This window comes from Nocardia sp. NPDC047038, from assembly GCF_040644075.1.
GTDB lineage: Bacteria > Actinomycetota > Actinomycetes > Mycobacteriales > Mycobacteriaceae > Nocardia > Nocardia sichangensis.
Genome location: NZ_JBEYVQ010000006.1, coordinates 317,598 through 375,268, shown reverse-complemented (window position 1 = coordinate 375,268; position 57,671 = coordinate 317,598). Strand labels below are relative to the sequence as shown.

51 protein-coding genes and 1 riboswitch (1 of these 52 only partly in view) are annotated in these 57,671 nt (G+C 70.2%); of the genes, 23 read left to right on the top strand and 28 right to left on the bottom strand.

The genetic code is table 11. From position 1 onward, the window contains the following. Positions 1-408, top strand: partial view of a hypothetical protein gene (locus ABZ824_RS22950; RefSeq protein WP_356965211.1) — the 3' portion only. 258 nt of this gene lie to the left of the window's left edge; 408 of the gene's 666 nt are visible here — the last part of the coding sequence; its start codon lies beyond the left edge, outside the window; it ends in the stop codon at positions 406-408. 10 nt (positions 409-418) lie between these two features. On the opposite strand, the gene ABZ824_RS22945 is transcribed toward ABZ824_RS22950, so the two are convergent. Together ABZ824_RS22945 and ABZ824_RS22940 are read right to left on the bottom strand one after the other, a co-directional pair. After that, complete coding sequence (locus tag ABZ824_RS22945; protein WP_355079675.1) at positions 419-1,237, bottom strand: PhzF family phenazine biosynthesis protein; 819 nt, start codon at positions 1,235-1,237, stop codon at positions 419-421. Between the two features lie 81 nt (positions 1,238-1,318). After that, complete coding sequence (locus ABZ824_RS22940; protein WP_355079673.1) at positions 1,319-3,742, bottom strand: HAD-IC family P-type ATPase; 2,424 nt, start codon at positions 3,740-3,742, stop codon at positions 1,319-1,321. A 35-nt stretch (positions 3,743-3,777) separates the two neighbouring features. Between ABZ824_RS22940 and rarD the strand changes: the two genes are divergently transcribed. Further along, entirely contained in the window at positions 3,778-4,719 is a 942-nt protein-coding gene (rarD, locus tag ABZ824_RS22935) for an EamA family transporter RarD (RefSeq protein WP_356965209.1), read from the top strand. A 98-nt stretch (positions 4,720-4,817) separates the two neighbouring features. Beyond that, positions 4,818-5,324 (top strand): PaaI family thioesterase, encoded by a 507-nt coding sequence (locus ABZ824_RS22930; protein ID WP_356965207.1) that lies wholly within the window; start codon positions 4,818-4,820, stop codon positions 5,322-5,324. Between the two features lie 88 nt (positions 5,325-5,412). On the opposite strand, the gene ABZ824_RS22925 is transcribed toward ABZ824_RS22930, so the two are convergent. Beyond that, positions 5,413-5,913 (bottom strand): hypothetical protein, encoded by a 501-nt coding sequence (locus ABZ824_RS22925; RefSeq protein WP_355079667.1) that lies wholly within the window; start codon positions 5,911-5,913, stop codon positions 5,413-5,415. 194 nt (positions 5,914-6,107) lie between these two features. Next, positions 6,108-7,484 (bottom strand): DNA polymerase IV, encoded by a 1,377-nt coding sequence (locus tag ABZ824_RS22920; RefSeq protein WP_356965247.1) that lies wholly within the window; start codon positions 7,482-7,484, stop codon positions 6,108-6,110. A 352-nt stretch (positions 7,485-7,836) separates the two neighbouring features. Here ABZ824_RS22920 and ABZ824_RS22915 point away from each other — a divergent pair, with 352 nt between their 5' ends. Continuing rightward, positions 7,837-8,724 (top strand): UTP--glucose-1-phosphate uridylyltransferase, encoded by an 888-nt coding sequence (locus tag ABZ824_RS22915; protein WP_355079665.1) that lies wholly within the window; start codon positions 7,837-7,839, stop codon positions 8,722-8,724. A 227-nt stretch (positions 8,725-8,951) separates the two neighbouring features. Here the strand turns inward: ABZ824_RS22915 and ABZ824_RS22910 are convergent, their stop codons facing one another. The 23 genes from ABZ824_RS22910 to ABZ824_RS22800 all read right to left on the bottom strand — a co-directional run bounded on the left by ABZ824_RS22910 (position 8,952) and on the right by ABZ824_RS22800 (position 36,454). Continuing rightward, a complete protein-coding gene (locus tag ABZ824_RS22910) occupies positions 8,952-9,497 on the bottom strand; it encodes an NlpC/P60 family protein (protein ID WP_355079663.1) in 546 nt (181 codons plus the stop codon). A gap of 549 nt (positions 9,498-10,046) precedes the next feature. Continuing rightward, entirely contained in the window at positions 10,047-13,181 is a 3,135-nt protein-coding gene (gene ileS / locus ABZ824_RS22905; RefSeq protein ID WP_355079661.1) for an isoleucine--tRNA ligase, read from the bottom strand. A gap of 270 nt (positions 13,182-13,451) precedes the next feature. After that, positions 13,452-13,652: a hypothetical protein gene (locus ABZ824_RS22900; RefSeq protein WP_355079659.1), complete on the bottom strand. Its 201-nt coding sequence runs from the start codon at positions 13,650-13,652 to the stop codon at positions 13,452-13,454. 78 nt (positions 13,653-13,730) lie between these two features. Next, positions 13,731-14,588, bottom strand: coding sequence for a DivIVA domain-containing protein (locus ABZ824_RS22895; protein WP_356965204.1), 858 nt, complete (start codon positions 14,586-14,588; stop codon positions 13,731-13,733). 69 nt (positions 14,589-14,657) lie between these two features. Next, positions 14,658-14,960, bottom strand: a complete 303-nt coding sequence (locus ABZ824_RS22890; RefSeq protein WP_039797136.1) for a YggT family protein — start codon at positions 14,958-14,960, stop codon at positions 14,658-14,660. An 89-nt stretch (positions 14,961-15,049) separates the two neighbouring features. Beyond that, positions 15,050-15,832: a cell division protein SepF gene (locus ABZ824_RS22885; protein ID WP_356965202.1), complete on the bottom strand. Its 783-nt coding sequence runs from the start codon at positions 15,830-15,832 to the stop codon at positions 15,050-15,052. 105 nt (positions 15,833-15,937) lie between these two features. Next, complete coding sequence (locus ABZ824_RS22880) at positions 15,938-16,699, bottom strand: YggS family pyridoxal phosphate-dependent enzyme (RefSeq protein WP_356965201.1); 762 nt, start codon at positions 16,697-16,699, stop codon at positions 15,938-15,940. 52 nt (positions 16,700-16,751) lie between these two features. Then, the gene (gene pgeF, locus ABZ824_RS22875) at positions 16,752-17,480 is read right to left on the bottom strand and encodes a peptidoglycan editing factor PgeF (protein WP_356965199.1); all 729 of its coding nucleotides are present in this window, start codon (positions 17,478-17,480) and stop codon (positions 16,752-16,754) included. Positions 17,481-17,923: 443 nt separating this feature from the next. Beyond that, the gene (gene ftsZ, locus ABZ824_RS22870) at positions 17,924-19,168 is read right to left on the bottom strand and encodes a cell division protein FtsZ (protein ID WP_356965197.1); all 1,245 of its coding nucleotides are present in this window, start codon (positions 19,166-19,168) and stop codon (positions 17,924-17,926) included. Between the two features lie 353 nt (positions 19,169-19,521). After that, positions 19,522-20,163 (bottom strand): FtsQ-type POTRA domain-containing protein, encoded by a 642-nt coding sequence (locus tag ABZ824_RS22865; protein WP_356965245.1) that lies wholly within the window; start codon positions 20,161-20,163, stop codon positions 19,522-19,524. Between the two features lie 87 nt (positions 20,164-20,250). After that, on the bottom strand, positions 20,251-21,774 hold the full coding sequence (gene murC, locus ABZ824_RS22860) for a UDP-N-acetylmuramate--L-alanine ligase (RefSeq protein ID WP_356965195.1): 1,524 nt from the start codon (positions 21,772-21,774) through the stop codon (positions 20,251-20,253). Continuing rightward, a complete protein-coding gene (murG, locus tag ABZ824_RS22855; protein ID WP_356965194.1) occupies positions 21,771-22,874 on the bottom strand; it encodes an undecaprenyldiphospho-muramoylpentapeptide beta-N-acetylglucosaminyltransferase in 1,104 nt (367 codons plus the stop codon). The genes murC and murG overlap by 4 nt, the downstream gene beginning before the upstream one ends. Next, the gene (gene ftsW, locus ABZ824_RS22850; RefSeq protein WP_356965244.1) at positions 22,871-24,250 is read right to left on the bottom strand and encodes a putative lipid II flippase FtsW; all 1,380 of its coding nucleotides are present in this window, start codon (positions 24,248-24,250) and stop codon (positions 22,871-22,873) included. The genes murG and ftsW overlap by 4 nt, the downstream gene beginning before the upstream one ends. Positions 24,251-24,500: 250 nt before the next feature. After that, positions 24,501-25,958: a UDP-N-acetylmuramoyl-L-alanine--D-glutamate ligase gene (gene murD, locus ABZ824_RS22845; protein ID WP_355079697.1), complete on the bottom strand. Its 1,458-nt coding sequence runs from the start codon at positions 25,956-25,958 to the stop codon at positions 24,501-24,503. Positions 25,959-26,005: 47 nt separating this feature from the next. Continuing rightward, complete coding sequence (gene mraY / locus ABZ824_RS22840; RefSeq protein WP_039797126.1) at positions 26,006-27,082, bottom strand: phospho-N-acetylmuramoyl-pentapeptide-transferase; 1,077 nt, start codon at positions 27,080-27,082, stop codon at positions 26,006-26,008. Then, positions 27,079-28,617, bottom strand: coding sequence for a UDP-N-acetylmuramoyl-tripeptide--D-alanyl-D-alanine ligase (gene murF, locus ABZ824_RS22835; RefSeq protein ID WP_355079643.1), 1,539 nt, complete (start codon positions 28,615-28,617; stop codon positions 27,079-27,081). The genes mraY and murF overlap by 4 nt, the downstream gene beginning before the upstream one ends. Further along, entirely contained in the window at positions 28,614-30,134 is a 1,521-nt protein-coding gene (locus ABZ824_RS22830) for a UDP-N-acetylmuramoyl-L-alanyl-D-glutamate--2,6-diaminopimelate ligase (protein WP_356965243.1), read from the bottom strand. The genes murF and ABZ824_RS22830 overlap by 4 nt, the downstream gene beginning before the upstream one ends. Before the next feature lie 347 nt (positions 30,135-30,481). Continuing rightward, the gene (locus ABZ824_RS22825; protein ID WP_356965241.1) at positions 30,482-32,245 is read right to left on the bottom strand and encodes a penicillin-binding protein 2; all 1,764 of its coding nucleotides are present in this window, start codon (positions 32,243-32,245) and stop codon (positions 30,482-30,484) included. A gap of 128 nt (positions 32,246-32,373) precedes the next feature. Next, positions 32,374-33,162, bottom strand: a complete 789-nt coding sequence (locus tag ABZ824_RS22820; RefSeq protein WP_356965193.1) for a hypothetical protein — start codon at positions 33,160-33,162, stop codon at positions 32,374-32,376. 121 nt (positions 33,163-33,283) lie between these two features. After that, on the bottom strand, positions 33,284-34,258 hold the full coding sequence (gene rsmH / locus ABZ824_RS22815; RefSeq protein WP_356965190.1) for a 16S rRNA (cytosine(1402)-N(4))-methyltransferase RsmH: 975 nt from the start codon (positions 34,256-34,258) through the stop codon (positions 33,284-33,286). Between the two features lie 184 nt (positions 34,259-34,442). Continuing rightward, a complete protein-coding gene (gene mraZ, locus ABZ824_RS22810) occupies positions 34,443-34,874 on the bottom strand; it encodes a division/cell wall cluster transcriptional repressor MraZ (RefSeq protein ID WP_355079635.1) in 432 nt (143 codons plus the stop codon). Positions 34,875-35,277: 403 nt separating this feature from the next. Next, positions 35,278-35,685 (bottom strand): DUF3040 domain-containing protein, encoded by a 408-nt coding sequence (locus ABZ824_RS22805; RefSeq protein WP_039797093.1) that lies wholly within the window; start codon positions 35,683-35,685, stop codon positions 35,278-35,280. Positions 35,686-36,013: 328 nt separating this feature from the next. Further along, positions 36,014-36,454, bottom strand: coding sequence for an SAV_6107 family HEPN domain-containing protein (locus ABZ824_RS22800; protein WP_355079634.1), 441 nt, complete (start codon positions 36,452-36,454; stop codon positions 36,014-36,016). Positions 36,455-36,624: 170 nt separating this feature from the next. Between ABZ824_RS22800 and ABZ824_RS22795 the strand changes: the two genes are divergently transcribed. From ABZ824_RS22795 to ABZ824_RS22775, 5 genes are all read left to right on the top strand, one after another. After that, entirely contained in the window at positions 36,625-37,236 is a 612-nt protein-coding gene (locus tag ABZ824_RS22795) for an N-acetyltransferase (RefSeq protein ID WP_355079632.1), read from the top strand. Positions 37,237-37,243: 7 nt separating this feature from the next. Beyond that, a complete protein-coding gene (locus tag ABZ824_RS22790; protein WP_356965188.1) occupies positions 37,244-38,809 on the top strand; it encodes an NAD(P)/FAD-dependent oxidoreductase in 1,566 nt (521 codons plus the stop codon). Positions 38,810-38,871: 62 nt separating this feature from the next. Continuing rightward, positions 38,872-39,645 (top strand): carotenoid biosynthesis protein, encoded by a 774-nt coding sequence (locus ABZ824_RS22785; protein ID WP_356965239.1) that lies wholly within the window; start codon positions 38,872-38,874, stop codon positions 39,643-39,645. 194 nt (positions 39,646-39,839) lie between these two features. Beyond that, complete coding sequence (locus ABZ824_RS22780) at positions 39,840-40,508, top strand: DUF3153 domain-containing protein (RefSeq protein WP_355079693.1); 669 nt, start codon at positions 39,840-39,842, stop codon at positions 40,506-40,508. Positions 40,509-40,543: 35 nt separating this feature from the next. Continuing rightward, positions 40,544-41,710 carry a glycosyltransferase family 2 protein gene (locus ABZ824_RS22775; RefSeq protein ID WP_355079626.1) on the top strand — a complete coding sequence of 389 codons (1,167 nt, stop codon included), beginning with the start codon at positions 40,544-40,546 and terminating at the stop codon, positions 41,708-41,710. 26 nt (positions 41,711-41,736) lie between these two features. On the opposite strand, the gene ABZ824_RS22770 is transcribed toward ABZ824_RS22775, so the two are convergent. Beyond that, positions 41,737-42,444 carry a hypothetical protein gene (locus ABZ824_RS22770; protein WP_356965187.1) on the bottom strand — a complete coding sequence of 236 codons (708 nt, stop codon included), beginning with the start codon at positions 42,442-42,444 and terminating at the stop codon, positions 41,737-41,739. A 386-nt stretch (positions 42,445-42,830) separates the two neighbouring features. Beyond that, a riboswitch (SAM riboswitch) is annotated at positions 42,831-42,924 on the top strand. Positions 42,925-42,951: 27 nt separating this feature from the next. On the opposite strand from ABZ824_RS22770, the gene ABZ824_RS22765 reads away from it, so the two are divergent. From ABZ824_RS22765 to ABZ824_RS22700, 14 genes are all read left to right on the top strand, one after another. Further along, positions 42,952-43,959 carry an amino acid ABC transporter permease gene (locus ABZ824_RS22765; RefSeq protein WP_356965186.1) on the top strand — a complete coding sequence of 336 codons (1,008 nt, stop codon included), beginning with the start codon at positions 42,952-42,954 and terminating at the stop codon, positions 43,957-43,959. Continuing rightward, complete coding sequence (locus tag ABZ824_RS22760) at positions 43,956-44,723, top strand: amino acid ABC transporter ATP-binding protein (protein WP_355079621.1); 768 nt, start codon at positions 43,956-43,958, stop codon at positions 44,721-44,723. The genes ABZ824_RS22765 and ABZ824_RS22760 overlap by 4 nt, the downstream gene beginning before the upstream one ends. 14 nt (positions 44,724-44,737) lie before the next feature. Further along, on the top strand, positions 44,738-45,697 hold the full coding sequence (locus ABZ824_RS22755) for an ABC transporter substrate-binding protein (RefSeq protein WP_356965184.1): 960 nt from the start codon (positions 44,738-44,740) through the stop codon (positions 45,695-45,697). 4 nt (positions 45,698-45,701) lie between these two features. Beyond that, a complete protein-coding gene (locus ABZ824_RS22750) occupies positions 45,702-46,220 on the top strand; it encodes a GNAT family N-acetyltransferase (RefSeq protein WP_356965183.1) in 519 nt (172 codons plus the stop codon). After that, positions 46,217-47,329 carry an LLM class flavin-dependent oxidoreductase gene (locus tag ABZ824_RS22745; protein ID WP_355079615.1) on the top strand — a complete coding sequence of 371 codons (1,113 nt, stop codon included), beginning with the start codon at positions 46,217-46,219 and terminating at the stop codon, positions 47,327-47,329. Before ABZ824_RS22750 ends, ABZ824_RS22745 begins: the two co-directional genes overlap by 4 nt. Then, positions 47,326-48,945 carry an ABC transporter substrate-binding protein gene (locus tag ABZ824_RS22740; protein ID WP_356965182.1) on the top strand — a complete coding sequence of 540 codons (1,620 nt, stop codon included), beginning with the start codon at positions 47,326-47,328 and terminating at the stop codon, positions 48,943-48,945. Before ABZ824_RS22745 ends, ABZ824_RS22740 begins: the two co-directional genes overlap by 4 nt. 2 nt (positions 48,946-48,947) lie before the next feature. Beyond that, positions 48,948-49,952, top strand: a complete 1,005-nt coding sequence (locus tag ABZ824_RS22735; protein WP_356965181.1) for an ABC transporter permease — start codon at positions 48,948-48,950, stop codon at positions 49,950-49,952. 101 nt (positions 49,953-50,053) lie between these two features. Continuing rightward, positions 50,054-50,893, top strand: coding sequence for an ABC transporter permease (locus tag ABZ824_RS22730; RefSeq protein ID WP_356965237.1), 840 nt, complete (start codon positions 50,054-50,056; stop codon positions 50,891-50,893). After that, complete coding sequence (locus ABZ824_RS22725) at positions 50,890-52,512, top strand: ABC transporter ATP-binding protein (RefSeq protein ID WP_356965180.1); 1,623 nt, start codon at positions 50,890-50,892, stop codon at positions 52,510-52,512. Before ABZ824_RS22730 ends, ABZ824_RS22725 begins: the two co-directional genes overlap by 4 nt. 176 nt (positions 52,513-52,688) lie before the next feature. After that, entirely contained in the window at positions 52,689-53,021 is a 333-nt protein-coding gene (locus tag ABZ824_RS22720) for a hypothetical protein (protein ID WP_356965179.1), read from the top strand. Then, positions 53,021-54,154: an LLM class flavin-dependent oxidoreductase gene (locus ABZ824_RS22715; RefSeq protein WP_356965178.1), complete on the top strand. Its 1,134-nt coding sequence runs from the start codon at positions 53,021-53,023 to the stop codon at positions 54,152-54,154. The genes ABZ824_RS22720 and ABZ824_RS22715 overlap by 1 nt, the downstream gene beginning before the upstream one ends. Then, positions 54,151-55,521: an NtaA/DmoA family FMN-dependent monooxygenase gene (locus ABZ824_RS22710; RefSeq protein ID WP_355079603.1), complete on the top strand. Its 1,371-nt coding sequence runs from the start codon at positions 54,151-54,153 to the stop codon at positions 55,519-55,521. Before ABZ824_RS22715 ends, ABZ824_RS22710 begins: the two co-directional genes overlap by 4 nt. Then, positions 55,518-56,324 (top strand): DUF1684 domain-containing protein, encoded by an 807-nt coding sequence (locus tag ABZ824_RS22705; protein WP_356965177.1) that lies wholly within the window; start codon positions 55,518-55,520, stop codon positions 56,322-56,324. The genes ABZ824_RS22710 and ABZ824_RS22705 overlap by 4 nt, the downstream gene beginning before the upstream one ends. Next, positions 56,321-57,478 (top strand): LLM class flavin-dependent oxidoreductase, encoded by a 1,158-nt coding sequence (locus tag ABZ824_RS22700; RefSeq protein WP_356965176.1) that lies wholly within the window; start codon positions 56,321-56,323, stop codon positions 57,476-57,478. The genes ABZ824_RS22705 and ABZ824_RS22700 overlap by 4 nt, the downstream gene beginning before the upstream one ends. Positions 57,479-57,671 lie beyond the last annotated feature (193 nt).

Here is a 57,671-nt window from a genome sequence, read left to right as displayed (position 1 = left end):
CCGCAGCACAGCGGCGGATTGCGGATCGCGCAGGTGCTCTACCGGGTGCCCGCGCCCGGCGTGCAGACGCCGCTGGTGGCCGTGCCGGTACCGGAAGGCGTTCAGGCGGCGGCGGATTCGGCGTCGTACGCGGCCTGGCTGCTTCCCCGCCCCGTCGATGACCGCTCCGCCCGCGTGGTCGCGTTCTCGGCCGCACGACTGCGGAGCGGCTGCGGCTGTGTCGTCGGGCTCGTCGTGCGTGGCACCCCGGCGCGACTGCGAAACCTGTCCGGGCACAACGATGTCCGCGCGGTTCAGGCGTTGCCCGCCGACGCGGTGGCGGGAAGCTTCGCGGTGGCCCCGCTGCTGCCCGACTACCGCGACGTCGTCGCGCCCGGCCCCGACGACGGACCGGTTCCGGAGCCGTGAGCGGCCGGAGCTAGTCCGGCAGAGTGACGACGCCGTCGAGGTAGCGGCGGCACCGTCCGAACAACAGCACGCGGTCGCCGGTCAGTTCGCAGCGCAAGCTTCCGCCGCGGCGGGACAGCTGCCTGGCGTGCAGTTCGGTGCGGCCGAGCCGCTCGCTCCACAGCGGAACCAGTTGCGCGTGCGCGGAGCCGGTCACCGGGTCCTCCGGGACGCCCACGGCCGGGGCGAAGACCCGGGAGACGAAGTCGACCGAATCGCCGGGCGCGGTGACGATCGCGGCGCGCGGCAGCGCGGGGAACGCCGCCAGCACGGGCGCGGCATCGCGCACCTCCTGTTCGGTCGCCACGACGATCACCTCGTCGGTGCCGGAATACGCGCCCACCGGACGCACCCCGAGCGCCGCGACGAGCGCCGGATCGGGCTGCACCGGAATGCTCGGCACGGCAGGCAGGTCGAGGACGAACTCGTCGTCGTCGGTGCGGTCGACGTGCAGCCAGCCGCTGCGCGTGTAGAAGCTCACCCGGTCCTCACCGGGGTGCATGTCGGCCAGGATCTGCGCGGCGCTGGCGAGAGTGGCGTGCCCGCAGAGCGCGACCTCCACCCTCGGGGTGAACCACCGGAGGTGGAAGGCGGGCCACTCGCCCGGCGGCACGCCCGCCTCTGGAGGTAACCGTGAGGTATAGAACGCGGTCTCGGCGAGGTTGTTCTCCTCGGCCAGCTGTTGCAGCAACGCATCCGGCAGCCACGACGGGAGCGGCATCACCGCGGCCGGGTTGCCCGAGAACGGTGCGTCGGCGAACGCGTCGATCTGGTGCAGCAGTACCTCCATAATCTCCAGAAGGTACTCCAAGTCTGAATGGCCGCTTCGCACAAGGCTTCTCGTGGCGCGGCGAGTCAGGCGTCCAGTCTGTCAGTCGGCTCCGCCGGGCGAGCTGGGCAGCAGTTGCGGCTTCTCGCCGCGCAACGCCGCGCTCACCCACCAGGCCGCCTCGACGAGCACGATCCCGACCACGCCACAGACCACCGCCGCACCGGTGAGCGCGAGGTTGGAGGGGTCGAGTTTGAAGAACTCGCGGGTGAACGGAACGGTGAACAGGAACACGTACGCCGCCACCGACACCGCGATCAGCATCACCTTCCACCACACGTACGGCCGCGCGACGATGGCGAGCACCCACACCGCGATCATGATCAATGTGATGAGCGCCGTGGTGCCCGCCTGCACCTTCTGCTCCTCGGTGGCGTGCGGCCCGGCGTAGGCGATCAGGTACGAGACGAAGGTGGCCGCGCCGATCACCACGCCCGACGGGATAGCCAACCGCATGACGCGCCCCACGAAACCCGTGCGGGCACGCTCGTTGTTGGGCGCGAGCGAAAGGATGAACGCCGGAATGCCGATGGTGAACCAGGCCGCGATCGTGACGTGGCGCGGCAGGAACGGGTAGCCGATGGGCTCGTAGTCGAAGATCTGCGAGCCGATGCCGGCCATGCCGACCAGGAAGGCGAGCAGCACGGAATACACGGTCTTGGTGAGGAACAGATTCGAGACCCGCTCGATGTTGCCGATCACCCGGCGTCCCTCGCCGACCACGTACGGCAGCGTGGCGAACTTGTTGTCCAGCAGCACGATCTGCGCCACCGCCCTGGTCGCCGGACTGCCCGAGCCCATCGCCACGCCGATGTCCGAATCCTTCAAGGCGAGCACGTCGTTCACACCGTCGCCGGTCATGGCCACCGTGTGCCCGCGCGACTGCAACGCCGACACCATGGCGCGCTTCTGATCCGGACGTACCCGGCCGAAGGTGGTGTTGCCGTCCAGCACGGCGGCCAATTCGTCGCCGTCCTCCGGCAACTCCCGCGCGTCGATCGGGTGGTCACCGCCCGGCAGATCGAGCGAGGAGGCCACCGCGCCGACCGACACCGCGTTGTCGCCGGAGATGACCTTGATCGAGACGCTCTGGCTGGCGAAGTAATCGAGTGTGTCGCGCGCATCGGGCCGGACCTTCTGCTCCAGCACGACCAAGGCGGCGGGCCGCACGCCCCCCGGGGCGTCCGCGGCGTCCACCGGACGGTCGCCGCGCGCCAGCAACAGCACGCGCAGGCCGGATGCGCCGAGTTCCTCCGCGACCCGCGCGTCCGCGGATCCCGGGTCGAGCAGCACATCCGGCGCGCCGAGCAGCCAGTCGCCGTGCTCGCCGTAGGAGCAACCGCTCCACTTCTTGGCGGAGGAGAACGGCGCGACGGCGGTGCGCTGCCAGCCGGGACCGTCCGGCAGAGCCTCGGCGATCGCCTGCACGCTCGCGTTCGGGCGCGGGTCGTCGGCCGCGAGCGCGGCCAGCGCGGTGCGTACCTCGGTGTCGTCGAAGGTGTCCAGCGTCTTCAGGTCCGACAGCCGCATGCCGTTCTCGGTCAGCGTGCCGGTCTTGTCCGCGCAGACCACGTCGACGCGGGCCAGCCCCTCGATCGCGGGCAACTCCTGCACCAGGCACTGGCGCCTGCCCAGCCGCACCACGCCGACCGCGAACGCGATCGACGTCATCAGCACCAGCCCCTCGGGCACCATCGGCACCAGCGCGGCCACCATGCCGGTGAGCGCGGGCCGCCACGACTCCTTGCTGGAGACCAGCTGGTTGTAGATGCTCAGCAGTCCGGCGGGAATCAGCAGGTAGGTGATGAACTTCAGGATCTTGTCGATACCGCTGCGCAGTTCGGAGTGCACCAGCGTGAACTTGCTCGCCTCCTCGGCCAGCCGCGCCGCGTAGGCGTCCCGGCCGACCTTGGTGGCGCGGTAGGCGCCGGACCCGGACACCACATAGCTGCCCGACATCACCGTGGCGCCGACCGCCTTCTCGATCGAGTCCGCCTCGCCGGTGAGCAACGACTCGTCCACCTCGAGCTGCGCGGACTCCTCTACCGTGCCGTCCACCACGATCTGGTCGCCGGGACCGAGCTCGATCACGTCGTCGAGCACCACCTCGCGCGGCGCGATCTCGACGGCCCTGCCGTCCCGGCGGACGGTCGGCTTGGCCTGGCTGACGATGGCCAGCTGGTCCAGGGTGCGCTTGGCGCGGATCTCCTGGATGATGCCGACCGCGCTGTTGGCGACGATCAGCAGGCCGAACATGCCGTCGATGATCGATCCGGTGGCCAGCACCAGCACGAACAGGACGCCGAGGATGGCGTTGATCCTGGTGAAGACGTTCGCGCGCACGATGTCGCGAACCGAACGGCTCGCGCGATCCGGGACGTCGTTGGTCAGTCCGTCGTGACGACGTTGCTCGACCTCGGTCGCGGTGAGCCCGGTCGCGCCCGACGCCTGCACGGTAATCGACATGACCGCAAGGCTACGGGACAACTACGTTCGTCATCGTGCGGCGAAGCAGGTCCATCCCCGGTGTAGCGTTCGGAGCGAGCGCGTACTTCTTGTGGGGACTTTTCCCCGCGTTCTTCGGGCTGCTGGCGTTCGCCAGTCCGGGTGAAGTGGTGGCGCAGCGGATCGTCTGGACGCTGGTGGTCGTGCTCGCGGTGCTCGCCGTCAGCGGCCGGATCCGCGAACTGCGCGGCATCGATGGCCGAGTCTGGCGGCTGGCGGCCGTGGCCTCCGCCGCGATCGCGCTCAACTGGGGCGTGTACGTCTATGGGGTCACTTCGGGCCACGTCGTGGAGTGCGCGCTCGGGTATTTCATCAACCCTCTGGTCACCGTCGCGTTCGGTGTGGTGCTCTTTCGTGAGCGGCTGACCGGCGCCCAATGGGCCGCCCTCGGGCTCGGCGCGGCCGCGGTGGCCGTGCTCACGGTCGACTACGGCAGACCACCGATCATCGCCTTGGCCCTGGCCTGCTCTTTCGCCACCTACGGCTTGGTGAAGAAGGTGATCCCGCTGGACGCGCTGCGCGGCATCGCCGCCGAGGGCGTCGTCGCCGCGCCCTTCGCGCTGGCGTTCGCGATCGCGCTCGCGCTCGCCGGGCACAGCGAATTCGCCTCCGGCCCCGCGCATACCGCCCTGATGGTGGCCACCGGACCGGTCACCCTGGTTCCGCTACTGCTGTTCGCCGTCGCGGCCCAGCGCGTCGCGTTGTCCACCATGGGCCTGCTGCAATACCTCACCCCCGCACTCCAGATGGCCTGGGGCGTCGCGGTCGCGCACGAGCCGATGCCCGCCTCCCGTTGGGCCGGTTTCGCCCTCATCTGGGCGGCGCTGGTGATATTCACCACCGACGCCCTGCTACGAACCCGTCGCGCGCGGCGCACATCGCGCCCTGTCACCAGCGAATCCGGCTCCCACGCGAGCGAAACACGGTCCACACCGTGAGCTTCCCGCCTTCCGGCGATTCGAGTTCGTCGGAATTGGTCGCGAAGGTGTCGGATCCGACACTTCTGCGGGCTTCGCCTTCTCCGTAGCGTCGATGTATGACCGCGCCCAGACCCCTTCGCGCCCGCACCGACGCGGGGCGGCCACCGGCTGAGAAGACACCCGACCCGCTCGGTATGACCGGACGGGAGGTCTTGCAGGGAACGCTCGACGGACGATTCCCGGGCGCACCGATTCTGAGCGCGCTGGGTTTCCGGCTGGCCCAGGTCGGCGATGGGACCGTGGTTTTCGAGGGCGAGCCGGGTGACCAGCTGCTCGACCCGGCGGGCGGGGTGTACGGCGGCTTCGTGGCGACGGTGCTCGAAGCGGCCCTCGGCTCGGCGGTACTGACGCAGTTGGCCGGCGGCACGCGCTCCACCTCGGTCAAGATCGGCATCGACATCCACCGTGCCGTGCGCAGCGACACGCGCACGCTGCGCTGCGAGGGCACCGCGATCCACGTCGGCACCACCACGGCCAGCGCCGAGGCCCGCCTGATCGGCGCCGAAGACGGCGAACTGTACGCGCACGCCACCTCGATGTACGCGATTCTGCGCATGCTCTGACCTGCGCGTACTACAAAATGCGGCAGAGCATTTCGCGCGACGACGGGACGGGCGCCGCGAAGCGCGACGACCGGCCCGTCGGGTGAACTCAGCTGCAGGCCGCCGACTGCTGACCGAGGTTGGTCAGCATGGTGCAGGCCCAGGTCTTCTGGATCTTCCACTTGCCGTTGTCGGCGACGAACGGCACGTCGACGATGTTCTCCTGGCCGTTGAGGATGAACTTGGCCTTCGCGTTCACGCTGTCGCCGAAGGAGGTGACGTCGGTGACCACGATTTTCACGTCGGCGCCTGCCGCGGCCTGCGACAGGCGGTCCGGCAGCGTCGGATCGGCCTCGGCGCCCTGGACGTTGTCCAGCTTCTCGGAGGCGGGCACCGACGGGTCGAGCGCACGGGCCAGGGCGGTGTTCAGCTCCGCGGGGGTCGGGACCGGCGGCAGGTTCGCGCTCGCGGTCGCCGACGCCTTGGCGCTGGTCGACGTCTTGGCGGCGGGCTTGCTGTCCTTGTCGTCGCCACCACAGGCGGTCAGGCCAAGCGCGGCGACGATGGCCAGTCCGGCGATCGCGATGCGTCCAGTCTTACGAAGCTTCAACTGCTCGTCCTTTGCGTTCGAGAGGTCCGTGTCGTGTTCCACCATGGCAGCCGCCCCCGAACCGGCGGCGCTGCACGAGGTCCCAGGCTACCGGCCCCGGGTGGCGGCACCCGGATCCACATCGGACCGGCGATGGTCGTCGGCAGCGAACGTACGCGTCCGGCCCGGCGATGTCGAGCCTCGGGCCCCGGCCGTCAGAGCAGACTGCCCAGCGGATCGGCACGGGTGAGGGCGTCATCGTCGGCGGCGAAGGTGCGCGCGGGACCCGGACCGGTGGAACGGGTTTCGAAGCGGACGGTCACCACGCCGAGCCCGGCGCCCTGCACCCAGCCGTGACCGTGCTCGGGATGCGATACGTCCATGCCGGGACGCCAGAGGGCGACCGGTAGGACCGGCGCGGTGTGCGCGGCATCGCCGAGCTCGGGGGCGTGCACCGGTTCGGATTCCGTTTCGACCGCGGCGATCTCGGGGACCGGGCCGCGATCCAGTTCGGGGAACAGCGATTCCTGACGGACGGTCGACAGGCCGCCGTAGCCGACGCCGACGAGGCGGATCGGGCCCAGCTCCCGGGGGTCGAGCGCCGAACGCTGCGCGGCGGCGGCGAGAGTGGCCAAATCCTCGGTGGCGTAGGGCAGGGTGTAGGAGCGGGTGACGATGCTCATATCCGACTTCTTCAATTTGAGCACCACCGTGCGCGCGGCGCGCCCGTCACCGGTCAGGCGCCGGTGCGCCGCGACGGCCATGTCCTCGATGGCCGGACGCAGTTGCTCGAGGCTGACGATGTCGGTTTCGTAGGTTGTCTCGGCGCTGATCTGCTTCGCCTCGGTGCGTTCGGCGACCGGACGGTCATCGATGCCGCGCGCCAGTCGGTGCAGCGCGGCGCCGACGCTGCCGCCGAGAATCGACATCGCCTCCGACTCCGGCAGCGCGGCGAAGGCGCCCACGGTCTCGATGCCCAACGAGCGCAACCGGCTCTCCGCGACCGGGCCGATCCCCCACAGCTTGCGCACCGGCAGACCTGCCAGCAGTCGCGGCTGCTCGACCGGCGAGATCACCCGGATCCCATCGGGTTTGGCCAAGCCGGAGGCGATCTTGGCCAGCTGCTTTCCGGTGCCCGCGCCCACCGAGGCGGTCAACCCGGTCCGTTCCCGCACCACCGCGCGCAAGTCCGCGCAGAACGCGTGCACCTGGGCGACCGTCGCGCCGGCCAGCTCGGCCGGTTCGCCGAACGCCTCGTCGAACGACAGCGTCTCCAGCACCGGGATCCGGCTGCGCAACGCGTCGAAGACCTGCCCGCTGACCACGCCGTAAACGGCGCCGCGCGGCGGCACCACCACCGCCGTGACGCCGACCAACCGGCGCGCCTGATGCATCGGCATCGCCGACCGGGCGCCGAACACGCGCGCCTCGTAACTGGCTCCGGCGACGACACCGCGCCCGCCGGTCCCGCCGACCAGCACCGGCCTGCCCCGCAGCGTCGGCCGGGTCAGCTGCTCGACCGAGGCGAAGAACGCGTCCATGTCGATGTGCAGAACCCAGCGACGAGCGGCGCTGTCCGCGTCGGCGAGCACCGGTGCCCGCCGACCCACCGAGCTTTCGGCGCGGGTGGTCCCGACCCCGGTCGAGGGCGCGACCGGGCGCTCGACGCTCGGCTTCTCGGTACGCACGGCTGCAATGTACGCCCGTCCACCGACAGTGCGGAGCAGGCGGTGACGCTGTCAGGTGGCTGTGCGCTAGCTGCCGGTTACCTGCCGGTATCGGGGCCGCCTCCGTCTCGCGCCCCGAGGACCGTCCGGCCCGGTCGCGACGGCTTTGATCTGCGCTTTTCCGGGCCGGAACAAGTACCGGGCGGTCTCGAAATAACCGCCGACGTGCCGTGGGGACGGGGCCTGACCCACGGTCCGATATGTGATGATCGGACCCATGAATATCCGCAAGGCCGTCATCCCGGCCGCCGGTATCGGCTCCCGGCTGCTTCCGCTGACCAAGGCCATCCCCAAGGAGATGCTGCCGGTCGGCGACAAGCCGGTGATCGAGCACACGGTCCGCGAGCTGGTCGCTTCGGGCATCACCGACATCACCATCGTGGTCAGCAGCGGAAAATCACTGATCCAGGACCATTTCCGACCCAATCCCGCGCTGGTCGCCCAGCTGCGCGCGGACGGCAAGACCGCGTTCGCCGATGCCGTCGAGGAGGTCGGCGAGCTGTCCCGGCTCGGCCACATCACCTACCTCGACCAGCACGGGCCGTACGGCAACGGCACCCCGGTGCTCAACGCCGCCCGCAACCTCGGCGACGAGCCCATGCTGGTGCTGTGGCCGGACGACGTGTTCGTCGCCGAGGTGCCCCGAGCTCAGCAGCTCATCGACGCCTACGAGGCCACCGGAGCCCCCGTCCTCGCGCTGATGCCGATGGATCCCGCCGAGTCGCAGCGCTACGGCGTGCCGGTGGTCGCCGACGACCACGGCAACGGCCTGCTGCGCATCACCGGCCTGCGCGAGAAGCCGAAGCCGAAGGACGCGCCGTCGTCCTTCGCCGCGATCGGCGGCTACGTCGTCACCCCCGGCATCATCGACGAGCTGCGCAGGCAGACCGAAGAGTGGTACGAACACCGCACCGGCGAGGTGTACCTCACCGACGCGATCAACGTGCACGCGGCGAACAGTCCGGTCTTCGGCCAGGTGATCCGCGGCCGGTGGTACGACACCGGCAACCCGGCCGACTATTTGGTGGCGCAATTCGCCTCGGCGCTGGCCCATCAGCAGTACGGACCGCTGCTGCGCACCCTCGCCGACGGGCTCGGCGACTAGCGCACGTCCGGGCCGTATCGCGGCTCCCGCACACCGGAATGCGGCGGCGCGCCTGACACCGGAGGGTGACGAGGGCGGCTTCCGGTGTCGGCGCACCGGTCCCGGTCCACGCCGCCCATTCGGTTCCTACCGGCGGGCTGGGGTGCATGTGACGCCCGCGGCCGATTCGCCACGGCCCCGACCCGAATTCGCGGGTCGGGGCCGTTTCAGCGCCGGAGTAGCCGCGCTCAGAAGCGACGGATGGCGTAGATGTCGAATTCGTCCAGCGGAGTGAAGCCGACCGGCACGCCCTGACCGTACGCGTTGAGCACCCGGCCGTTTCCGGCATAGATACCGACGTGCGAGCCATCGCTGTTCAGCACGATCACGTCGCCGAGCGACAGCGAGCCCCGCGGGACGGGCGCGCCCACCTTCGCCTGCTGCCAAGTGGTCCGCGGAAGACTCACGCCGACCTGACGGTACGCCCACTGCACGAGGCCCGAGCAGTCCCAGCTGTCGGGGCCGGTCCCACCCCATTCGTACGGCTTGCCGATCTGCGTCGTCGCCGCGGCCAGCGCGCCGACGCCGAACACACTGGGTATCGGCAGGTCGGCCGAGCCGCTGGCGCTGCCGGACGAGGAACTGCCGCTACCCGCCGAGCCGAACGACGCGCTGCCCGGCCCGCTGCCGGAGGCGCTGCCGGTGTCGGCCCAGGCGGGTCCGGCGAACAGGAGGATCGTGATGATCGAGAGCAGGAATCCGAGTGCGATGCGGTGCAACGATTTTCTCGGCACGTGCTCGCCCCTTCCATGGGCGCGGTTGACTGGCCGCCGATCGGCAGCCTGGCTAATACATGGCATCAGCAGCGGCCTCCGATGCGGAGCCGCGGCCACCCGCGCCGGTCACATTCCCAGCACGGCCAAATTCCAAGTAGGACACACTGAAAAGAGAAACTGCCGCCCCGGAGATCACCTGGGTAACAGCAGCGACACCGCAGATTGTGCCCGGGATATCGGCGAATTGTCGGGAATCAGCAAATTCTCAGCATGTGATCTAAATCACTAGACTGCGCCGTGAATGTCAGGTTTGAGATCGGAAACCCTGCCATCGTGTTGCCGGCCGGTCGCGTGCGGTACGCGGCCGCCAGGTGAGCGCCCCGGGGCATCGGCGACCGAACAGACCGCGCCCAGACCTGTCCGGCCCCGCCGAGAACATCGAGCGGACCGATTCCGGCAGGCTCGGATCGCTGCCACCGATCGGCTCGGAACAAACGGCAACCAAGACCGCTCGAACAGCAACCGGGGCGGGACCTTTCGGTCCCGCCCCGGCTCGAAACCCGGCGCTCAGGCCTTGGCGATCTGCGCCCGCACTCCGCCGACCAGATCGGCGGCCTCCGCTCCGGCGTCGCCGAAGGTCAGCGTGGTGGCGAGGATCTCCCCCGCGATCAGGTCACGGTGCGTCTCGGCCCACGCGGCCCGGTCCGCCGGAACGTCCAGGACCACGGTGATGCGGTCGGAGACGTCCAGCCCGGCGGACTTCCTGGTCTCCTGAAGGTCGCGGATCAGGTCCCGCGCCCAGCCCTCGGCCTCCAGCTCCTCGGTGACCACCGAATTCAGCACCACGAGACCCGCGTTCCCGGGCAGCGCCGCGGTCGACTCGGGCTCGGCCGCGACGAGACGCTGGGTGTACTCCTCCGGCAGCAGGGCGATGCCGGCCGCCCGGACCGTGCCGTCGGCGTCCTCGGCCCAGTCACCGGCCTTCACCGCCTTGATCACCGCCTGCACGTCCTTGCCCAGCCGCGGCCCCGCCGCGCGGGCGTTGACCACCAGCTCGAACCGGCCGTGCGCGTCGACGTCGGTGGTCAGGTCGACCTTCTTGACGTTGACCTCGTCGGCGACGATGTCGGCGAACGGCGCCAGCCGCTCGGCGTCGGCCGCGGCGATGGTGACCTCGGCCAGCGGCAGCCGCACCCGCAGGTTCTGCGCCTTGCGCAGGCTCAGCACCGTCGAGCACACCAGGCGCACCTCGTCCATGGCGGCGACCAGCTCCGGATCGTCCGGCAGCTCGCCCTCCTTCGGCCAGTCGGCCAGGTGCACCGAGTCACCGCCGGTCAACCCGCGCCAGATCACCTCGGTGATCAGCGGCAGCAGCGGGGCGGCCAGCCGGGTGACCACCTCGAGCACCGTGTGCAGGGTGTCCACCGCGTCGCGGTCCTCGCTCCAGAACCGCGAGCGGGAGCGCCGCACGTACCAGTTGGTCAGCGCGTCGGCGAACGAGCGCAGCTCATCGCAGGCGCCCGCGATGTCGTAGGTCTCCAGCGCCTCGGTGATCACGTCCCTGGTGCGCGCCAGCTTCGCCAGGATGTATCGATCCAGCACGTGCGGCGAATCCGTGCGCCACACACCGGGCTTCGACGCGTACAGCTGCAGGAACGTCCACGCGTTCCACAGCGGTCGCAGCGCGTGACTCACGCCCTCGCGGATGCCGCGCTCGGTGACGATGAGATTGCCGCCGCGCAGGATCGGCGAACTCATCAGGAACCAGCGCATCGCGTCCGAGCCGTCCCGGTCGAACACCTCGTTGACGTCCGGGTAATTGCCCTTGGACTTGCTCATCTTCAGGCCGTCGTCGCCGAGCACGATGCCGTGCGCCGCGACGGTCTTGAACGCCGGGCTGTCGAACAGAGCCGTCGCCAGCACGTGCAGCGTGTAGAACCAGCCGCGGGTCTGGCCGTTGTACTCGACGATGAAATCGCCCGGGAAGTGGCTGTCGAACCACTCTTTGTTCTCGAACGGATAGTGCACCTGGGCATATGGCATCGAGCCGGACTCGAACCAGCAGTCCAGCACCTCCGGCACCCGGCGCATGGTCGAGCGGCCCGTCGGGTCATCGGGATTCGGCCGGGTGAGCTCGTCGATCATCGGGCGGTGCAGATCGGCCGGGCGCACCCCGAAGTCGCGCTCCAGCTCGTCCAGCGAGCCGTACACGTCGACGCGCGGGTAGGCCGGATCGTCGGACACCCACACGGGGATCGGGCTGCCCCAGTATCGATTGCGGCTGATGTTCCAGTCGCGCGCGCCTTCCAGCCACTTGCCGAACTGGCCGTCGCGGATGTGCTCGGGCACCCAGGTGATCTGTTTGTTCAGCTCCACCATGCGGTCGCGGAATTTGGTGACCGCCACGAACCAGGACGGCACGGCCATGTAGATCAGCGGCTGCCCGGAGCGCCAGCTGTGCGGGTAGGAGTGCTCGATCGTCTCGTGCCGCAACAGCTTTCCCGCGGCCTTGAGGTCCTTGATGATCACCGGATTCGCGTCGAACACCATCAGGCCCTCGTACGGCGGAACCATCGAGGTGAACCTGCCGCCCGGGTCCAGCGGCTGCACCAGCTCGATGCCGTGCGCGGAGGCGACGTCCATGTCCTCCTCACCGAAGGCGGGTGCCAGATGCACTATGCCGGTGCCGGAGTCGGTGGTCACGTAGTCGGCGGTGAGCACGCGGTGGGCGTGGGGATGGCCGAGGAAGAAGTCGAACGGCGGCGCGTAGGACAAATCCGCCAGCGCGGCGCCATCGAACTCGGCGAGCACCTCCGGCTCCGCGCCGAACTCCCGCGCGTAGTGCGAAACCCGTTCGGCCGCGAGCACATAGCGTTTGCCGTCGGCCGCGCGCAGGTGCACGTAGCGAACGTCGGGATGCACCGCTATCGCCAAGTTGGACGGCAGCGTCCACGGCGTCGTGGTCCAGATCAGCGCGTTGGCGCCGTCGAGTTCGTGCAGCGGATGCTCCGCGGGCACGCGCAACGCCATGTCGACGGTGACCGCCGGGTCCTGGCGCATCTTGTAGGCGTCGTCGAGGCGGGTTTCCTGATTCGACAACGGCGTCTGCTCGTACCAGCTGTAGGGCAGCACCCGGAAGCCCTGATAGATCAGCCCTTTGTCGTACAGCGATTTGAACGCCCACATCACCGACTCCATGAAGTCGGTGTCCAGCGTCTTGTAGTCGTTGTCGAAGTCGACCCAGCGAGCCTGGCGCGTCACGTAGTCGCGCCATTCCCCGGTGTAGCGCAGCACCGATGTTTTGCAGGCCGCGTTGAATTCCGCGAGCCCCATCGCGTCGATCTGTGATTTGTCCGTGATACCGAGCTGCTTTTCGGCTTCGATTTCCGCGGGCAATCCGTGACAGTCCCAGCCGAATCGCCGGTCGACCCGCTTGCCGCGCATCGTCTGGAAACGCGGGACGAGGTCTTTGACGTATCCGGTGAGCAAATGTCCGTAATGCGGCAGACCGTTGGCAAAGGGCGGCCCGTCGTAGAAGACGAATTCGGCTGCGCCGGAACGGTTTTCGATGCTCGCGCGGAAGGTGTCGGCGGCCGCCCACGCGTCGAGCACGCGGCGCTCCATCTCGGGGAACGACGCCCCGCTGCCGACGCTCAGGTCGACGCGCGGGTACGCGCTGTTGCTGGAAGTCTGGTCCGCCATTGCGGATACGTCTCCTCGTGCCGAGTCGTTGGCACGGGGACGATGACGGCGCCCGGTGCGCCGAAACCGCGGTACCACCCCGCTTGTCCGGCGTGGCGACACCGGACCTCTCATTCGCGAGCTGTGACGGGCTCACCCGTTCGGTTCTACTGAGCGCCCGGCCCGCAGGCCGTGCCGCCGTTCTTCCGAAGGCTCCCCGGTGATGGCCGGATCGACGCCGTATTCATGTTTGATTCTAGCCCGAGCGGTCAACTCACTTTGTGAGGCAGGTCAGCGTTTGGCATGACGACCAGGAGGCGGCGGGGAATCACTATCCGGACTCCGCATGGACAAAGCACTCACCAACAAGAGCATCGCGCCGATGACGCACACCACGATGCAGCCCCACGCCCAGATCACCGATCCGGTGGTGAGCGCGGCCACGAGCAGGGCGAAGCCGATCGCGGCAAGGACGAGTGTCAAGACGAGCATGGTGACCCCCAAGGCATGCCGGGCGGCTCGACAGTTCCTCTAAACGGTATGCGAACTGCTGTGCTGGGGCGCGGTGCGCTACTTGCCGCCCTTGGCGAAGGACGCCGGCGCGAGGTTGTTCGCCGTGTTGGCATCCGCGAAGGCTTCGCCGCCGTCGACCGGAACGGCCGAGCCACGGTTCTCCAGCTCCTCCAGCTGCGACTCCAGGTAGGACTTCAACCGCACCCGGTACTCCCGCTCGAACGTCTTGAGCTGCTCGATCCGGCTCTCCAGCACACTGCGCTGCTGGGTGATGGTCGCCATGATCTCGGTGTGCTTGCGCTCGGCGTCCGCCTGCAGCGCGTCGGCCTTCTCCTTCGCCTGGCGCAGCTGGCTGTCCGAACGACTCTGCGCGTCGGTCAGCATCGCATCCGACTTCTGACGGGCGTCGGCGATCATGGCCTCCGACCGCGTCCTGGCGTCTCCGACCAGTCGCTCGGAATTCGCCCTGGCATTCGACAGCAAGCTCTCCGCCTCGCTCTTGGCGTCGCTGGTCAGCCGATCCGCCATCTCCTGGGCGAGGCTGAGCACCTTGGCGGCCTGCAGGTTCGCGTCCGCGCCCGGCGCGTCCTTGGCCACCGGCGCGGCGGCCATCGGAGCGGGCGGGGCGACGGGAACCGGGGGCTTGATCGGTTCCGGCTGCGGCGGCGGGGCCTGCGGAATCGGCGGTTTCGGACTGTTCACTCCGGCCGGGCCGCGGTTCTTCTTCGCGTCGGCCAATTCCGCGTCGAGTTCGGCGACCCGCTGGCGCAGATCGGCGTTCTCCTCGATCAGACGCGAGAGCTCCTGCTCCACCAGATCCAGGAACGCGTCGACTTCATCCTCGTTGTAGCCGCGCTTCCCGATCGGCGGTTTGCTGAACGCGACGTTGTGCACATCGGCTGGGGTCAGCGGCATGGAAGGATCCCTTCACGCGTCTTTTGGAGATCTAGCAGATCTAGCAAGCTGTCTTCACGGCCCATTCTGTCACACCGGAGCTACCGGCTGCCCGAGCCTGCCCACGATCGACATCAGGATGAAGACGATGAAAAGCAGGACCATTATCGACAGATCCAGGCGAATTCCGCCCAGTGACACCGGAGGTATCAAGCGCCTGAGCAGTTTCACCGGAGGATCGGTGATCGTGAAGATCACCTCCAGGACGACGACCACGACACCGGTAGGACGCCAGTCTCGGGCAAAGCTACGGATGAACTCGACGATCACCCGGCTGATCAGCAACAGCCAGAAGATGAACAGTACGAAGTACAGCACCGCGAACAAGGCCACGAGTTCACTCTGCCGTAAAAATCGCTTCGCGCAAAATGACCGCGCCGCACAACCTGCGACCGGTCTGCTCCACCCCCCAGATCACGAGCTTATTTCTGGTTGTAGAAGCCGGTTTCCGCGATGCGTCTGCGTTCTTCCGCTGATACGTCGACATCGGCCGGTGAGAGCAGGAACACTTTTGTCGCCACCTTGTCGAACGATCCGCGCAGCGCGAAGGCCAGGCCCGCGGCGAAGTCGACCAACCGCTTGGCGTCGGCGTTGCTCAGATCCACCAGGTCCATGATCACCGGATTGCCCTCGCGAAAGCGTTCGCCGATGATCCGAGCCTCGCTGTAATCGCGCGGGCGCAGCGTCGTGATCTTGGACAAGGGGCCTCCGTCCTCGAAGATCCCGGGCCGCCGCACCGGGGCGGGCTCGGGACGCACGCGCTCCTCCAGCCTGCGCTCCTCGGCGTCGGGATCGACGGCGAGCGCGCCACGGGTCGTACCGCGCAGCGGAGGCGGGCTCCCGCCCGCGCGGAACCGGCCCGACGGCGCGGAGTCGATCCGGGTCGGACGCCGGGGCGCGTCGTAGCGGTCGTCGCCGTAGGGCTCGTCGACGTAGTCGTCGCGTCGCGACACCGAGTAACCCGCCTTGTAGGGCGACTTGTACGCGGGCTCGGGATAGTCGACGTCGTCGAAACGGCTTGCGCCGTACCGATCGTCGGCGTAGCGATCGACGTAGCCGTCGCGGTCGGAGTAGTCACGGGGCCGGGGCCGGCGAGCGCCGCGCTCGTCCACCCCTCGGGGAGCGCGATCGTCGACGTAGTCGTCTTCGTAATCCTCGAGCGGAACCATGCCGAAGTACGCCTTGAACTTGTGCAGCGTGCTCATTGGTCGACCTTCCTTCGGCCCCGGTGGCGGCCGGGTGTTGAAGTCTTGCTCAGCCCTCGTCAGATCCCAGCATATGTGTCGAATGTGACTGATGAGGTTTCTTTGCTAGCCCGAGGTTATCGGTCGCATACCCATCAAGGCGGTACCGACACGCACAACCGTCGAACCATGTTCGATCGCGCATTCCAGATCCCCCGACATTCCCGCGGAAAGCTCTGTCGCGTCCGGATGATCGGCGACCAACAACGTGTGCAACATCGCAAGTCGCGCAAATGCGGCATCGGACTCCGAACCCAAGGGTGGAATGGCCATCAGACCCGACAAACGTAATCCCGGAGCGTCCGCAATCCGTTGCGCGAGCACGGGAAGATCAGCGGCCGTGACACCCCCTCGCGCGGGGTCGTCGTCCAGGCTCACCTGGAGCAACACCCGCAGCGGTTCGGTGCGTTCGCCCGCCTCCAGCGCAGCCACCGCGCCGGCGTTCAGAGCGGTTGCCAGACGTTCGCTGTCGACCGAGTGAACGGTGTGCGCCCAGCGGGCGACACTGCGCGCTTTGTTCCGCTGCAACCGCCCGATCATGTGCCAGCGGATGCCGGAGAGGTCTTCCTCACGTAACGCCGCCACCTTGGCGGCCGCCTCCTGCTCCCGCGACTCGCCGAACTCGCGCCGGCCGAGCCGATGCAGGATCGCCACGTCCGAAGCCGGGAAGAATTTCGTCACCGGCAGCAGCCGCACCGAATCCGGCGACCGACCCGCGGCGCGACACGCCGCGTCGATGCGAGCGAGCAGACCGGCCAGGTTGTCCGACAGCTCGGCGGTCCTGGCGGCGAGTGCGCCGTCCACCGCGGTCCCGGCTTCGGCGCTCATGCGCGCGCCTCCTCGGCGCACGGCGCGTCGACCAGACGGGCGGTTCGCGCGGTCACGCGGCGGCCTCCATCCAGATCACGCCGCCGATCCGGCCGGTCGGCGCGCCACGGCGATGGCTGAACAAGGTGCGGTCCTCGATGGTGCACCGCGGGTCCACCGCGATCGCGCCGACGCCTGCCTCGGTGAGCTGCCGGGAGATGCCCGCGCGCAGATCCAGTCCCGGCGTGCCGCGGACCGTGGTGGTCGCACTGCCGGGCAGATGCGCTTCGACGTCGGCGCGCATGGCGGCGGGAACCTCGTACTGACGGCCGGAGGCGGCGGGCCCGAGCAGCGCGCCGACCCGATCCAGGCGCGCGCCGACCGAGACCATCGCGTCGAGCACACGCGGCACGATGCCGATGCGAGCGCCGATCCGCCCCGCGTGCACCGCGGCGATCACGCCCGCCTCGTCGTCGGACAGCAGGATGGGCACGCAGTCGGCGGTGAGCACGACCAGCGCGAGACCCGGCACGGTGGTCACGAGCGCGTCGGTGGCCGGGACCGGTTCGGCGCGCGGCCCGTCGACGATCTCCACATTGCGGCCGTGGATCTGTTCCATCCAGACCAGGCGCTCCGGCGGCAGGCCGATGCCCTCGGCCAGCCGGTCGCGGTTGCGCCGCACGGCCGTCGGATCATCGCCGACGTGGTCGCCCAGATTGAACGAGTCGTAGGGTGGCGCCGAGAAGCCTCCGGACCTGGTCGTGGTGACCCGTCGGACAGTGATGGTCGGCGCGATAGTCATGGCGACGAGCGTAGTGGCGCTCGGTAAAGGGCGTCGAAATGCCCAGGTAGAGAGCGAATATTCCCCCGGGACGGAATCAGTCGCGTCGTATCGGGCGCCTCGGCGCCCGGTCCCGCCCGGCCGGCCCCCGCACCGGCGTCCCCCGAATTCCTGTCCACAGTCGCGCTTCGGGACCGCTTCGGCGTGTCCCTCCGACGCGTCCCGGCGCGGGCCGGGATCGCTCTTTCCAACTCGGTCCGGGCCTGCGCCGGAACCGGATTCCAGCGCCTGCTGGGTGCTGCCGGACGCAGTCCGTCTTCAGCCCGCGCATGGCCGGAGCGAACGCGGAGGTACGCAGCACGCGCACGGCCGGAGCGAAGGCGGAGGTACGCAGCACGCGCATGGCCGGAGCGAAGGCGGAGGTACGCAGCACGCGCATGGCCGGAGCGAAGGCGGAGGTACGCCTAGCCCCTCCGCATGAACGACGGCACGTCCACGTCGTCGTCATCGTCGTCGGCATCCGGCGGCGTGATGTGCGGTCGCGTGCCGCTCGTCACCGACGGCTCGCCCAGGGTGCGCGGCCGTTCGGTGTCCCGGTAGCTCGGCAAAGTGCCGCGGCCCGCCGTACCCGTGACGGACGTGCTCGGCGTGCTGTCGCTGTTTCGCGCGGTCAACTCGCTGGTTCGGCTTTGCCCGATCTCACCGGACCGCGCGGTGCCGATGGTGCTGCGACCCGACGTCTCGAAGGTGCGCCGGGCCGGGCCGCCGCCGTCGAAGCCCGCCGCGATCACGGTGACCCGCACCTCGTCGCCGAGCGAGTCGTCGATCACGGTGCCGAAGATGATGTTGGCCTCGATGTGCGCGGCCTCCTGCACCAGCGAAGCCGCCTCGTTGATCTCGAACAGCCCGAGATCGGACCCGCCCGCGATCGACAGCAGCACGCCGTGCGCGCCGTCCATGGAGGCTTCCAGCAGGGGCGAATTGATCGCCGACTCGGCCGCTTTCACCGAGCGGCCCTCGCCGCGCGCCGAACCGATGCCCATCAGCGCGCTGCCCGCGCCGGACATCACGCTCTTGACGTCGGCGAAGTCGACGTTGATCAGACCGGGGGTGGTGATCAGGTCGGTGATGCCCTGCACACCGTTGAGCAGCACCTCGTCGGCGGAGCGGAACGCGTCCATCAGGCTCACCGCCGCGTCGCCGAGCTGCAGCAGCCGGTCGTTCGGGATGACGATCAGCGTGTCGCACGATTCGCGCAGCAGATTGATCCCGACCTCGGCCTGATTCCCGCGCCGCTTGCCCTCGAAGGAGAACGGGCGGGTGACCACGCCGATGGTGAGCGCGCCGAGCTTGCGCGCGATCTGCGCGACGACCGGGGCGCCGCCGGTACCGGTGCCGCCGCCCTCACCCGCCGTCACGAAGACCATGTCGGCGCCCTTGAGCACCTCTTCGATCTCGTCCTTGTGGTCCTCGGCGGCCTTGCGGCCGACCTCGGGGTCGGCGCCTGCTCCGAGACCTCGGGTCAGCTCGCGGCCGACGTCGAGCTTGACGTCGGCATCGCTCATCAGCAACGCCTGGGCGTCGGTGTTGACCGCGATGAACTCGACACCTTTGAGTCCCTGCTCGATCATCCGGTTGACGGCATTCACACCGCCGCCGCCGATACCGACGACCTTGATCACCGCAAGGTAGTTGTGCGGGGGCGTCATGGGCTCTCGCCTTCCTTCGATCTAAAGCCTGTCGTTTCCGGATGCTCGGCACGCCGCCTTTTCGGCCCGTTCCGGGGGTTGAATCGCTACGAGAAGCGAACCGCGGCTCGGGCAAACCCTAAAGCTCAACCATAGGGTTAGCGTTATGTCAAGTATCCGACTGGTGCGGAACGCTATTCGCAGCCGACGCGATACGCGCGCAGGCGCGCCGAAACGAGAGCCAGAATCTTGCGTGATCCCGCTCGTCTCGCCGCTCCACACGTCGTATGGTGAACGGTTGCCCCCCGGCTCCCTTCTCGGCGCCGGAACAACTCCCGGACCGCCGAAAATTACCTGGGCGCAATGGGTGTGGATCACTTTACCGTGACCAGATTGGGACTCGACACATCGAACACCGTTCCGGGGCGCGTCAACAACGGCAACACGACCGCCGCCTTTCGTTCGGCGTCGTCGCTCCCGCCCCAGAGTACCGTGCGGCCGCCCTTCAGATTCAGCGAAATATCCGAAATGGACCGTGCCACAACCTCGCTCACCTGAACCGCCAGCGCAGGCGGCACGATGGCGATCACCGAGACCGCAGCCCTGGTCACCGGATCGGCGCCGCCGGGATGATCGGCGATCAACTTCGGCACGCCGATCGGAGCCGGCTCGACCGCGAATTCCACGCCGTCTGCGTCCAGCAGATGCGCGCCTTCCCTGCTGTCGTAGAACAACACCGCGGCGCGCTCGACGACCGTCACCCGAACCGTGGACGGAAACACCCGCTGCACCCGTGCCGTGCGTACCTTCGGAATGCTCGCCACCCGGCGTGCCACGGCATTGGTGTCGATCCGCAAGATCGAGCGGCCGGAAGGAATTTCGAGCACATCCCGCACTTGTTGTTCGGGCACCGCCACCGCCCCCTCGATTCGCACGGTGCGCACCGAGAGCACCGGGGTGAACCAGGCGAGCGCACAGAGCACTGCAAGGACGCACACGCTCAGCAATCCCCACAGGCGAATTCGGCGCCAGTCGAGCTCACCGAACCGATCACCCGCGCGGCGCCCGGCCGCGCGCGCCGACCCGACCCCGCGCACGCCGGGTCACCGTCCGTGCTGGGGACGCGCCCGTAATCCGTCGAGAATCTGACCGCCCAGCATCGTCACGTCGCCCGCGCCCATGGTGATCACCACGTCGCCCGGCAACGCCAGCCCCGCGACCTGGCGCCCGACCCGGGACATGTCCGGCTGGTAGTGCACCGGCTTGGTCACCGATTGCGCCACCAGCGCTCCGTTCACGCCCGGCAGCGGCTTCTCCCGCGCGCCGTAGACATCGAGCACGACGACCTCGTCGGCCAGACTGAGCGCGGCGCCGAAGTCCTGGGCGAAGGTCGCGGTCCGGCTGTAGAGATGTGGCTGGAAGACCACGATGACCCGGCCCTGCCTGGACCGGGCTCCGTCGCGGGCCTCCTGCTGGACCAGTTCGGCGGCGGCGCCGAGCACGGCGCGCACCTCGGTGGGGTGGTGGGCATAGTCGTCGAACACCCGCACCCCGTTCTCCCGACCGGCGAACTGGAACCGGCGGTGCACACCGCCGAACCCTTCCAGGCCCTGGATGATCTCGCCGACATCGGCGCCGGTGGCCCGGGCGGCGAGCAGGGCGCCGAGCGCGTTGAGCGCCATATGCCTGCCCGGCACCGACAGGCGCAGCGTGCGCGGCGCGGCCTCGTCGGTGAGCTGGAATTGCGCGATGCCGCCGACGTCCCGCGGCTCCCAGCTGTGCAGCCGGGCGCCCACCGGGACCGGCGCGTCGGCGAGTTCGCCGGAGCCGTAGCCGAGGACTTGGACGTTTCGCTCGGCCAAGCGCGCACCGACGCGCTCGGCCAGTGCCAGCGAGCCCGGATCGTCCAGGCACACCACCAGCAGGCCGCCAGCGGCGAGGCGGTCGGCGAAGTCGTCGAAGACCTGCACGTAGGCCTCGTCGGAGCCGAAGAAATCCAGGTGATCGGACTCGATGTTGGTGACCACGGCGACGTCCGGGTCGTATTGCAGCAGCGAGCCGTCGCTCTCGTCGGCTTCTGCCACGAAGATGTCACCGGTCCCGTGGTGGGCGTTGGTGCCCGCCTCGTTCAGCTCGCCGCCCACCGCGAACGACGGATCGAACCCGCAGTGCTGCAACGACACGATGAGCATGGAGGTGGTGGACGTCTTGCCGTGCGTACCGGACACGAGCAAGGTGCGATGCCCCCGCATCAGCGAGGCCAGCACCGTGGGGCGCAGCAGCACCGGGATATCGCGCCGGTTGGCCTCGACCAGCTCCGGGTTGGTCTTCGGAATGGCGGCGTAAGTGGTGACGACCGCGGTCGGGCCGCCGGGTAGCAGGTCCAAGGCGGTGGCGTCGTGCCCGATCCGCACCTGAGCGCCGCGAGCGCGCAGCGCCAGCACGCCGCGGCTCTCCTTGGCGTCCGACCCCGACACCGCGCCGCCGCGGGCGAGCAGGATCCGCGCGATGCCGGACATCCCGGCCCCGCCGATGCCGACCATGTGCACACGCTCCAGCTCCGGGGGCAGCGCGGTCCGTTCGGCGCCCGCGTCCTGGACCACCCGATCTGCGGTCGTGTCGCTCATCGGCGCGCCACCTCCAGCGCGATCCGCGCCACCTCGTCGGCGGCGTCGCGGTGCCCGGCGCCTGCGGCGGCCCGGCCCATCTCGGTCAGCCGTGCGGAGTCCATGAGCAGCGGAATCACCTCATCGATCACGTACTTCGGCGTCAACTCGGAGTCGGGGACAATTCTGCCACCGCCCTGGCGCACCACGGGCCGAGCGTTGAGTTCCTGTTCCCCGTTACCGTGCGGCAGCGGCACGTAGAACGCGGGCAGCCCGACCGCCGAGACCTCCGCGACGGTCATCGCGCCCGATCGGCAGACCACCGCGTCGGCGGCGGCGTAGGCGAGGTCCATCCGGGACAGGTACGGCACGGCGACGTAGCGAGCGCCGTCCACGGCGGATCCGTCCACGTCGATGGTGTTCTTGGGCCCGTGCGCGTGCAGCACCGAGATGCCCGCGGCGGCCAGCTGGGGCGCGGCGCCCGAGACCGCGTCGTTGAGCGTCCGCGCGCCTTGGGAACCGCCGAAGACCAGCAGTACCGGGCCTTCGGACGGAAGGCCGAAGTGCTCCCGCGCCTCGGCCCGCAGTGCGGCGCGGTCCAGTCCGGTGATCGATTCGCGCACCGGAATGCCAACCACCCGCGCGTCCGCCAGGCCGGAGTCCGGGACCGCCGCGAGCACCCGAGCGGCGCGGCGGGCACCGACCTTGTTCGCGATACCGGCCTTGGCGTTGGCCTCGTGCACCACCACCGGCACCGGGCGTCTGCGGCGCAGCACGCCCGCGCCGGCGGCGAGATACGCCGGAAGCGCCACGTATCCGCCGAAACCGATGATGACGTCGGCCTCGACCGCATCGATGACCGCCCTGGTGGCCGCCACCGAGGCGCGCACCCGACCGGGTAACCGCAGCAGATCGGCGGTGGGCTTGCGGGGCAGCGGAACCGGAGGGATGAGCTCGAGCGGATAGCCGCGCTCGGGAACCAGGCGGGTCTCCAGACCGCGTTCGGTGCCCAGCGCCGTCACCCGGATGGAATCGTCGAGCCGCCGCAACGCGTCGGCCACCGCCAGTGCCGGTTCGATGTGGCCCGCCGTGCCGCCGCCCGCGACGATTACCGAGATCACCTGGATCTTCCCCGTTCTCTTGCGTGATTGACCGGATAACTGGGTTCCCAAGCCCTGGTGGCACGCGCCGAGCTGGTGCCGCGACTCTCCGGCGAGCGGCGGCGCGCCGGTTCCGCACGCCCCCGCCTGCCCTGCGGCAGCGCCGAAGATCCGCGATCGGACGGCCGCGGCGCCCAGCCACGTCGGGCGCTCGCCCGAGCCGGCGCGTACACCTCGGGTTTGGGCAACCGCAACAGCCTACTGAAACGACCGTCCTGTCCGGCGTGCAGCGCCGCGACGGCTTCCGGCTCGTGCCTGGCCGCGTTGGCGATCAGCCCGAACATCAGCAAGGTGATCGCGAGCGATGAGCCGCCGGCGGACACCAGTGGCAGCTGCAGCCCGGTGACCGGCAGCAGACCGACGACATACCCGATGTTGATCATGGCCTGTCCGGCGATCCACGTGGTCGCGGAGGCGGTCAGCAGCCGCAGGAACGGATCCGCCGACCGGCTGGCGATGCGCAGTCCCGTGTAGACGAACAAGGCGAACAGGCCCAGCACCAGTGCGCAACCGAGAAAGCCCAGCTCCTCCCCGATGATCGCGAAGATGAAGTCGTTGTGGGCGTTCGGCAAGTAGCTCCACTTGGCCCGGCTCTGTCCCAGGCCCCTGCCCCAGATCCCTCCGTCGGCAAGGGAATACAGGGCCTGTCGAGCTTGATAGTTGTCGCCCTGCGGATCGGAGCCCGGATTGAAGAAGGACCGGACCCGATTCGACCGGTAACCGGCGGACATGGCGAGCACGCCCGCGGCGACGACACCGGAAACCGCGATCGTCACGAACAGCCGGATCGGAAGTCCGCCGAACCACAGCAAGGCGCCGAGGATGATGCCCACCGCGACCGTGGTGCTGAGATTCGGCTGGACCACGATCAACAGACAGACCAGCACACCCGCCGGGACGAGCGGCACCAGGATGTCCCGCAGACTCGAACCCATCGCTCGCCGGGAAACCAGCAAGTGCGCGCCCCAGACGATCAAGGTCACCTTCACGACCTCGGACGGCTGCACCGAGACGGGACCGAGGATCAGCCAGCGGCGCGCGCCCTGCACGCTGGTGCCGATGCCCGGAATGAGCACGAGCACCAGCGCCAGCACCGAGATCGCGAACAGCGGGAACGACGCCTGGCGCAACAGGCGCAGCGGAACGCGCAGGGCCAGATAGAACAGCACCGCGCCGATCGCCGCGAACAACGTCTGCTGGATGAACAGGGAGTACGCCGACCCGCCCTCGGCGTACTCGACGACGCCGGACGCGGACAGGACCATGACCAGTCCGAGGGCCGTCAGCAGCGTGGCGATGGTGACGACGAGATGGAAGGACGCGAGCGGCCGTGCCAGCCACGAACCGGGACCCGTCCCTACGCCGCGGCCACGCCGGGATGGCGCACCGGCTTCTCGTGCGCCCGAGGTCCGGGCCGCCTTACCGGTCCACCGCCTGCCGTTGCCCGAAGTCACGAGGCACCCGCGGCCCACGCCGGTAGCACCACTGTCGCACCGAACCAGCGGACGCGGAGGATGCTTGCGCGTCCGCGAAAGCGACTCGACCGACCGGGGCGGGTGTCGATACCCCGCCCGCCCCGGTCGGCAGTCATCGCAAACCCCCGATATCGGTGGTTCCGAGGTCACCGTCTTCCAGGGCGTGCACCGCCTGGGCGAAACTGCGACCCCGGTGGGTGTAATCGGCGAACATGTCCAGCGACGCGGCGGCCGGAGCCAGCAGCACGGTGTCGCCGCGGCGGGCGAACCCGGCGGCCGCTCGCACGGCCCGCGCCATGACGGCGTCGGCCGCGGCGGCCCTCGACGCTTCGTCACCCATCCCTGCATCGTCTCCCGCGATCAGCTCGACGACGGGGACCTCGGGCGCGTGTCGCGCCAACGCGGCCGCGAGCACCGGTGCGTCGGCGCCGATCAGCACCGCCGCGACCAGGCGGTCGGCGACCTCCTCGACGAGGTCGTCGACGTGCGCGCCCTTCAGCTGGCCACCGGCCACCCAGATCACCTGCGGATGCGCCAGGATCGATGAGCGCGCGGCGTGCGGATTGGTGGCCTTGGAGTCGTCGACGAACTCGACGCCGGACAGCTCGCGGACGAACGCCGCGCGGTGCGGGCCGACCTTGTGCTCGATCAAGCCTTCCCGGACGAACTGCGGCGCGACGTCGATCGCCCTGGTCAACGCGGAGGCGGCGAGTGCGTCGGCGACGCCGGCGGGACCGGGCGGGCTGATGTCGCCGACCTCGGCCAGGATCGCGGCCTTGGTGAACGCGCGGTCGAGCAGCTTGCCGTCCACCACGCCGAGCTCGCCGTCGGCGGGCACGCCCACCCGGAACCCGACGGTCCGGCGCGCCTTGGACTTGCGGGCCAGCGAGGCCGCGACCGGATCGTCCAGGCCGACCACGCCGACCCGGCCGACCAGCGCCCTGGCCTTGGCCGCGGCGTAGGCGTCCAGGCCACCGTGCCAATCCAGGTGATCCTCGGCCACGTTCAGCACGACACCCGCCTCCGGACGCACCGACGGCGCCCAGTGCAGCTGGAACGACGACAGCTCCACCGCGAGCACCTGCGGACCGGGGTTGCGCCGCAACGCGTCCAGGATGGGCAGGCCGATGTTGCCGCACGCGACGCTGGCGATGCCCGCCGCGCGCAGGATCGCGTGGGTCATCTGGGTCGTGGTGGTCTTGCCGTTGGTGCCGGTGACGACCAGCCATTTGCGCACCGGACCGTAGATCCTGGCCTGATCGACCCACCAGGAGAACTCCACGTCGCCCCACACCGGCGTACCCTCCGCGACCGCGGACGCCAGCACCGGCGAGTCCGGCCGCCAGCCCGGGCTGGTGATCACCAGCGCGAACCGGCTCCAGTCCGCGTTCTCCAGTTCCGCGGTGGTGGCGACGTCCAGCCCGAGCCCGGCCGCCTCGGCCAGAGCCGCTGCGCCGCCGTCGGTCACCACCGGACGCGCGCCGATGTCGCGCAGCGGTTCCACCAGCGAGCGTCCCGACACGCCCCAGCCCGCGACCAGGACGTCGCGTCCGCGTAGGAATTCCAGCATGGGCCCTGGGGTGCGCAGAGCCCGCGGAGAATGTTCGACCATCTCGTTCACCCGACCGCGGAGAGGTATTCGCTGTAGAACAGCCCGAGCCCGACGGCGGAGGCCATCGCGGCCAGCAGCCAGAATCTGATGATCACCGTCGTCTCGGCCCATTTGCTGAGCTCGAAGTGATGGTGGAACGGCGCCATCTTGAACAGCCGGTTGCGCGTGGTGCGGAAGACCGCGACCTGCAGCACCACCGACGCCGTCTCGGCGACGAACAGCGCGCCGATGACGATCATCAGCAGCTCGGTGCGGGTGGTGATGGACAGGCCTGCCAGCAGGCCGCCCAGCGCGAGCGAACCGGTGTCGCCCATGAAGATCTTGGCCGGTGCGGCGTTCCACCACAGGAACCCGACGCACGCCGCCGCGCCAGCGGCGCAGACCAGCGCGAGATCCAGCGGATCGCGCACGTTGTAGCAGCCGGTCTCGGGCTTGGTCTCGCAGGCGTGGTAGTACTGCCAGAACGTGATGATCACGTATCCGCCCAGCACCAGGCTCATCGATCCGGCGGCCAGCCCGTCGAGTCCGTCGGTGAGGTTCACCGCGTTGGACCAGGCGACCACCACGAAGCAGACGAACACCAGGAACACGACCACGCCCATGGTCACCGTGCTGATGTCGCGCACGTAGGACAGGTGCCTGCTGGCGGGCGTCAGCCCGCTGCCGCCGCGGAACTGCAAGGCGAGGATGCCGAAGATCACGGCCGAGGACAGCTGGCCGAGATACTTGCCCGCCGCGGTCAGGCCCAGGTTGCGCTGCTTGCGGATCTTGATGAAATCGTCGACGAAACCCACCGCGCCCAGCGCCGTGGCCAGCCCGAGCACGAGCAACGCCGACGCCGACGGCCCGTCGGCGTCGTAACCGATGCCGATCAGGTGGGAGCCCAGGTATCCGGCCCACATGCCGACCAGGATGGCGACGCCGCCCATCGTCGGCGTACCGCGCTTGGCCTGATGGCTGGCGGGACCGTCGACCCGGATCTCCTGCCCGAAGCCCTGCTTGGCGAACAACCGGATCAGCAGCGGGGTGAGCAGGATCGAGACCGTCAGCGCGATCGCCGCGGCGAAGAGAATCTGTCTCATCCTGCTGCCTCCGTGTCCTGTCCCACCCCGTTGTCCGCCGCGCCGCCGCGTGCGGCCACGGCGGCCGGGTCGGTCAGATGCTCGGCGACCTCCCACAGGCCGACCGACTTCGATGCCTTGACCAGCACCACGTCGCCGGGGGCCACTTCCTGCTCGAGCAGCGCGATCGCGGCCGCGATGTCGGGCACGAGGACCGATTCCTCGCCCCAGGACCCTTCCATCACCGCCCCCTGGTGCAGCGCGCGGGCGGGTCTGCCGGTGCCGACGGCGACCACCCGGCTGACGTCCAACCGCACCGCGAGCCGCCCGATGGCGTCGTGCTCCAGGACGGATTCCTCGCCGAGTTCGCCCATCTCGCCCAGCACCGCCCAGCTGCGCCGCGGCGTCTCGGCCGCGCGCGCCATGCTCACCAGCGCTTTGAGCGCGGCGCGGACCGAGTCCGGATTGGCGTTGTAGGAGTCGTTGACGACGGTGATCCCGTCCGCGGTGGTCCGCACGTCCATCCGGCGGGCGGACGCGGCGCGCGCGTCGGACAGCGCGGCGACGGCGGTGTCCAGATCGGCGCCGCATTCCAGCGCGACCGCGATCGCCGACAGCGCGTTGCCCACGTGGTGCTCGCCGTGCACGGCCAGGCGCACCTGGGCGCTGCCCGCGGACGTGTGCACGGTGAACGCGGCCCTGGCCTGGTCATCCAGCCGGATGTCGGTGGCCCGCACGTCGGCGGTCGCGGCCTGCCCGACGGTCACCACCCGCGCCGATGTGCGCGAGGCCATCGCGGCGACCTGGGGATCGTCGGCGTTGAGCACGGCGAGCCCGGTGGGCGGCAGCGCCTCGACCAGCTCGCCCTTGGTCTTGGCGATGGCCTCGCGGCTGCCGAACTCGCCGAGATGCGCGGTGCCGACGTTGAGCACCACGCCGATGCTCGGCGGCGCCACCTCAGCCAGCGCCGCGATGTGCCCGGGCCCGCGCGCGGACAGCTCCAGCACCAGGAAGCGGGTGCCCGCGTCGGCGCGCAACGCCGTCCACGGGTGGCCGAGTTCGTTGTTGAACGACCCAGGCGGGGCCACCACCGTGCCCAGCGGCGCCAGGACGGCGGCCAGCAGATCCTTGGTGGAGGTCTTGCCGGACGAGCCGGTGACGCCGACGACGGTGAGCCCGCCGTCGGCGGCGAGACGCGACACGCTGGCGCGGGCGAGCGCGGCGAGCGCGGTCAGCACGGCGGCGCCGGATCCGTCCGCATCGTGGCTGAGCGCGACCGAACTCGACGGCACGTCGCCGCCGCCTGGCGTGACCACGATGGCGGGCACGCCCACCGGCCGCGCCGCAAGCACCGCCACCGCGCCCGCGGCGACGGCCGCGCCCGCGTAGTCGTGGCCGTCGGAGCGCTCACCCGGCAGCGCCAGGAACAGATCGCCGGAACCGATTCGGCGCGAGTCGAATTCGACCGCGCCGGTCACTCGCACCTCCGGGTCTGCGACGTCGTGCAGCGTGCCGCCGACGACCTCCGCGATCTCCCGCAGTGTCATCTCGATCATGAAACCGTCAAGTCCTCCGCGTGGTTACCTTGCGGACTGCGTCTTTCCAATGCGGCCGCGAGTACGTCGCGGTCGTCGAACGGGTGCTTCACGCCCTGGATCTCCTGCCCTGCCTCATGTCCCTTGCCCGCGATCAGCACCACGTCACCGGGGCGCGCCCACGCCACCGCCGCGGCGATGGCCTCCGCTCGGTCTCCGATCTCCCGCACCTCGCCGCGTTCGGCTTCCGGGACCTCCAGTGCACCGGAGCCGAGGGCGGCGCGGATGGCCGCCGGATCCTCTGTGCGCGGGTTGTCGTCGGTGATGATCAGCAGATCGGCGCCCCGCGCGCCTACGGCGCCCATCAGCGGCCGCTTCGCCGCGTCCCGGTCGCCGCCCGCGCCGACCACCACCGCGAGCCGTCCCGCGGTGTCGGCCGCGAGATGACCACGCAGCGTGGCTATCACGGACTCCAACGCCGCGGGCTTGTGCGCGTAGTCGACGATCGCCAAGAAGTCCTGTCCGCGCTCCACCCGCTGCATGCGGCCGGGCACGTCCACGGTCGCCAGCGCCGGAGCCGCGATCGACGGCTCGACGCCCGCCGCGGCGCACACCGCCACCGCGAGCAGGCCGTTGGCGACGTTGTAGCGGCCGGGAAGCCGAAGGCGTACGGGAGTTTCGCCCTGCGGACCGGCCGCGGTGAAGTCTTGTTCGCCGCCGTGCGCCGACACCGCGCCGGTGACGCTCCAGGCGGCGGTCCTGGTGGTCGAGACGGTGACCGGGTTCGGCAGGCCGGCGGCCAGCCGCCGCCCCCACTCGTCGTCCACGCAGACGACGGCGGTGCGGGCCGCGACCGGCGAATCTGGTTCGAACAGCTTGCGTTTGGCGGCGAAGTAGTCCTCGAAGTCGGCGTGGAAGTCGAGGTGGTCCTGGGACAGATTGGTGAACGCGCCCACCGCGAACCGAACTCCGTCCACCCGGCCCAGCGTCAGCGCGTGGCTGGATACCTCCATCACCACCGCGTCCACGCCCTGCTCGACCATCAGCGCGAACATCGCGTGCAGCTGCGGCGCCTCCGGAGTGGTCAGCGCGCTCGGCACCCGCCTGCCGCCGATCCTGGTCTCGATCGTGCCGATCAGCGCGGTGGACAGCCCCGCGGCGGCCAGGCCCGCCTCCACCAGGTAGGAGGTCGTGGTCTTGCCCGAGGTTCCGGTGATCCCGACGATGCGCAGCCGCTCGGACGGATTGCCGTAGATCGTGGCCGACAGCTCGCCGAGCACCGCCCTCGGATTCTCCCGCACCAGCACCGGCACCTCGAGCGGACCGGCCAGTTCCGCACCCGCCGCGTCGGTCAGTACCGCGACCGCGCCGCGGGCGACGGCGTCGCGCGCGAAACGCGCCCCGTGCGCGCGGGCCCCGGGCAGTGCGGCGAACAGGTCACCGGGCAGCACGGCATCCGAGCGCTGCTCGATGCCGGTGACCGCCACGTCCGATTCGGCGCTCGTCGTGGCCCCGATGACGGCGGCCAGCGACGCCAGCGGCGTTGACGGCGAATGCTCTGGCCGCAATGCGCGCGGTTGACCGGACTGCACAGAAACCAGGCTCCTTTCGGGGGCGGCGATCGACGTGTCAGGTTACCGGCGACCGGTCACGGCGGGACCATGCGCCCCGTCGCAACGCCGGGGAGGTCGCCCACCGCACCCTACGGGTTCGCCCGCCCGGCCCGGACCGCGCCACGCGGCACTCGGACGCCACCGGGCGAGGACGCGGCGCGCACGGCGGGCCGTCGTCGGCCTATGCCCCTCGAACACCGCACTCACCTGCTGCTTCCTCCACACCGATCCGATGTCTTCGCTACCGACCGCACATCCCCGGAGCGGATCGATCACCCTGCCTGCAAGACGAATTGCCTGGACGGCTGGACGGACGGCGGGATGCGGTCGCGCTGCAGGGCCCACGAGGCGATGTTGTGGAACAGCGGAGCCACCGAACCGCCCCCGGATCCGTCCGAACTGCGCACGGGCGCGTCGAGCATGAGGCCGATCACGTACCGAGGATTCTCCGCGGGAACCATGCCCGCGAACGTGATCCAGAACGACGACGTGGAGTAGCACCGGCAATTGCGATCGACCTTCTGCGCGGTACCGGTCTTGCCCGCCACCTGGTAGCCCGTGATGGCCGCGGGCCATCCGGTGCCGTTCTGGTTGGCGTTCATGGGGTCACGCTGCACCACCGCCTGGAACATCGTCCGCAAGGTGGCGGCGGTCTGCTTGCTCACCACCCGCACGCCGTCCGGCTGGGTCTCCTCGGTGCGGGCGCCGTCCGGCGCGATCCTCGCCCGCACGATCCGCGGCGGAATGCGGACACCGTCGTTGGCGATCGCCTGATACATCCCGGCCATCTGCAGCGTAGTCATCGAAAGACCTTGGCCGATAGGGAGATTGGCGAAGGTGCCGCCGGACCACTGATCCCGGTCCGGCATCAGGCCCGCGCTCTCGCCCGGCAGGCCGATGCCCGTGCGCTGCCCGAGCCCGAACCGGTGCGCCATGTCGGCGAAGCGATCCTCGCCCACGCGCTGCGCGAGCATCAGCGTGCCCACATTGGAAGAGCGGCCGAAGATTCCGGTGGTCGTGTAGGGCTCGACGCCGTGCGACCACGCGTCGTGCACCGTGACACCCGCCATCTGGATCGCGCCGGGCACCTGGTGCACCTCGTCGGGATCGGTCAGGCCGTAGTCGATGGCCGCGGCCGCCGTGACGATCTTGTTCACCGAGCCGGGCTCGAACACGTCCGTGACCGACGGGTTGCTCAGCTGGGCATTGGCCCACTTCTGCGGTCCCAGGTCGGGATTGAAGGTGTTGTCGTTGGCCATCGCCAGGACCTGCCCGGTCTTGGCGTCCAGGACGACGGCCGAAGCGGAACCCGCACCGGAGACGTCTTTGGCCTGCTGCACCTGCTGCTGCACGTAGTACTGCAGATCGGAGTCCAAGGTGAGCTCCACGGCGGACCCGTTGACCGCGGGCTGCTCGTCGCGCCAACTGCCGGGAATGACCGCGCCGTCCGAGCCGCGATCGTAGGTGTGCGATCCGTCGGTACCGGCCAGCACCGAGTCGAGCGACGACTCCAGCCCGATCTGCCCGTGACCGTCCCAACCGACAGCGCCGACGACATTCGCCGCCAGCGACCCGCCGGGGTAGACCCGGGGGCTCTGCTGGTCGGAGCCCACCTGCGGATATTTATCGGTGATCTCGTCCGCGATGCGCGGATCGACATTTTGGGCGAGGAACACGAACTGCTCGTCGCTGTTCAGCTTGGCCAGCAGCTCCGCTTCCGCGGGCGCGTCTTTGCCGAGCTTCTCGTGGATGGTGCGCGCGATGTCGCGCAGCCGCTGATCCGGATCGGGCGCCTTGTCGTTCTTGGCCTTGGCGTCCGCCAGTTCCTTCCGGACCGCGACCGGCCGGAAATGCAGCGCCTTGGCCGACACGGTGAAGGCCAGCGCTTTGCCGTAGCGGTCGGTGATCGGCCCGCGGATGGCCGGGTCGGGCTGATGGGTGGTGCGCTGGCTGGCCGCTTGGGCCGACAGTCCCGGCGCGGCGACGCTCTGCACCCACAGCAGTTGCAGCGCGACGACCGCGAGCGCGACGAACATGACCACTCGTCCGACGCCGAGGCGCAACCGGAGCGGGCCGTCCGAGACAGCTGAGCGCGGTGGCCGCGGCCCGCCGGTGGTGCGGGGCGCCGAGGGCCCGCGCCTGCGCGGCGCGGGCCTGGGATGCGTCACTGCGGGGCTCCGTCGGGCACCGCCTCCGGGGCCTGCGCGGCTTCCTGCTGCGGCGACGCTTCCGCGGGCGGCTGGGGCGAAGTGGCCTGCGGTGTGACCGAAGCCGCGGGCACCCCGGGCTGTGGCGGGTTGATCGCCGAAGTCGGGGCCGGGCTCGCGGCCGTGGGCGCCGGGTTCACTTGCGCGTTGTTCTGCGATCCCGTGTTCGGCTGACCCGGCACCGGAGCACCGGGCGTGGTGGTGACCGGCACCACCCGCTCCCCTCTCGGCGACCGCGCGGAAGGCGAGGCGTTCAGCGGCGGCACGGGAGTGCCCTCGGCCGGGGCGGGCTTGCCGATCACCGTGACCGAGCCGTCCGGACCGACCAGCAGGCGAGCCGGGTCCTTGGCCGGGATCATGCCCAGTTCACGCGCCCGCAGGGCCAGTTCGGGGGCCGAATCGGCGACCTCGACCTCGCGCTGCAGGGCCGCGCGCTCGTCGGCCAGCCGCCGGTTCGTCGCCCGCGCGTCGCCGAGTTGATAGCTGTCCTCGGCGGCACGGGTGGTCAGCAGCAAGGTCAGCGCGAGGCCGCAACCGAGCAGGGCGATGATCGCCGTGACGAACGGGATGCGCGCCGCCATCGCCGAGCGCCGCACGGTGGGCAGGAACGCGCTGTCCGAACCACTTTCGCGCATTCGCCGCCGGGCATAGGCGCGTTGCGCCGCGCCCGACTTCACCCGCTCGGCGTCCTGGACCCGCCGGGCGACCCGGCCCGGCGCTTCGACGGTCCTCGTCCGCACGCTCATAGATTCCCCTCCTCTGTCCTCCGGGGATGCCGGGCGAGCACAGCGCTCCGCTGTCTCATCCGGCCTCCGCTACCGCTGCGGGACATCCGCACCCGGCCGGCGCGATGCGGGCACTGCTCGCTCACCGCGCCTCCTGGATCCGCTCGGCGGCGCGCATGCGTACCGGGGCCGCCCGCGGGTTGTCCTCGACCTCCTGCTCGGTCGCCTTCTCCGCGCCACGGGTCAGCATCCGGAACTCCGGTCCCATGCCGGGAAGCTCGACCGGCAGGCCCACCGGCGTCCTGGACGCGGTGTGGGCGGCGAGCTCGTGCTTGACCACCTTGTCCTCCAGCGATTGGTAGGACATGACGACGATGCGGCCGCCCACCCGCAGCGCGGCGAGCGCGGCGGGCAGCGCGACTCGCAACGAGTCGAGCTCCCCGTTGACCTCCACCCGCAGCGCTTGGAACGTGCGCTTGGCCGGATGCCCTCCGGTGCGGCGCGTCGCCGCAGGAATCGTGGCGTACAGCAGCTCCACCAGCTCGGCGCTGGTGTGGAACGGTTTGCTCTGCCGACGCCGGATCACCTCGGCGGCGATCCGGCTCGCGAAGCGTTCCTCTCCGTAGGTCCGCAGTACCCGGGTCAGATCGCCGTGACTGTAGGTGTTGAGCACATCGGCGGCGGTGGGCCCGCTGGTCGGGTCCATCCGCATGTCCAGCGGGGCGTCGACGGAATACGCGAAGCCGCGGTCGGCCTCGTCCAACTGCATGGAGGAGACGCCCAGGTCCATCAGGATCGCCGAGACCGAACCGGTGGCGGGCAAGCCGGCCTCCGCCAACGCGTCGACGATGCCGTCGTAGCGGGTGTGCACCAACGTGATTCGGTCCGCGAACGGCTCGAGCCGCTCGCCTGCCAGCTTCAACGCGGTGGTGTCGCGGTCGAGCCCGATGAGACGGAGGCCCGGGTAGGTGCTCAGGAAATGCTCGGCGTGACCGCCGAGGCCGAGTGTCGCGTCGACGTAGACCGCGCCCGGCTCGGCCAACGCCGGACCGAGCAGCGCGTCGGCTCGCTCCAGCAGAACCGGAACATGGCGGGGACCGCGCTGTTCACGGTTCACCTAGACCTCCCGGAGTCTGCCTCGCGTCGTCGCGCACCGCACACGGGTCGCCTTGATACACAGTGCTTTCCATACGGACACGAATGCCCCGTGGTCTCTGACCGAACTTTCGGCACCTGGCGTCGGGGAAGTACGTCAGGGTCCGCGTCCGGGCAGAGACCGCGTGGCACTCGCGCGCCCGCGGCTAGAAGATTCCGCCCAGCGACTCGTCTCTGGCTTGCGAGAAGTCCTCCTCGTGCTCGGCGAGGTAGGACTCCCACGCCTGCTTGTCCCAAATCTCCAGGAAGTCGACCGAACCGATCACCACGCAATCCCTGTCCAGGTTGGCGTAGCGACGATGGTCGGCGGACAACACGATCCGGCCCTGCGCGTCCGGACGTTGCTCGTCCGTTCCGGCCGCGAGTGCCCGGACGAACGCACGGGCCTGCGGATTGCTTCGAGACGCGGCCGCGGCCCGCCGGGCGAGCGCGGTGAACTCCTCTTTCGGGTACACGGCAAGGCTGTGGTCCTGCCCCTTCGTGACCATCAACCCTCCCGCCAGATCGTCTCGAAACTTCGCAGGCAACGTGAGTCGCCCCTTGTCGTCCAAGCGAGGTGTGTAGGTACCGAGAAACATCTCGATACCTCCCTATTCGATCACCTCGATGGTCGGCCCTTCAGTACTGCGCGCTCCACATTACCCCACTTTCCCCCACTTTCAATCGAAACAAGCGGTGATCTGGCTCCCGACTCAGACGATTCCGCAGGTCATGTCAGCTATCACCGGCGTGGAGAACTTTCGCGAGTTCTGCCGACACGCGCCGCCCCAGGCGACAAACGCCCGAAAACACCCAGCAAACCCCCTGGTGTGGCACCGGAGGGGGCGAACTGGGGGAAGTTCGTGGGGAGGTGTGGGGCGAGGGGGAAGTCGGACCCGAAGATCATTCGCGGCGTGATCGGTTGCACACACGAACCGGCGACGCCGCACCATCGCGGTGCGGCGTCGCCGGTCGTGCTGAAGTTGTCAGGCTACGGGCGAGCTATTCCTGCTCGAACCGCCGCCGGAAGCGATCCTCCATACGCTCGGAGAAACCGCCGGACTTGCGCTGGCGCCCTCGCCCGCCGCCGGAGGACGCCTGCCCGCCGGACCGGTCGTTCTTGGCGATGCTCTTGGAGGTGCCCAGCAGCAGGAGCACGCCTGCACCGAACATCACGATGAACCCGATCAGGCTGATGATCGGAAAGCCGCCGGGCTTCACGGGCGCTGCGATGCCTGCGACGAGGAGAAAGAGGCCGAGGACGAACAACGCCGCGGCCTGGAGTCTGCGACGACTCGAGGTCGAACGTAGCCGTCCGCCGCGGACGGACGAGGCGAACTTGGGATCCTCAGCATAGAGAGCGCTCTCGATCTGTTCGAGCATGCGCTGCTCGTGCTCGGAGAGTGGCACGGTACCTCCCCCGGCACTAGGACGTGGCTGTCGCCTCCGGGTAGACGACAGATAGCCGACCTTGGCGGCCATCTGTCACCAATGATACGAGTTCGATCAGGGCCAGACCACCTAATGGGCACAGTCGGAGCCAGTCCGTCATCAGCCTGCGCATGGCCGGAGCGAAGGCGGGGGTACGCCTAATGGGCACAGTCGGAGCCAGTCCGTCATCAGCCCGCGCATGGCCGCAGCGAGGCGAAGGTACGCCTCATGGGCACAGTCGGAGCCAGTCCGTAACCAGCCCGCCCGTCGCCGGGGCGAAGGTGAAGGTAGGCCAACACGCCGATAACTAAGCGGTCATACCGCCGGTCATTCCAGGGGCGGGCCGCAACCGGGCCGATGCCGCGAGGAGATCTTCCACGTCGTGGAGGAATGCCGCCACCCGCGAAGAGAACTCGTCCGCCTCGTGTTCGTCGACATTCCGGTCCAGGCCCGCCTCCAGTGCCGCCCGGATCTCCGACCGCGCGCTGAAGTAGTCCGCCCACATCACGAATTCCGGCGCGGCGCGCTGCATCAGCACCCACGCGTTGCGCGAGCGCGCCCTCGGCGCGGTGTCGGCGCCCGTGAGCGCGATCACCGCGCCCGCCCCGCGCAGCGCCGCCAGGTAGGCGGTGCGGAACCGTTCTCGCGGATCTCGTTCCCCCGCCGCCTGCATGAGCAACCCGTCCGCGCGCTCCAGCAACTTGCCGGCCCGGCCGGGCCGGCCCGGATGTTCCACTCGACCAGACATCGCCGTCCCTCCACCCTCGCGTACCTTGGCCCGTATGCGGCGCTGGAGACGGCGTGCCCCACCGCTTTCCAGCACCGCCCGGACCGAACAGGTATTCGAACGTTTGAATTGAGCTTCAATATAGAGACGCCCACCGACAACTTTCCGCGTCCGCGCGACCGACGAGAGCCATGACCGCCGTCAAGCCCAATCACACTCCCGCACCCGCCGTCATCGATCTCTCGGTGGCGGCCCTGCGCTCCCGGCTGCACGACGCGCTGGCGGTCTACGTGGCCGCCATGGACTATCCGCGCGGGACCGAGAACCATCGCGCGCCGATGTGGACCGAGCACACCACCCGGCCCGGCTGGCAGGCGGTCGCCGCGGTGCTGCCCGACGACTCCGGCCGGATCGATCTGCGCCACGCGCCGATCGTGGCGATCGCCTACGGCTATCGCGGCGCCGCGCACCAGTGGTGGCATCAGCAGGTGCACAGCGGAATGCGGCGTTCGGGTTGGCCGGAACATTCCGCGCGCGAACTGCTCTCGGACTACTTCGAGCTCACCGAGCTGCATGTGCATCCAGCCGCGCAGGGCCGCGGCATCGGCGGCACGCTGCTGGAACGGCTGCTGCGCGACCGCACCGAGCGGGCGGTGCTGCTGTCGACGCCGGAGGTCGCCGGTGAGGACAACCGCGCCTGGCGGTTGTATCGCAGGCAGGGATTCACCGACGTGGTCCGCAATTTCGTCTTCGCGGGCGACAACCGGCCGTTCGCGATCCTCGGCAGGCGGCTGCCGCTGTGAGGATCACGTGACGGTGATCGTCGTCGGCTCGGGCCACAACGCCTTGGTGGCCGCGTGCTACCTCGCCCGCGCCGGGCACGAGGTCGAAGTGCTCGAACGCGACGAGGTCCTCGGCGGAGCGGTGTCGACGGTCGAGCGGTTCCCCGGCCACCGGGTCGATCGCGGCTCGTCGGCGCACATCATGATCCGCCACACCGGCATCGTCGAGGACCTCGAACTCGACCGTTTCGGCCTGCGGTACATCGACTGCGACCCATGGGGTTTCACGCCCGCGCACGCGGATCGCCCCGCCCTGGTGTTCCATCGCGACCTGGATGCGACCTGCGCCTCCATCGCCGCGGCTTGCGGCCCGCGGGACGCGGACGCCTACCGCCGGTTCGTCCGGGTGTGGGGTCCGCGCAGCGCCAGGGTGATGCGGGCGTTCGGCGGCGCACCTACGCCGGGCAGGCTGGTGCGGTCGTTCTGGGGACTGGACGCGAGGAACGGCGGCAGCGCACTCTCGCGGGAGTTCCTGCAATCCGGCGACGCCCTGTTGGACGTGTTCTTCGAGGACGAACGGTTGAAGGCGTCGCTGGCCTGGTTCGGCGCGCAGTCCGGGCCGCCGATGTCGGAGCCGGGCACGGCGCCGATGGTCGGCTTCGCCGCGCTCATGCACACGCTGCCGCCGGGGCGCGCGGTCGGCGGCAGCGGGGCGCTGACCACCGCGCTGGTGGCGCGGCTGCGGTCCGACGGCGGGGTGGTGACCGCGGGCGACGCGGTGTCCGCCCTGCGTCGCGACGGGGACCGCTGGCGGGTGCGCACCGCCTCGGGCCGAGAGTTGAGCGCGAGCACCGTGATCGCGGGCTGCCACGTGCTGACCACTCTGGACCTGCTCCGCGACGGCGGCTTCGACGGCGCGGTGCTCGACGACTGGCGCACGCGCATCCGCGTCGGTCCCGGGATCGGGATGGTGGTGCGGGCCGCCACTTCGGCGCTGCCCCGTTATCCCGGCAGTCCGATCGATCACTCCGCCCGCGGCCTGCAATTGCTGGTGTCCGACCGCGCGCAGTTGCGTCGTGCGCACGGCGCGGCGTTGGCGGGTGACCTCCCGCCGCGACCGGTCGTGCTGGCCATGAGCTTCAGCGCCGTGGATCCGACCATCGCGCCGCCCGGCGAGCACCAGTTGTCGCTGTGGGCGCAATGGCACCCGTACCGACCGGCCTCCGGGGCGGACTGGGCCGGCCTCGCGCAGCGGGAAGGCGACCGGATCATCGCCGAAGTCGATTCCTACGCGCCCGGTTTCGCGGAGACGGTGCTGCGCAGACATGTACAGACACCCGTGGACCTGGAGCGCGAACTCGGGCTCGTCGGCGGCAACGTGATGCACGTGGAGATGTCGCTCGACCAGATGATGCTGTGGCGTCCGCTGCCCGAGCTGGCGGGGCAGCGGGTGCCCGGCGCGCCGGGACTGTATCTGACGGGCGCGTCCACCCATCCCGGCGGCGGCGTCTCCGGCGCCAGCGGACGGACGGCCGCCGCGCTCGCGCTGCGCGACCTGAACCGGCCCAGGTTGTCGCGGTGGCTGCGACGGTGACGGATTCGGGCGAACTGCCGCCCGAGGCGACAGAACGGTTCCGATACCGATCGGCACGTTTTCTGCTGCCACTCGCCTTGGTCGTGCTGACGATCGTCGCGCAGATCGGTTACCCACTCGCCGCGGGTGGTGCGCGCGACCGTGTCACCGTCGCGGTCGTGCTGCTCTCCGCCGCCGCCGCGCTGGCGCACGCGACCGCGACCAGGGGGTTCCGCTATGCCGTCGGTTTCCTGATCATCGTCTCCGGCGTCGGGCTCACCGCCGAGGTGATCGGTACCGCGACCGGCATTCCGTTCGGCTGCTACGAGTACGCGACCGACCGGCTCGGGCCCGCTCTGCGCACGGTGCCGCTGCTCGTCCCGCTGGCCTGGACCGGCGGGATGTATCCGGTGTGGGTGGTAGCCGGGTTGTTGTCACGGCACACGGTCACGCGGGTCCTGGCGACGGCGGTGGGCGCGGTGGGCTGGGATCTTTTCCTGGATTCGCAGATGGTGACCGACGGGCAGTGGGCCTGGTGTGACACCCACTCCGGCCTGCCCGGGCTGGACCTGATTCCGGTGACCAACTACCTGGGCTGGTTCGCTGTCGCGCTCGTGATGGGCTGCTTGCTGGCGCTCTGGGAGCGAGCGGCTCCGGAGCCCGTACGGGTAGCGCGACCGGGTGGCCGCGCGATCGCGGTCGCCGTACCGGTGGCCTTCTTCCTGTGGACCTGGCTGGGGTCGGCGCTGGCCCACGCGGTGTTCCTCAGTCTCCTGCCGTCGGCCGGATACGGTTTCGCCGGTATGGGTGTGCTCGGTGTTCCCCTGCTCGTCGTCCTGGCTCGCGCGCGCCGCTGACCCGGCGTGATTCCCCGCACTCGGCGCGCCGACGCGCGCGATGAGTGGCGCGTTTCATTCCGGGCGGACGGCCTGGCACGATGTCACCCGTGCAGCCGAGTCCCGTCACCACGAAGCTCGATACCCCGGATCGCCCGCCGCGGCGGGTCCCACGCCGTGCCGCGCGTGCCGCTTCGGTCGTCCTGCTCGCGGCGATGCTGGTCCCGATGCTCGCAGCGTGCCTGCGGGTCCAGGTTTCGATGGGGGTCTCGTCCAACGACCGGGTGTCCGGACGGATCGTCGCCGCCGTGGTGCCCGCCGACGCCGGGGACAAGGGCCCGCAGCTGAAGGCGCCCGAGACGCTGGCCGCCAAGGTGCGGGTGGAGCCGTACGCCCAGGACGGATATATGGGCAGCCAGGTCTTCTTCGAGGATCTGTCGTTCGGCGAGGTGCAGCAGCTCGGCGGGCTGTCCGAGCAGACCCAGGGCATGTTCCAGTTGCAATTCCAGCGCACCGGCGACCTGGTCAGCCTGAGCGGGCGGGTCGATCTGAAATCGGTGCCGCCGCACGGCTCGGACGTGCAGTTCACCATCGCGTTCCCGGCCCGCGTCGCCAAGACCAACGGCAGCCGCGAGGGCGACAACGTCGTCTCCTGGAAGCTGCCGCCCGGTGATGTCTCCACATTGCGCGCCGAGGTCAGTTACGCCGACCCGAACACCCGCTCGTTCGCGGGCTGGGCGGGCATCGCGGGCGGCATTACGCTCGCGGTGGCCGCCATCGTCGCGGCCATGGCGTACATGGACCGCAACCCTGCCGCGCCCGGCGCGCCGGAGGTCGGCTTCTCGCTCAGCCGCTGGTGGCGCTCGGTGACGCAGAATCGCTGAGCGACAGGTCGGTGTGCCGCGATAGCGTGGCCCACATGGTGAGTGCCGACCTGCCGAAGACGTTGCGCGCGAACTCGATCCTGCCGTCCTTCGCCGCCGCGGTCGCCGTGTTGGGCGCGGGCATCGCGCTGTACAACCGGATCACCGTACGGCGGTTGACGAACACCCCGACGACGGTGATCGAACCGGTCACCGTCTGTATCCCGGCGCGCGACGAGGCCGACCGGCTACCCGAGCTGATCGGCGACCTGCGCGCCCAGGTGGGCGTGCCGCGCATGGCGGTACGCGTCCTCGACGACGCGTCCACCGACGACACCGGCGCCGCGGCCCGCGCGGCGATCGACGGCGACCCGCGTTTCACCTTGCTGCACAGCGAGTCCGATCCGGTCCCCGGCTGGACCGGAAAGGCCACCGCCTGCGTCCGGCTGGCCGAGGAGGTGTCGACGCCGGTGCTGATCTTCTTGGACGCCGACGTGCGGCTGGCCCCGACGGCGCTCGCGGCGGCGGTCGGCGCGCTGCGCGAACGACGCGCCGCGTTGGTCTCCCCCTGGCCGCTGCAGGTGGCAGGCTCGGTGGCGGAGGCGCTGGTGCAGCCCCTGCTGTGCTGGTCGTGGGCCTCGACGCTGCCGGTCACCGCGGCCGACCGGAGCCTACGGCCCGCCACGGCGGTGGCCTGCGGGCAGTTCCTCGTGTTCGACAACGCCGCGTACCGCTCGGTGGGCGGCCACACGGCGGTGGCCGGAAGCGTCACCGAAGACCTCGACATCGCCCGTACGCTGCGGCGAGCCGGTCATTCCACGGTTCTGGTGGCCGCGGGACCGCTGGCCCGCACCAGGATGTATCGCGACGCCGCGGAATTGGACGCGGGCTACTCCCGCTGGCTCTGGTCGGCCTACGACGGCACGATAACGGGTGGAGCGGCGGTGGGACTGGTTGCCGCCCTTGCCTATTGGGTGCCGCCCGCAGTGGCGGTGTTCGGCCGCGGGGCGCACCGCCGGGCGGGCCTGGCCGGCTGGCTCGCCGCCGTCGCCGGGCGACTGCTGGCCCGCTCGACCGAAACCGGCGGCCCGCTGAAACCTTCGGATCTGCCTGCCGCCGTCGCGCATCCGGTGTCGGTGGCGGTGTATCTGCTTTTGTGGGTGCGGTCACACCTGGCCCGTCGCCGCGGCACGGCGCGCTGGAAAGGTCGGCCGCTTCCCTGAGCAGCCGTGCCGCGGTGACGGAAATCTCATGGCACCGGGGTGATTCCCACCGTCGGCAGGAAGAAGCAGGACTTGGCGCCGTTCTGCACCGTGCCGAACATCGCGGCGAGCACGGTGCCCTTCCCGGTGTCCACCGGGACCGCGCGCACCCCGCCCATCGGGAGGGACGCGACGAGGAAGTCCCGGATCGCCTGCTCGGCCGCGGGCCGCTGGTCCGGCGGAACGGCCGCGGGAACCATCGAACGCGCGACCTCGGGCAGCGGCCCCATGGCGGCGGTGCCGCTGCGACCGGTACTCAGGTTCAGCCAGCTCACCTGCATTCCGGCGGTATTCGGGCCGTCCGGTCCGAGCCCGTAGGGCACGAAGGTGAACATGGCCTGCCCGGCCTTGACGGCGCTGAGGTCCTGGCCGGGAATCTGGACGGTGGTCTTCGGCCACGGCCCCGGAATGGCGCCTGCCACGGCGGGCGCCAGACCGGCCGTGGTGTTGTCGAGGCAGAACGCCGACGCGCTCGGGTACGCGAACGGCTGGATACCGAGCGCGCGCAACGCGTCGAGCGCGGCTTGATACGCGCCGAACAGGTCACCGGGGGCGGCGATCGGTACGGAGTCCTCGGGAAACGCGGGAATCGTGGCATCCGGAGCCGCGAACGCGGCCCCCGGCCCGGCGAGCACGAAGGCGATCGAACTGGTCGCGACAGCGGACAACTGGGTCAGACGGCGCAATATGGTCACGAAACCTCCTCATCGGCGGAACGATCGAGGGGGACAGTACTCCGGCAAACGCAATCAGCAGCCGAGATTGCACACAGCAATTTCGTGGCGAGTCCTGTTTGCCCGGAACGGACCTCCGCGTCGCCCACCGGCGTTCCCCCGCGTCGGCGATAGCCGTATGCTGCATCGGACCATCCCAGTCCGGCGCCACGCGCCCCGGGATCGGCGAAGCGCGGAAACTCACCTCGCCCTCGGCAGAGCAGCGCACGCCCGGTTACTACAAAGATCCGATGAATCGGCGTCGACAAGATCTACGCTCACGGTGATTACTTCTCTTGTTCCAGGCTTCCCTTGCTGGGCATCATGATTCGGCTCGCCCCTGACATCCGTTGACGGGGGGTCGGCGCCAACCATCCAGAGCGACCGAGAGACCTGGCTCGTCGACGTCGCAGCAACCCCCCGGTCACCGGGTGCGGGTGCTTCCGCCGGGACCGATGGAGGAACCGAAGTGATCATCGAGGACCCGTCATGAGCGCGTCCACCGCGCCGGACGCCGCCCCCGAGGCCGCCGCGCCGACCGAACCGGACCCGACCGGAACACCGGCCCCCGCCGAGACCGGCACGACGCCGACCGTCGCGAAGACCCGGCATCCCTGGCGCTGGGTGATCAGCGCCGTCGCGCTGATCCTGCTCGCCCAGTTCGTGCACGGGCTGGCCACCAATCCCGGCTGGGATTGGCCGACGTTCGCGCGGTACATCACGGCCGAGTCGGTGCTGTCGGCGCTGCGGGTCACCTTGGAGCTGACCGCGTGGGGCACGGCGCTGGGTTTTCTGCTCGGCACCGCGCTCGCGATCGCCCGGCTGTCGAACAACCCGGTGCTGCGGGTGATCGCGTGGGTCTACATCTGGGCATTCCGCTCGATCCCGCTGATCGTGCAGCTGCTGTTCTGGTTCAACATCGCCTACCTGTATCGGACCCTCTCGGTCGGCATCCCGTTCGGGCCCGCGCTGTTCACCTTCGAGGTGAACGGGGTGATCAGCGGTTTCACCGCCGCCGTGATCGGCTTGGCGCTGCATCAGGCGGCGTATTCGGCCGAGATCATCCGGGCCGGGTTCATCTCGGTGGACGCTGGTCAGCTGGAAGCCGCCGCCGCCCTGGGGATTCCACGGCTGCGGCAATTCCGCACGGTGGTGGTGCCGCAGGCGATGCGCTCGATCCTGCCGAACGCGGCCAACGAGGTGATCAGCCTGTTCAAGGGCACCTCGATCGTGTCGGTGATGGCGATCGCCGAGCTGTTCTACCAGGTCCAGGTCATCTACGGGCGCAACGGACGGGTGGTGCCGCTGCTGATGGTCGCGACGGTCTGGTACATCGTGCTCACCACGGCGCTCTCGGTGGCGCAGTACTACATCGAACGCCACTACGCCAAGGGCGCGCACCGCACGCCGCCGCCGACGCCGCTGCAGCGCGCGTGGCGGAAGCTGCGCGAGGTCGCCGAGGCCGGTCCCGCCGCACCGCGCGGAGCGACCCGATGAGCGCCACACCCGCCGTGCAGGTCCGCGGCGTCCGGAAATCCTTCGGCTCGCACGAGGTGTTGCGCGGCATCGATCTCACCGTGCGATCCGGCGAGGTGGTGGCCGTGATCGGCCCGTCCGGGTCGGGCAAGTCGACCCTGCTGCGCGTGGTGAACCATCTGGAGACGCTGGACGCGGGCACCGTGCACATCGACGGCGAGCTGATCGGATATCGGCTGCGCCGCGACCGCTTGCACGCGCTGCCCGACCACGCGGTGCGCAAGCAGCGCTCCCGGATCGGCTTCGTCTTCCAGCAGTTCAATCTGTTCCCGCACCTCACCGTGCTCGACAACGTCACGCTCGCACCGCTGTCCGCGCAGCGGCGCGATCGGACCGAGGTGGAGCGCGAGGCACGCCTGCTGCTGGATCGGGTCGGCATCGGACACCTGGCGGACGCGTATCCGCGCAGGCTGTCGGGCGGGCAGCAGCAGCGGGTGGCGATCGCCCGCGCGCTGGCGCTGCGCCCCCGCGTGATCCTGTTCGACGAGCCCACCTCCGCGCTGGACCCGGAACTGGTCGGCGAAGTGCTCGATGTGATCCGCGATCTGGCGCACGGCGGCACCGCGCTGGTGATCGTCACCCACGAGATCGGCTTCGCCCGTGAGGTCGCCGACACCGTGGTGTTCCTCGACGAGGGCGTCATCGTCGAGCAGGGCCCGCCCTCGGTCGTTCTCGACCATCCCGAACACCCGCGCACTCGCGCGTTCCTTTCCCGAGTCCGTTGACGAACAGGTATCCGATGAAGTTCTCCGCCCTGGTCACCGCCGCCGCGACCGCGGTCGTGCTGCTGGCCACCGGCTGCACCGAACCCGAGGCGGACAACGCCGCGCAGCCCGCCGGTTCGGTCACCTTCGACCTCTCCCCCGCCCAGTCCGGCCGCGTTCGGGCCGCCAAGGTCGATGCCATCGCCGCCGAGGTGCCGAAGGCGATCCGCGACCGCGGCACGCTGGTCGTGACCGGCACGTCCGGGGCAGCGCCGCCGCTGCGGTTCTACGCCACCGACGACCGGACGGTGGTCGGCTCGGAGATCGACTTCGCCTCGCTGGTCGCCGACATCCTCGGCCTGAAACTCGATGCGCAGGTGGCCGATTGGTCGCAGAACTTCGTGCGGGTGGACTCCGGTGAGGTGGACGCGTTCATCTCCAACGTCACCGTCACCGAGGAACGCAAGGAGAAGTACGACTTCGCGACCTACCGCAAGGACAACGTCGCGCTGGAGGTGCCGATCCAGAGCCAGCTGGCATACAAGGATCGGACGAGCCTGGCGGGCAAGCGGATCGGGGTCGGCAGCGGCACCAACCAGGAGCAGCTGCTGGTGAAGTGGAACGAGCAGAACCGGGCCGAGGGCCTGCCTCCGATCGACATCGCCTACTTCCAGCAGACCACCGACTACTACCTGGCGCTGGCCTCGCAGCGGCTCGACGGCTACCTCGGCCCGAACCCGACGGCGATCTACCACGCGGCCACCGCGAAGCAGACCAGGATCGTGGGCACCTTCTCCGGTGCGGGCGAGGCGCTGCAAGGCGAGATCGCGGTGCTCACCAAGAAGGACAACGGGCTGATCACCGCCGTGCAGCACGCGCTCGCCTACGCCATCGAGCACGGCACATATCAGCAGGTGATCGACCGTTGGGGCCTGCAGAGCGAGACGGTCACCGAATCGCGGATCAACCCGCCCGGCCTGCCGAAGAAGCGCTGAGCCGATGACACAACCGCTCTCGACCCCGACGACGCTGCGCGTGCACCGGGTGGCCCAGGACGACCCCCTGGCCGCGCCCCTGCTTGCCGAACTCGCCCTCGAGTACAGCAGCCGCTACGGTCGCACGCCCGGCGAGGTGCACGCCTCGTTGCGCGAGCACCCGGCCGCCGCGTTCGCGCCGCCGCACGGCGCGCTGCTGGTCGTCACCCGCGACGGAGAAGCGGTGGCGGGCGGTGCCTTCCAGCGCTACGACGCGCACACCGCCGAGCTGAAGCGGATCTGGACCTCGCGGGAGCACCGCAGGCAAGGGCTCGGACTGTTCGTACTCGAGCAGTTGGAAGCCGAGATCGCGCGCCGCGGCTACCGGCGGATCTACCTGACCACCGGACCGCGTCAGCCCGAAGCGGTCGGCCTCTATCTCGCCGCCGGTTACCGCGCGCTCTACGACCCGGACCTGCCCGCGGAACAGATCGGGCCGCATCCCTTCGAGAAGCAGCTGCCCGCGCTGGGAGCGATCGCGTGAAGTTCCTGCTGTTCACCTTGGTGACCCGGGTACCCGACCCGCGGACCGGCCGCCTGCCCGGCACCCGGGAACGCCTGCGCGACGTCGTCGGCCAGGCGCGGCTGGCCGAGGAACTGGGCTACGACGGGTTCGCCGTCGGCGAGCGGCACGAGGAGCCGTTCCTGTCCGCCGCGCCGCCGGTCATCCTGTCCCACCTGGCCGCACTCACCTCGCGGATCACGCTGTTCACCGCGGTGACCACGCTGAGCCTGCTCGACCCGGTGCGTGCTTTCGAGGACTACTCCACGCTGGACAACCTGTCCGGCGGGCGGCTCGAGCTGATCATCGGCAAGGGCAACGGCGCCGCACAGGCGCAGCTGTACCACGTCACGCCCGACGACCAGTGGGACCGCAATCGCGAAGGCTACGAACTGTTCCGCGCCCTGTGGGCCGGTGACAGCGTGACCTGGTCGGGGCGCTTCCGTCCGCCGCTGCGCGAGGCCAAAGCATTGCCGCGGCCGTGGCAGCCGAAGATCCGGATCTGGCACGGCAGCGCCACCAGTCGCGAATCGGTGGAACTGGCCGCGCGCCACGGTGATCCACTGTTCTCGGCGAACGTCACCAACCCGATCGAGCCGTATGCCGAGCTGGTGCGCCACTACCGGGAGCGCTGGGCGTTCCACGGCCACGACCCCGCCGACGCGCTGGTCGGCGCGGGCACCGCCGGATTCCAGGTGTCGCGCACCTCGCAGGAGGCGCTCGCGGCCTACGCGCCGATCTTCGAAGCGCGGCTGGCGCTGGCGCGCGAACGCGGGCTGCCGGTGGTGTTCGAGACCCTCGACGACTACGTGGCCCGCAGTTCGGCGCTGATCGGCAGCCCGGAGCAGGTGATCGACAAGGTCGGCCGCCAGCACGAGCACCTCGGCCACGAGGTGATCCACCTGTCCGCCGAACGCGACGGCCGCCCCGAGCGGCAGTACCTGGACGGCCTCGAGCTGTTCCAAGCCGAGGTGGCGCCGGAATTGCGCCGCCGCATCCCCAGCCGACCGTTGGCGACCGGTGTCGCCGATACCGACCCCGACCAGGGCGAGGAGCTCCCCCGCCCCGAAGTATCTGGAGTTGCCCCGTGATCCGAACCCGTCACCGAATCGTCGCGCTGGCCGGCGCGCTCGCCGCGGCCACCACCGTGGCCGCCTGCGGCAGTGATTCGGCCGCGCCCGGCGGCGACGCGGGCCCGCCCCAGCCGGGCGGTGTACTGCGCTACGGCCTGTCCCAGGCGCCGACCTGCTCGGATCCCGCCCAGGCGGGCACCAATCAGACGCTGTACGTCGCCCGGCAGATCGTGGATTCGCTGACCGACCAGGACCCGGCCACCGGCGAGCTGAAGCCGTGGCTGGCGCAGAGCTGGGAGACGAGCCCCGACGCGAAGGTCTTCACCTTCCACCTCGTCGACGGCGTCACCTTCAGCGACGGCACGCCGCTCACCGCCGAATCGGTGCGCAACACGTTCGATTCGGTCGTGAAGATCGGCTCGGGCAAGGCGCCGCTGGGCAGCAGCTACCTCACCGGCTACGTCGGGACCACGGCCGTGGACCGGCTCACCGCCCGGGTCGAGTTCAGCAAGCCCAACGCACCGTTCCTGCAGGCGTCCTCGACCGCGGCGCTCGGCATCCTGGCCGACGTGACCACGGCCAAGCCTGCCGAACAGCGTTGCCTCGGCGACAACGTCGGCAGCGGACCGTTCACCTACGCGGCCTACCGCCAGGACGCCGCGGTGACGCTGGCCAAACGGACCGGCTACCACTGGGGTTCGGCGGTGTTCGCCCATCGGGGCGAGGCCTACCTGGACAAGATCGAGTTCACCGTGGTGCCCGAATCCGGCGTCCGCACCGGCAGTCTCGCCTCCGGGCAGCTGGACGCGATCAGCGACGCGCTGCCGCAGGACGCTCCGCAGATCGAGGCGGCGGGTGGCCGGGTGCTCAGCACCGCCAACCCGGGTGTGCCGTTCGGCTTGCAGCTCAACGTCACCAGAGGTCCGTTGCGCGATCCGGCGGTGCGCCGGGCCCTGCTGCCCGCCATCGATCGCAAGCAACTGGTCGACACCGTGCTCGGCCCGCAATTCAAGCCCGCCACCAGCACACTCGCCAGCACCACACCCGGCTACACCGACCTCTCCGCGCGTCTGGCCTACGACCCGGCGAAGACGCGCACGCTCCTGGATCAGGCCGGGTGGCTGCCCGGCGCGGACGGCGTCCGGGCGAAAAACGGTGAGCGGTTGTCGTTCTCGGTGCTGTTCAGCCAGGTGTTCGCGGGCAACCAGGCGATCCTCGAACTGGTGCAGCAGCAGTTGCGGCAGGTCGGCGTCGAGCTGAAGCTGGACCTGGTGTCGTCGGCGGAGGCCACGGCGCGCCAGAGCAGCAAGGATTTCGATTCCTTCTACGGCAACACCACTCGCGCCGACGGTGACATCCTGCGCACCACCTTCGGCCTCGAAGGGCGCAATCTCAACGCGCGCGGCCCCGTACCCGCGTTGGACGATGCGCTGAACGGGCAGGTCAGCACCGTCGACGCCGCGACACGCAACGGGCTCATCCGCACCGCGCAGGAACAGGTGCTCGACGCCGGACTGCAGCTGCCGACCGTCGAGCTGTCCCAGGCCATCGGCGCGAGCGCGAACACGCGCGATCTGAAGTTCGAAGCCTCCGCCCGATTGCAGTTCTTCGACACCTGGCTGAGCGGACGGTAGTCATGGCGCGCTATCTGGCCCTGCGGGCACTGCAGGCGATCTGGGTGCTGTGGGCGGCGTTCACGCTGTCGTTCGTTGTGCTGTACCTGCTGCCCGCCGACCCGATCTCGATCGCGGCCGACGGCGGCGGCGCAGGCACGCCGGTGGACAAGGCCGCCATCGCCGAGATGCAGGCCCGCTACGGGCTGGATCGGCCGCTGTGGGAACAGTATTCGACCGCGCTCGGGCACGCCGTGCGCGGCGACCTCGGGCATTCCATCGCGACCGGGCAGCCGGTCACCGGCGCGATCGGTGACGCGCTACCCGCCACGCTCGAATTGACCGGCACCGCATTGCTCTTCGCGGTCGTTGGCGGCGTCGCACTGGCGTTCGCGGCCACCCAGACCCGGCGGCCGTGGCTGCGCAACGCCTTGGCCGCGCTGCCGTCGCTCGGCGTCTCGGTGCCGACCTTCTGGACCGGACTGCTACTGCTGCAGGTGTTCTCGTTCCAATTGCGGCTGGCTCCGGCATTCGGCGGACACGGTTTCGCCGGCACGGTGCTGCCCGCACTCACCCTGGCCCTGCCGATCGGCGCGGTCATCGCACAAGTGCTCACCGCCGGGTTGGAGACGACCTGGCGTCAGCCGTTCGTCGACGTGGCCCTGGCCAAGGGTGGGTCGCGCTGGTGGGTGCGGCGCACGCATGTGCTGCGCCCGGCCAGTGTGCCCGCGTTCACCATCGCGGGGGTCCTGGTCGGCAACATGCTCGCCGGATCGGTGGTGGTGGAGACGGTCTTCGCCCGCCAAGGCGTCGGGCGGCTGACCCAGACCGCGGTGCTGGCGCAGGACATCCCCGTGGTGCAGGGCATCGTGCTGCTCACCTCAGTGGTGTTCGTCAGCGTGAATCTGGCTGTGGACCTGCTGTATCCGCTGCTCGACCCGCGCATCGCCGCCCGCTCTCGCCGTGTGCGCGGCGAGTCCGAGCAGACCGCCGCCGACACCGCCGAGGAGGCGATCGTCCGTGCCTGACCCCGCTCCCGTCATTCGTAACGCCGGGCTCCTGCTCGGCGCACCACTCGCCGAGGGGGTACGGACTCGTGGTTGACGTCACCGAGGAACAGCGCGCAGCGGTGCTGACCGGTCTGCGACGACCGGCCGTGCGGTGGAAGACTCTGCGCGGCAACGCCGGACTGGTGGTGGCGGGCGCCGTCGCGCTGCTCGCCGTGGGGTGGGCGCTGGCGCCGTCGGTCTTCGCCGGCGGCGACCCGCTGACCGGCGTGCCCGCGCAGAAGTTGCAGAGCCCCAGCGCTCGACACTGGTTCGGCACCGACAATCTCGGGCGCGATCTGTACACCCGGATGGTGCACGGCGCCGGGCTCTCGCTGACCGCCACCCTGGCCGCGGTGGGCATCGCGCTGGTCGCCGGGGCGCTGCTCGGGCTGTTGTCCGGCGCGGTCGGCGGCGTGGTGGACGCCGTCGTCATGCGGCTGGTCGACGTGCTGCTGTCGGTGCCCTCGCTGCTGCTGTCGCTCGCGCTGGTCACCGCGCTCGGCTTCGGTACCCGCAACGTGGCGCTGGCGGTGGGCATTTCGCTGGTGGCCAATTTCGCCCGCGTGATGCGATCGGAAGTGCTGCGGGTGCGCCAGGCGGTGTACGTGGAGGCCGCCCACGCCGCGGGCGCACGCTGGTACACGGTGCTGGCCAGGCACGTGCTGCCCAATTCCATCCAGCCCGTACTCGCCTTGGCCGCGGTGGAATTCGGCATGGCGGTGCTGGCCGTGTCGGCGCTGAGCTTCCTCGGCTACGGCGCGAAGCCGCCCACGCCCGAGTGGGGCACGCTGATCTCCGAGGGCCGCAACTATCTCGCGACCGCGTGGTGGATGACCACCCTGCCCGGTCTCGTCATCATCGCCGTCGTGCTCGCCGCGCAGCGCCTCGGCCGCGCGATCGGGAAGGGAGAACGCGCGTGAGCGCCCCAGCATCTCCACTGCTGCACGTCGAGGACCTGCGGGTTCGTTACCGCTCGGACACCGGCCCGGTCACCGCGCTCGACGGTGTGTCACTCACCGTGGCCCGCGGCGAGGTGGTGGCGCTGGTCGGCGAGTCCGGCTCCGGCAAGTCCACGCTCGCCCACGCCGTGATCGGCCTGCTCGGCGCGAACGCCGAGATCGCGGGTGGCACCGTGACCTTCGACGGCGCCGTGGTCGACACCGGCTCCGAACGCGCGCTGCGTCGGCTGCGGGGAGCGCGCATCGGCTTCGTCCCGCAGGACCCCGGGCTGTCGCTGAATCCGGTCCGGCGAATCGGCGACCAAGTGGCCGAATCGCTGCTGGTACACGGACTGGCCAACCGCAAAGCGGCACGGGCGCGGGCGATCGAGCTGCTGACCGACGCCGGACTGGACCGGCCCGAACTACGGGCCACCCAGTACCCGCACGAGCTTTCCGGCGGGCAGCGCCAGCGGGTGCTGATCGCCTCGGCGCTGGCCTGCGCACCGGACCTGGTCATCGCCGACGAGCCGACCAGCGCGCTCGACGCGACCGTCGCGCGCCGGGTACTGGATCGGCTCGCCGAGCAGATCGCGGCGCGCGGCACGGCGGTGCTGCTGATCACCCACGATCTGGCCGTCGCCGCCGAACGCGCGGACCGTCTGGTCGTGCTCAACGGCGGCGAGGTGGTGGAAAGCGGCGCCACCGCCGAACTGCTGGCCACGCCGCACCACCCGTACACCAAGCGCCTGCTCGCCGCCTCACCCAGCCTCGCGCCCGCCGACGGCTACCGCGAGCCCAAGCCCAGGACGGGCGAGCCGCTACTGGTCTTGCGCGAGGTACACAAGACCTTCCGGGCGCACGGGGGCGACAGCGTGACGGCGGTGGCCGGGGTCGGTTTCGAACTCGGTCGCGGCGAGACCCTCTCGCTGGTCGGCGAATCCGGATCGGGCAAGTCCACCACCGCGCGGATCGCGCTGCGGCTCACCGAACCCGACCGCGGCGAGGTCACCTTCGACGGGCAGTCGCTGTCGCGGGCCCGCGGGTCACGGCTGCGCGCACTGCGCAAACGCTTCCAGGTGGTGTACCAGAACCCCTACGCCTCATTGGATCCGCGTTGGCGGGTCGGTGCGATCGTCGAGGAACCGTTGCGCGCGTTCGGCATCGGGAACCGCGCGCAGCGCCGCGACCGCGTGGCGGAACTGCTCGCGCAGGTCGCGCTCCCGCCCGGTTTCGCCCAGCGCAGGCCCGCCGAGTTGTCCGGGGGACAGCGTCAGCGCGTCGCCATCGCCCGGGCGCTGGCGCTGCATCCGGAACTGCTGGTGCTCGACGAACCGGTCTCCGCGCTGGACGCCTCGGTGCAGGCGCAGATTCTCGAATTGCTCGACCGGCTGCAGGCCGAGTTGTCGCTGAGCTACCTGTTCATCTCGCACGATCTGGCTGTGGTGCGCCGCATCAGCGATCACGTCGCGGTGCTGCGGCACGGCCGCATCGTCGAATCCGGCCGCACCGCCGAGATCTTCGGCGATCCGCGCCACGAGTACACCCGTGAACTGTTGTCGGCCATACCGGCGCCCGCCCTGGCGAAAGGCGTGTCCTGATGCCGAATCCGACCTACCGCCACAGCCGCGTGCTGAACCGGCGGCGCTGGGCTCCGTGCCGCAGCCGCCCGGAACCCGCCGTCTCGTCCTCCGCGATTACCCCTCCCCGCTCACCGGAGCCCACCACCGGCCACAAGCCGAGCACGTGGTGGCACCGACCGAAAAGGATCGCCCTGATGGTGTACTCCGCCTTCAACCGGAAGCCCGACGCCGACGCCGAACCGGCCGCCGCGCCGGACGTTCCAGCCGACCCCGCCGCCTTCGAAGCCGACCCGGCCCGCTGGTGGCGCACCCGCCTGCGCGCCCCGCGCGCCGCCGAGATCTCCGGTAACGCGCGGGTACACGCGGTCGCACCGGTCCGCGCCGAGCGGGACCGCCGCGTCGTCCGCTCCTCGCCCCGCATACGCGCCGCGCTGTGGCAGCAGGCGTTGTTCTCGGCCCCCGATGTCGCAGGAGCGGGCACGCACCCGGCGCTGCGGCAGCAGATCGACGCGGAGGGCACGGCCTGATGACGGATTCCGGCCTCTTCCTCGCCGTCGAGGCGGCGGGGACCGGCGCGCACCCCGCGTCCTGGCGGCGTGCCGACTCACGCGCCGAAGACCTGTTCACCGGGCGGTACTGGGTCGATCTGATCGTCGCGGCCGAACAGGCGGGCGTCGACGCGGTGTTCCTGCCCGACTCGTTCGGCTTGCAGCCCGGCGGCCCCGGCGCCACCCGGGGCAGGCTCGACGCGGTCGCGATCGCCGCCCGCGTCGCCGCCGCCACTCACCGCGTCGGCCTGATCCCGCAGGCGCCGGTCACCCACACCGAGCCGTTCCATCTGGCGAAGGCGTTCCAGAGCCTGGATTTCGCCACGCTCGGCCGGGCGGGCTGGGAGGTCACCGTTTCCGAAGGAGACGAGCAGGCGCGGGCGTTCGGACGCAAACCGGCACAGGAGGCGGCCGCGCTGTGGCACGAGGCCGACGAGGCGATCGAGGTCGTCACCCGGCTGTGGGACAGCTGGGAGGACGACGCGGAGATCCGCGACGCCGCGACCGGCCGCTTCGTCGACCGGGACAAACTGCACTACATCGACTTCACCGGCGACAACTTCGCGGTGAAGGGGCCATCGATCACTCCGCGCTCACCCCAGGGTCAGCCGATCGTCGCGGTGCGCGCAGACGGCGCGGCCGACACCGAGGTCGCGCTGCGCCGCGCCGACCTGATCCGGATCGACGCGGCGGATCTCGACGCGGCACGGACGCGACGCACCGAAGTGCGTGCTGCGCTGACGGCCGCGGGACGCGACCCCGACAGCGTGCAGGTGCTGCTGGATCTGGACATCCATCTGGCGGACTCCCCGGACACGGCACGTGTGGACGTCCACACTCTGGACAGCTGGGCCGACCCGGTCCGCACCCCCGCGCCGACCGCCCTGCGCCACGTCGGGACCACCGCGACGCTGCGTGAACTGCTCGCGGACGTGGCCGCCGCCGAGGCCGCCGACGGCGTGGTCCTGCGCCCCCTCGCGCTTCCCGCCGCCGTCCGTCTGCTGTCCGCACTGGACCGGAAACCGCAGCCCGCGGGCACTTTACGCGCTCGCCTCGGCCTGCCCCGCCCGGCGAGCCGCTACGCCACCAGCACGGAAGGCACGCTGTCGTGACCGACAAGCCCCGCAAGCCCGTCCACCTCGCCGCCCACTTCCCCGGCGTGAACAACACCACCGTCTGGAGCGATCCCGAGTCGGGCAGCCAGATCGATTTCGCGTCGTTCGAGCATCTGGCGCGGACCGCCGAGCGCGGCCTGTTCGACTTCTTCTTCCTCGCCGAAGGACTGCGTCTGCGCGAACACCTCGGCCGCATCCACGATCTGGACGTCGTGGGCAGGCCGGACACCTTCACCGTGCTCAACGCGCTGGCCGGGGTGACCGAGAAGCTCGGCCTTGCCGGCACCATCAACAGCACCTACAACGAACCGTTCGAGCTGGCCAAGCAATTCGCCTCGCTCGACCACCTCTCCGGCGGGCGCGCAGCCTGGAACGTCGTGACCTCCTCCGACGCGTTCACCGGCGCGAACTTCCGGCGCGGCGGCTATCTCGAGCACGGGCAGCGCTACCGCCGCGCGGCCGAGACCGTCGAGGTGACCCGGGCGTTGTGGGACAGTTGGGCCGCGGACTCCCTGGTCGTCGATCGGGAGGCCGGGGTGTTCGCCCGCGACATCCCGGAAACCCGGCATCGCGGAACGCAATTCGACATCGCCGCCCGATTCGTGCTCCCGCCGAGCCCGCAAGGCCACCCGGTGCTGCTGCAGGCGGGCGACTCCGACGACGGCCGGGAATTCGGCGCGGCCACGGCCGACGCGATCTTCACCGGCCACGGCACCCTGGCGGACGGGCAGCGCTTCTACGCCGACCTCAAGGGCCGCCTGGCCAAATACGGGCGCACCCCCGACGAGCTGAAGATCCTCCCGGCCGCCACCTTCGTCCTCGGAGACACCGAGGCCGAAGCCGAGGAGCGCGCCCGGCACATCCGCCTGCAGCAGGTCGGTCCGCAGACCGCGATCGCCTTCCTCGAGCAGGTCTGGGGCCGCGACCTCTCCGGCTACGACCCGGACGGCCCGCTGCCGGAGGTCGAGCCCGCCGACAACGTCACCGTCACCCGCGGCCGCGTACGGCACGCCAAGGACCCCCGGGCGGTCGCCGAGGCTTGGCGGGCCAAGGCGGAAGCGGGCGGGCTCAGCATCCGGGAGCTGATCATCGAGGTCACCGCGCGCCAGCAGTTCATCGGCACGCCCGCGTCGGTCGCCGAGCAGATCGACACCTATGTGCAATCCGACGCCGCCGACGGATTCATCCTGGTCCCACACCTCACCCCGCACGGGCTCGACGAGTTCGTCGACCGGGTCGTCCCGGAACTCCAGGAGCGCGGCAGCTTCCGCACCGAGTACGCCGGAACCACCTTGCGCGACCACCTCGGCCTGCGCCATCCCCACCGTCGCACCACCGCCCACGAAGGAGCCATAGCGTCATGACCACCAGCATCACCAGCGTTTTCGAGACCGAGTGGGCGCGCTGGCACCACGCGCGCGAGGACCAGTTGCGTGACCCGCTCGGCTTTCTCAGCCTGACCGGGCTGCACTGGCTCACCGACCGCCCCGAGCGGCTGCCGGATGTCCCCGGCACCTGGTGGGTCACCGACGAGAAGGTGTTCATCACCGCCCAGCCCGCCGACCGGCTGGAGTACGACGGGCTCGGCATCGCCGGCGTGCAGATCGTCACCCCCGCCGAAGGCGCGCCCGGACTGCACGTCCGGCAAGAGCGCCGGGTGCTCGAGGTGATCCGCCGCACAGGTCGCTACGCCGTCCGGGTGCACGACCCGGCCTCCCCCGCCCTGCTCACCTTCGAGGGCATCCCGTCGTATCGACCCGATCCACGCTGGGTGCTCTCCGGGCGGTTCACCCCGTTCGAGGAACAGCGGACCGTGGTCACCGGCGCGGTGATCGAGGGACTCGAACACCACCACAGCGCCGCGGGCACCATCGAATTCCGCATCGGCGAGGTGACCGAACGGGTCGTCGCGTTCGGCGACCGGAACGACCTGCGCGTGCTGTTCACCGACGCGACCAGCGGTGTGACGACCTACCCGGCCGCGCGGTCACTGACCGTGGGCGCACCGGAGGCGGACGGCACGGTGGTGCTGGACTTCAACCGCGCGGCGAATCTGCCGTGCGCCTTCACCGATTTCGCGACCTGCCCGGTGGCGCCCGCGCAGAACCGGCTGCGCGTGGCCATCGAAGCGGGCGAGCAGGATCCGCGGCAGGGGCGTGCGGCATGAGCGGGTCCGTTCCCCTATCGATCCTGGACCTGTCCCCGATCAGCGCGGGCTCCACCGCGCAGCAGGCGCTGCGCAACACCGTCGATCTGGCCCAGCACGCCGAACAGTGGGGCTACCACCGGTACTGGCTGGCCGAGCACCACTTCGTCAGGGTGGCCAGTTCCTCCTCGATCACCCTGATCGGCTTGGTCGCCGCGGCCACCAAGCGCATCCGCGTGGGTTCGGCGGCCGTGCAGGTAGGTCATCACACCTCGGCCTCGATCGTGGAGGCGTTCGGCACGATCGACGCGCTGTACCCTGGCCGGCTCGACCTGGGGCTGGGCCGGTCGGGTCATCGGCGCAGCCAGTTCGGGGCCGAAGCCGGGCGCAACAAGGGCGGTAAACCGGTGGTCGACGCGGTGACCGGGCGCACCGAGATCCGCGACGGCGTGGTCGTTCCGCCGCCGTTCGACCCGGGCCGCATCCTGGACCGGTCGAAATTCATCGCCTCGGTGGGCGCGTTGCAGCAGCGCGGCGCGGAGCCGCTGGATTTCGCCGAGCAGATCGGCGAGGTGCGCGCCCTGTTGGCCGGTAGTTTCGTCAGCCCGGAAGGCATTGCGCTGCACGCTGTTCCCGGTGAGAACGCACAGGTGCGGCTGTGGCTGTTCGGCAGTACCGGCGGCGAGAGCGCGGAGCTGGCCGGGCGGCTGGGGCTGCCGTTCGCCGCGGCCTATCACGTCTCGCCGGGCACCGCGCTGGACGCGATCGAGGCGTATCGCGCGGCGTTCCGCCCGTCCGCCGACTCGGCCGAGCCGTACGTGGTGATCTCCGCGGACGTGGTCGTGGCCGAGGACGACGCGACCGCACAGCGGCTGGCCGCCAGTTACGGTCACTGGGTGCACAGCATCCGCAGCGGGGCGGGAGCGGCCGACTATCCCGATCCGGCGACCATCGCGCCGCTCACCGCGGAGCAGCGGCGTCTGGTCGACGACCGCCTTGCCACCCAGTTCGTGGGATCAGCCGGCACGGTCGCGGAACGGCTCGCCGCGCTGCAACGCGTCAGCGGGGCGGACGAGTTGCTCGTCACCACGATCACTCATCAGCACGCCGATCGCCTGGAATCGTATCGGCTGCTCGCCGAGGCATGGGGACTGCGCGCGGCTCGCGCCGCCTGACCGGGGCCATGCCGGTGCGTCCTCGTGCGCACCGGCAGACTCCGGGATCATCTCGCCCGGGTTCCGTCGATCGGCGTCCGGCCCCGCCGCACCGGCACCAGAGCGCCGCGGGCTACCACTGAACGCCGATTCGGCCCATCGCGTGTTCCGGACACTCGCCCGACCGGTGATCGCCGACTCGGCTCGACGCACA

What these genes read in the sequence shown, in the direction of transcription:
- ABZ824_RS22945 (WP_355079675.1), bottom strand. Translation starts at nt 1,237, where the DNA reads ATGGAGGTACTGCTGCACCAGATCGACGCGTTCGCCGACGCACCGTTC.
- ABZ824_RS22940 (WP_355079673.1), bottom strand. Translation starts at nt 3,742, where the DNA reads ATGTCGATTACCGTGCAGGCGTCGGGCGCGACCGGGCTCACCGCGACC.
- ABZ824_RS22930 (WP_356965207.1), top strand. Translation starts at nt 4,818, where the DNA reads ATGACCGCGCCCAGACCCCTTCGCGCCCGCACCGACGCGGGGCGGCCA.
- ABZ824_RS22915 (WP_355079665.1), top strand. Translation starts at nt 7,837, where the DNA reads ATGAATATCCGCAAGGCCGTCATCCCGGCCGCCGGTATCGGCTCCCGG.
- ileS (WP_355079661.1), bottom strand. Translation starts at nt 13,181, where the DNA reads ATGGCGGACCAGACTTCCAGCAACAGCGCGTACCCGCGCGTCGACCTG.
- ABZ824_RS22900 (WP_355079659.1), bottom strand. Translation starts at nt 13,652, where the DNA reads ATGCTCGTCTTGACACTCGTCCTTGCCGCGATCGGCTTCGCCCTGCTC.
- ABZ824_RS22895 (WP_356965204.1), bottom strand. Translation starts at nt 14,588, where the DNA reads ATGCCGCTGACCCCAGCCGATGTGCACAACGTCGCGTTCAGCAAACCG.
- ABZ824_RS22885 (WP_356965202.1), bottom strand. Translation starts at nt 15,832, where the DNA reads ATGAGCACGCTGCACAAGTTCAAGGCGTACTTCGGCATGGTTCCGCTC.
- ABZ824_RS22880 (WP_356965201.1), bottom strand. Translation starts at nt 16,699, where the DNA reads ATGAGCGCCGAAGCCGGGACCGCGGTGGACGGCGCACTCGCCGCCAGG.
- pgeF (WP_356965199.1), bottom strand. Translation starts at nt 17,480, where the DNA reads ATGACTATCGCGCCGACCATCACTGTCCGACGGGTCACCACGACCAGG.
- ftsZ (WP_356965197.1), bottom strand. Translation starts at nt 19,168, where the DNA reads ATGACGCCCCCGCACAACTACCTTGCGGTGATCAAGGTCGTCGGTATC.
- murC (WP_356965195.1), bottom strand. Translation starts at nt 21,774, where the DNA reads ATGAGCGACACGACCGCAGATCGGGTGGTCCAGGACGCGGGCGCCGAA.
- murD (WP_355079697.1), bottom strand. Translation starts at nt 25,958, where the DNA reads ATGCTGGAATTCCTACGCGGACGCGACGTCCTGGTCGCGGGCTGGGGC.
- mraY (WP_039797126.1), bottom strand. Translation starts at nt 27,082, where the DNA reads ATGAGACAGATTCTCTTCGCCGCGGCGATCGCGCTGACGGTCTCGATC.
- murF (WP_355079643.1), bottom strand. Translation starts at nt 28,617, where the DNA reads ATGATCGAGATGACACTGCGGGAGATCGCGGAGGTCGTCGGCGGCACG.
- ABZ824_RS22825 (WP_356965241.1), bottom strand. Translation starts at nt 32,245, where the DNA reads ATGTTCGTCGCGCTCGCGGTCGTCGCGCTGCAACTGCTGTGGGTGCAG.
- ABZ824_RS22820 (WP_356965193.1), bottom strand. Translation starts at nt 33,162, where the DNA reads ATGAGCGTGCGGACGAGGACCGTCGAAGCGCCGGGCCGGGTCGCCCGG.
- mraZ (WP_355079635.1), bottom strand. Translation starts at nt 34,874, where the DNA reads ATGTTTCTCGGTACCTACACACCTCGCTTGGACGACAAGGGGCGACTC.
- ABZ824_RS22800 (WP_355079634.1), bottom strand. Translation starts at nt 36,454, where the DNA reads ATGTCTGGTCGAGTGGAACATCCGGGCCGGCCCGGCCGGGCCGGCAAG.
- ABZ824_RS22795 (WP_355079632.1), top strand. Translation starts at nt 36,625, where the DNA reads ATGACCGCCGTCAAGCCCAATCACACTCCCGCACCCGCCGTCATCGAT.
- ABZ824_RS22780 (WP_355079693.1), top strand. Translation starts at nt 39,840, where the DNA reads ATGCTGGTCCCGATGCTCGCAGCGTGCCTGCGGGTCCAGGTTTCGATG.
- ABZ824_RS22775 (WP_355079626.1), top strand. Translation starts at nt 40,544, where the DNA reads ATGGTGAGTGCCGACCTGCCGAAGACGTTGCGCGCGAACTCGATCCTG.
- ABZ824_RS22765 (WP_356965186.1), top strand. Translation starts at nt 42,952, where the DNA reads ATGAGCGCGTCCACCGCGCCGGACGCCGCCCCCGAGGCCGCCGCGCCG.
- ABZ824_RS22760 (WP_355079621.1), top strand. Translation starts at nt 43,956, where the DNA reads ATGAGCGCCACACCCGCCGTGCAGGTCCGCGGCGTCCGGAAATCCTTC.
- ABZ824_RS22755 (WP_356965184.1), top strand. Translation starts at nt 44,738, where the DNA reads ATGAAGTTCTCCGCCCTGGTCACCGCCGCCGCGACCGCGGTCGTGCTG.
- ABZ824_RS22750 (WP_356965183.1), top strand. Translation starts at nt 45,702, where the DNA reads ATGACACAACCGCTCTCGACCCCGACGACGCTGCGCGTGCACCGGGTG.
- ABZ824_RS22735 (WP_356965181.1), top strand. Translation starts at nt 48,948, where the DNA reads ATGGCGCGCTATCTGGCCCTGCGGGCACTGCAGGCGATCTGGGTGCTG.
- ABZ824_RS22720 (WP_356965179.1), top strand. Translation starts at nt 52,689, where the DNA reads ATGGTGTACTCCGCCTTCAACCGGAAGCCCGACGCCGACGCCGAACCG.
- ABZ824_RS22715 (WP_356965178.1), top strand. Translation starts at nt 53,021, where the DNA reads ATGACGGATTCCGGCCTCTTCCTCGCCGTCGAGGCGGCGGGGACCGGC.
- ABZ824_RS22705 (WP_356965177.1), top strand. Translation starts at nt 55,518, where the DNA reads ATGACCACCAGCATCACCAGCGTTTTCGAGACCGAGTGGGCGCGCTGG.
- ABZ824_RS22700 (WP_356965176.1), top strand. Translation starts at nt 56,321, where the DNA reads ATGAGCGGGTCCGTTCCCCTATCGATCCTGGACCTGTCCCCGATCAGC.